This is a genomic window from Serratia sp. CY29653 (genome assembly GCF_052169255.1).
GTDB lineage: Bacteria > Pseudomonadota > Gammaproteobacteria > Enterobacterales > Enterobacteriaceae > Serratia > Serratia sarumanii.
On record NZ_JBJNLC010000005.1, the window covers coordinates 226752 to 283079 of the forward strand.

Annotated in this window: 55 protein-coding genes (2 of these 55 running past the window's edge); 20 read left to right on the forward strand and 35 right to left on the reverse strand. The window is 58.9% G+C overall.

The genetic code is table 11. The annotated features are described in order from the left end of the window. Positions 1 to 243, reverse strand: the 5' portion of a protein-coding gene (gene ibpB, locus ACJ8HN_RS20800; RefSeq protein ID WP_004933922.1) for a small heat shock chaperone IbpB. 186 nt of this gene lie to the left of the window's left edge; 243 of the gene's 429 nt are visible here — the first part of the coding sequence; the start codon lies at positions 241 to 243; its stop codon lies off the left edge, out of view. Positions 244 to 343: 100 nt separating this feature from the next. Then, on the reverse strand, positions 344 to 757 hold the full coding sequence (gene ibpA, locus ACJ8HN_RS20805; protein ID WP_047569943.1) for a small heat shock chaperone IbpA: 414 nt from the start codon (positions 755 to 757) through the stop codon (positions 344 to 346). A 310-nt stretch (positions 758 to 1067) separates the two neighbouring features. Between ibpA and ACJ8HN_RS20810 the strand changes: the two genes are divergently transcribed. After that, the gene (locus tag ACJ8HN_RS20810) at positions 1068 to 1415 is read left to right on the forward strand and encodes a YceK/YidQ family lipoprotein (protein ID WP_049197081.1); all 348 of its coding nucleotides are present in this window, start codon (positions 1068 to 1070) and stop codon (positions 1413 to 1415) included. Positions 1416 to 1445: 30 nt separating this feature from the next. On the opposite strand, the gene ACJ8HN_RS20815 is transcribed toward ACJ8HN_RS20810, so the two are convergent. Together ACJ8HN_RS20815 and ACJ8HN_RS20820 are read right to left on the reverse strand one after the other, a co-directional pair. Then, on the reverse strand, positions 1446 to 2726 hold the full coding sequence (locus ACJ8HN_RS20815) for a DUF3748 domain-containing protein (protein ID WP_442523894.1): 1281 nt from the start codon (positions 2724 to 2726) through the stop codon (positions 1446 to 1448). Between the two features lie 90 nt (positions 2727 to 2816). Next, complete coding sequence (locus ACJ8HN_RS20820) at positions 2817 to 3551, reverse strand: acid phosphatase (RefSeq protein WP_033636536.1); 735 nt, start codon at positions 3549 to 3551, stop codon at positions 2817 to 2819. A 218-nt stretch (positions 3552 to 3769) separates the two neighbouring features. On the opposite strand from ACJ8HN_RS20820, the gene ACJ8HN_RS20825 reads away from it, so the two are divergent. Together ACJ8HN_RS20825 and ACJ8HN_RS20830 are read left to right on the forward strand one after the other, a co-directional pair. Next, the gene (locus ACJ8HN_RS20825; protein WP_442523895.1) at positions 3770 to 4738 is read left to right on the forward strand and encodes a threonine/serine dehydratase; all 969 of its coding nucleotides are present in this window, start codon (positions 3770 to 3772) and stop codon (positions 4736 to 4738) included. Continuing rightward, positions 4725 to 5666 carry an ornithine cyclodeaminase family protein gene (locus ACJ8HN_RS20830; protein ID WP_442523896.1) on the forward strand — a complete coding sequence of 314 codons (942 nt, stop codon included), beginning with the start codon at positions 4725 to 4727 and terminating at the stop codon, positions 5664 to 5666. The genes ACJ8HN_RS20825 and ACJ8HN_RS20830 overlap by 14 nt, the downstream gene beginning before the upstream one ends. 25 nt (positions 5667 to 5691) lie before the next feature. Here the strand turns inward: ACJ8HN_RS20830 and yidA are convergent, their stop codons facing one another. From yidA to dnaA, 5 genes are all read right to left on the reverse strand, one after another. Continuing rightward, a complete protein-coding gene (gene yidA, locus ACJ8HN_RS20835) occupies positions 5692 to 6507 on the reverse strand; it encodes a sugar-phosphatase (RefSeq protein WP_033649554.1) in 816 nt (271 codons plus the stop codon). A 124-nt stretch (positions 6508 to 6631) separates the two neighbouring features. Next, positions 6632 to 9046, reverse strand: a complete 2415-nt coding sequence (gene gyrB / locus ACJ8HN_RS20840) for a DNA topoisomerase (ATP-hydrolyzing) subunit B (RefSeq protein ID WP_033636532.1) — start codon at positions 9044 to 9046, stop codon at positions 6632 to 6634. A gap of 18 nt (positions 9047 to 9064) precedes the next feature. Continuing rightward, on the reverse strand, positions 9065 to 10150 hold the full coding sequence (recF, locus tag ACJ8HN_RS20845) for a DNA replication/repair protein RecF (protein WP_033653950.1): 1086 nt from the start codon (positions 10148 to 10150) through the stop codon (positions 9065 to 9067). Positions 10151 to 10195: 45 nt separating this feature from the next. After that, complete coding sequence (gene dnaN, locus ACJ8HN_RS20850; protein ID WP_004933892.1) at positions 10196 to 11296, reverse strand: DNA polymerase III subunit beta; 1101 nt, start codon at positions 11294 to 11296, stop codon at positions 10196 to 10198. Positions 11297 to 11300: 4 nt separating this feature from the next. Then, complete coding sequence (gene dnaA / locus ACJ8HN_RS20855; protein WP_049235245.1) at positions 11301 to 12695, reverse strand: chromosomal replication initiator protein DnaA; 1395 nt, start codon at positions 12693 to 12695, stop codon at positions 11301 to 11303. Between the two features lie 682 nt (positions 12696 to 13377). On the opposite strand from dnaA, the gene rpmH reads away from it, so the two are divergent. From rpmH to ACJ8HN_RS20900, 9 genes are all read left to right on the forward strand, one after another. Next, a complete protein-coding gene (gene rpmH, locus ACJ8HN_RS20860) occupies positions 13378 to 13518 on the forward strand; it encodes a 50S ribosomal protein L34 (RefSeq protein WP_000831330.1) in 141 nt (46 codons plus the stop codon). 17 nt (positions 13519 to 13535) lie between these two features. Then, the gene (gene rnpA, locus ACJ8HN_RS20865; protein ID WP_004933883.1) at positions 13536 to 13895 is read left to right on the forward strand and encodes a ribonuclease P protein component; all 360 of its coding nucleotides are present in this window, start codon (positions 13536 to 13538) and stop codon (positions 13893 to 13895) included. Further along, positions 13859 to 14116, forward strand: a complete 258-nt coding sequence (gene yidD / locus ACJ8HN_RS20870; RefSeq protein ID WP_004933881.1) for a membrane protein insertion efficiency factor YidD — start codon at positions 13859 to 13861, stop codon at positions 14114 to 14116. Before rnpA ends, yidD begins: the two co-directional genes overlap by 37 nt. Positions 14117 to 14118: 2 nt before the next feature. Then, the gene (yidC, locus tag ACJ8HN_RS20875; RefSeq protein WP_016929601.1) at positions 14119 to 15756 is read left to right on the forward strand and encodes a membrane protein insertase YidC; all 1638 of its coding nucleotides are present in this window, start codon (positions 14119 to 14121) and stop codon (positions 15754 to 15756) included. Between the two features lie 96 nt (positions 15757 to 15852). Further along, positions 15853 to 17217 carry a tRNA uridine-5-carboxymethylaminomethyl(34) synthesis GTPase MnmE gene (gene mnmE / locus ACJ8HN_RS20880; RefSeq protein ID WP_033649555.1) on the forward strand — a complete coding sequence of 455 codons (1365 nt, stop codon included), beginning with the start codon at positions 15853 to 15855 and terminating at the stop codon, positions 17215 to 17217. Positions 17218 to 17324: 107 nt separating this feature from the next. Then, positions 17325 to 18638, forward strand: coding sequence for a lysine N(6)-hydroxylase/L-ornithine N(5)-oxygenase family protein (locus ACJ8HN_RS20885; RefSeq protein WP_164097641.1), 1314 nt, complete (start codon positions 17325 to 17327; stop codon positions 18636 to 18638). A gap of 95 nt (positions 18639 to 18733) precedes the next feature. Then, the gene (locus ACJ8HN_RS20890; RefSeq protein WP_039568288.1) at positions 18734 to 19459 is read left to right on the forward strand and encodes a 4'-phosphopantetheinyl transferase family protein; all 726 of its coding nucleotides are present in this window, start codon (positions 18734 to 18736) and stop codon (positions 19457 to 19459) included. Positions 19460 to 19620: 161 nt separating this feature from the next. Then, positions 19621 to 20187: an NADPH-dependent FMN reductase gene (locus tag ACJ8HN_RS20895; protein ID WP_025304752.1), complete on the forward strand. Its 567-nt coding sequence runs from the start codon at positions 19621 to 19623 to the stop codon at positions 20185 to 20187. A 77-nt stretch (positions 20188 to 20264) separates the two neighbouring features. After that, positions 20265 to 21317 carry a hypothetical protein gene (locus tag ACJ8HN_RS20900; protein ID WP_033649559.1) on the forward strand — a complete coding sequence of 351 codons (1053 nt, stop codon included), beginning with the start codon at positions 20265 to 20267 and terminating at the stop codon, positions 21315 to 21317. A gap of 35 nt (positions 21318 to 21352) precedes the next feature. On the opposite strand, the gene ACJ8HN_RS20905 is transcribed toward ACJ8HN_RS20900, so the two are convergent. Beyond that, the gene (locus ACJ8HN_RS20905; RefSeq protein ID WP_063989176.1) at positions 21353 to 22690 is read right to left on the reverse strand and encodes an NCS2 family permease; all 1338 of its coding nucleotides are present in this window, start codon (positions 22688 to 22690) and stop codon (positions 21353 to 21355) included. Between the two features lie 234 nt (positions 22691 to 22924). On the opposite strand from ACJ8HN_RS20905, the gene ACJ8HN_RS20910 reads away from it, so the two are divergent. Together ACJ8HN_RS20910 and yieH are read left to right on the forward strand one after the other, a co-directional pair. Further along, the gene (locus ACJ8HN_RS20910; RefSeq protein ID WP_033636523.1) at positions 22925 to 23329 is read left to right on the forward strand and encodes an NUDIX hydrolase; all 405 of its coding nucleotides are present in this window, start codon (positions 22925 to 22927) and stop codon (positions 23327 to 23329) included. A 46-nt stretch (positions 23330 to 23375) separates the two neighbouring features. Continuing rightward, positions 23376 to 24044 carry a 6-phosphogluconate phosphatase gene (gene yieH / locus ACJ8HN_RS20915; RefSeq protein ID WP_060431119.1) on the forward strand — a complete coding sequence of 223 codons (669 nt, stop codon included), beginning with the start codon at positions 23376 to 23378 and terminating at the stop codon, positions 24042 to 24044. Here the strand turns inward: yieH and ACJ8HN_RS20920 are convergent. From ACJ8HN_RS20920 to asnC, 23 genes are all read right to left on the reverse strand, one after another. Further along, on the reverse strand, positions 24041 to 24781 hold the full coding sequence (locus ACJ8HN_RS20920) for an amino acid ABC transporter permease (protein WP_004933841.1): 741 nt from the start codon (positions 24779 to 24781) through the stop codon (positions 24041 to 24043). The two genes, yieH and ACJ8HN_RS20920, sit on opposite strands and share 4 nt — an antisense overlap. Before the next feature lies 1 nt (position 24782). Next, the gene (locus ACJ8HN_RS20925; protein WP_025304748.1) at positions 24783 to 25496 is read right to left on the reverse strand and encodes an amino acid ABC transporter permease; all 714 of its coding nucleotides are present in this window, start codon (positions 25494 to 25496) and stop codon (positions 24783 to 24785) included. An 81-nt stretch (positions 25497 to 25577) separates the two neighbouring features. Continuing rightward, entirely contained in the window at positions 25578 to 26417 is an 840-nt protein-coding gene (locus ACJ8HN_RS20930; RefSeq protein WP_033653945.1) for an ABC transporter substrate-binding protein, read from the reverse strand. A 168-nt stretch (positions 26418 to 26585) separates the two neighbouring features. Continuing rightward, positions 26586 to 27320, reverse strand: a complete 735-nt coding sequence (gene phoU, locus ACJ8HN_RS20935) for a phosphate signaling complex protein PhoU (RefSeq protein ID WP_033636521.1) — start codon at positions 27318 to 27320, stop codon at positions 26586 to 26588. Between the two features lie 11 nt (positions 27321 to 27331). Further along, the gene (gene pstB, locus ACJ8HN_RS20940) at positions 27332 to 28102 is read right to left on the reverse strand and encodes a phosphate ABC transporter ATP-binding protein PstB (protein WP_016929614.1); all 771 of its coding nucleotides are present in this window, start codon (positions 28100 to 28102) and stop codon (positions 27332 to 27334) included. Between the two features lie 54 nt (positions 28103 to 28156). Then, positions 28157 to 29047 carry a phosphate ABC transporter permease PstA gene (gene pstA, locus ACJ8HN_RS20945; RefSeq protein ID WP_033636520.1) on the reverse strand — a complete coding sequence of 297 codons (891 nt, stop codon included), beginning with the start codon at positions 29045 to 29047 and terminating at the stop codon, positions 28157 to 28159. Between the two features lies 1 nt (position 29048). Next, a complete protein-coding gene (gene pstC / locus ACJ8HN_RS20950; protein WP_004933822.1) occupies positions 29049 to 30005 on the reverse strand; it encodes a phosphate ABC transporter permease PstC in 957 nt (318 codons plus the stop codon). Between the two features lie 91 nt (positions 30006 to 30096). Continuing rightward, a complete protein-coding gene (pstS, locus tag ACJ8HN_RS20955) occupies positions 30097 to 31137 on the reverse strand; it encodes a phosphate ABC transporter substrate-binding protein PstS (RefSeq protein ID WP_033636519.1) in 1041 nt (346 codons plus the stop codon). 335 nt (positions 31138 to 31472) lie between these two features. Beyond that, positions 31473 to 33302 (reverse strand): glutamine--fructose-6-phosphate transaminase (isomerizing), encoded by a 1830-nt coding sequence (gene glmS / locus ACJ8HN_RS20960; protein ID WP_033649563.1) that lies wholly within the window; start codon positions 33300 to 33302, stop codon positions 31473 to 31475. 149 nt (positions 33303 to 33451) lie between these two features. Next, positions 33452 to 34825, reverse strand: a complete 1374-nt coding sequence (glmU, locus tag ACJ8HN_RS20965; protein ID WP_033649564.1) for a bifunctional UDP-N-acetylglucosamine diphosphorylase/glucosamine-1-phosphate N-acetyltransferase GlmU — start codon at positions 34823 to 34825, stop codon at positions 33452 to 33454. Positions 34826 to 35115: 290 nt separating this feature from the next. Beyond that, positions 35116 to 35535, reverse strand: coding sequence for a F0F1 ATP synthase subunit epsilon (locus ACJ8HN_RS20970; protein ID WP_004933814.1), 420 nt, complete (start codon positions 35533 to 35535; stop codon positions 35116 to 35118). A 20-nt stretch (positions 35536 to 35555) separates the two neighbouring features. Further along, positions 35556 to 36938 carry a F0F1 ATP synthase subunit beta gene (gene atpD, locus ACJ8HN_RS20975; protein ID WP_004933813.1) on the reverse strand — a complete coding sequence of 461 codons (1383 nt, stop codon included), beginning with the start codon at positions 36936 to 36938 and terminating at the stop codon, positions 35556 to 35558. A gap of 32 nt (positions 36939 to 36970) precedes the next feature. Then, positions 36971 to 37834 (reverse strand): F0F1 ATP synthase subunit gamma, encoded by an 864-nt coding sequence (atpG, locus tag ACJ8HN_RS20980; protein ID WP_004933811.1) that lies wholly within the window; start codon positions 37832 to 37834, stop codon positions 36971 to 36973. 59 nt (positions 37835 to 37893) lie between these two features. Continuing rightward, positions 37894 to 39435, reverse strand: a complete 1542-nt coding sequence (gene atpA, locus ACJ8HN_RS20985) for a F0F1 ATP synthase subunit alpha (RefSeq protein ID WP_033636516.1) — start codon at positions 39433 to 39435, stop codon at positions 37894 to 37896. Positions 39436 to 39447: 12 nt separating this feature from the next. Next, a complete protein-coding gene (gene atpH / locus ACJ8HN_RS20990) occupies positions 39448 to 39981 on the reverse strand; it encodes a F0F1 ATP synthase subunit delta (protein ID WP_033649565.1) in 534 nt (177 codons plus the stop codon). Between the two features lie 14 nt (positions 39982 to 39995). Then, a complete protein-coding gene (atpF, locus tag ACJ8HN_RS20995) occupies positions 39996 to 40466 on the reverse strand; it encodes a F0F1 ATP synthase subunit B (protein ID WP_004933804.1) in 471 nt (156 codons plus the stop codon). Between the two features lie 57 nt (positions 40467 to 40523). Continuing rightward, complete coding sequence (gene atpE, locus ACJ8HN_RS21000; RefSeq protein ID WP_004093904.1) at positions 40524 to 40763, reverse strand: F0F1 ATP synthase subunit C; 240 nt, start codon at positions 40761 to 40763, stop codon at positions 40524 to 40526. A 49-nt stretch (positions 40764 to 40812) separates the two neighbouring features. Continuing rightward, positions 40813 to 41592 (reverse strand): F0F1 ATP synthase subunit A, encoded by a 780-nt coding sequence (gene atpB, locus ACJ8HN_RS21005; protein WP_025160299.1) that lies wholly within the window; start codon positions 41590 to 41592, stop codon positions 40813 to 40815. Between the two features lie 22 nt (positions 41593 to 41614). Next, positions 41615 to 41998, reverse strand: a complete 384-nt coding sequence (atpI, locus tag ACJ8HN_RS21010; protein ID WP_004933796.1) for a F0F1 ATP synthase subunit I — start codon at positions 41996 to 41998, stop codon at positions 41615 to 41617. Between the two features lie 638 nt (positions 41999 to 42636). Then, complete coding sequence (gene rsmG, locus ACJ8HN_RS21015; RefSeq protein WP_442523900.1) at positions 42637 to 43257, reverse strand: 16S rRNA (guanine(527)-N(7))-methyltransferase RsmG; 621 nt, start codon at positions 43255 to 43257, stop codon at positions 42637 to 42639. A 138-nt stretch (positions 43258 to 43395) separates the two neighbouring features. After that, complete coding sequence (gene mnmG, locus ACJ8HN_RS21020; protein WP_033649567.1) at positions 43396 to 45285, reverse strand: tRNA uridine-5-carboxymethylaminomethyl(34) synthesis enzyme MnmG; 1890 nt, start codon at positions 45283 to 45285, stop codon at positions 43396 to 43398. 380 nt (positions 45286 to 45665) lie between these two features. Further along, complete coding sequence (gene mioC / locus ACJ8HN_RS21025) at positions 45666 to 46106, reverse strand: FMN-binding protein MioC (RefSeq protein WP_033649568.1); 441 nt, start codon at positions 46104 to 46106, stop codon at positions 45666 to 45668. Between the two features lie 100 nt (positions 46107 to 46206). Further along, the gene (gene asnC, locus ACJ8HN_RS21030; protein WP_004933786.1) at positions 46207 to 46668 is read right to left on the reverse strand and encodes a transcriptional regulator AsnC; all 462 of its coding nucleotides are present in this window, start codon (positions 46666 to 46668) and stop codon (positions 46207 to 46209) included. Positions 46669 to 46823: 155 nt separating this feature from the next. Here asnC and asnA point away from each other — a divergent pair, with 155 nt between their 5' ends. Beyond that, entirely contained in the window at positions 46824 to 47816 is a 993-nt protein-coding gene (asnA, locus tag ACJ8HN_RS21035; RefSeq protein ID WP_033636511.1) for an aspartate--ammonia ligase, read from the forward strand. Between the two features lie 6 nt (positions 47817 to 47822). Here the strand turns inward: asnA and viaA are convergent, their stop codons facing one another. Continuing rightward, the gene (gene viaA / locus ACJ8HN_RS21040; RefSeq protein ID WP_033649569.1) at positions 47823 to 49286 is read right to left on the reverse strand and encodes an ATPase RavA stimulator ViaA; all 1464 of its coding nucleotides are present in this window, start codon (positions 49284 to 49286) and stop codon (positions 47823 to 47825) included. 2 nt (positions 49287 to 49288) lie between these two features. Further along, the gene (gene ravA, locus ACJ8HN_RS21045) at positions 49289 to 50797 is read right to left on the reverse strand and encodes an ATPase RavA (protein WP_086556989.1); all 1509 of its coding nucleotides are present in this window, start codon (positions 50795 to 50797) and stop codon (positions 49289 to 49291) included. A 283-nt stretch (positions 50798 to 51080) separates the two neighbouring features. On the opposite strand from ravA, the gene kup reads away from it, so the two are divergent. The 5 genes from kup to rbsB form a co-directional block, all read left to right on the forward strand. Then, complete coding sequence (gene kup, locus ACJ8HN_RS21050) at positions 51081 to 52949, forward strand: low affinity potassium transporter Kup (protein ID WP_033636508.1); 1869 nt, start codon at positions 51081 to 51083, stop codon at positions 52947 to 52949. Between the two features lie 170 nt (positions 52950 to 53119). Then, entirely contained in the window at positions 53120 to 53539 is a 420-nt protein-coding gene (gene rbsD, locus ACJ8HN_RS21055) for a D-ribose pyranase (RefSeq protein ID WP_033649571.1), read from the forward strand. Positions 53540 to 53546: 7 nt separating this feature from the next. After that, positions 53547 to 55052: a ribose ABC transporter ATP-binding protein RbsA gene (rbsA, locus tag ACJ8HN_RS21060; RefSeq protein WP_033636505.1), complete on the forward strand. Its 1506-nt coding sequence runs from the start codon at positions 53547 to 53549 to the stop codon at positions 55050 to 55052. Between the two features lie 6 nt (positions 55053 to 55058). Next, positions 55059 to 56027, forward strand: a complete 969-nt coding sequence (gene rbsC, locus ACJ8HN_RS21065) for a ribose ABC transporter permease (protein ID WP_019455467.1) — start codon at positions 55059 to 55061, stop codon at positions 56025 to 56027. 24 nt (positions 56028 to 56051) lie between these two features. Then, positions 56052 to 56328, forward strand: partial view of a ribose ABC transporter substrate-binding protein RbsB gene (gene rbsB, locus ACJ8HN_RS21070; protein ID WP_442523906.1) — the 5' end (the start) only. The gene runs 611 nt beyond the window's last position; 277 of the gene's 888 nt are visible here — the first part of the coding sequence; the start codon lies at positions 56052 to 56054; the stop codon falls past the right edge of the window.

Here is a 56328-nt window from a genome sequence, read left to right on the forward strand (position 1 = left end):
TTCGACCTGTTTTTCCGGCGGCGTGGGTTTACCGCTGACGGTCAGCCGCGGCCCTTCCACTTCGATATTCAGTTCGCTCTGCCGGAAACCGGCCAGCGCCAGAGAAATGCGGTAGTGATTGTCATCGCTTTTCTCGATGTTATACGGCGGGAACCCCTGGGGTTCCTGGCCGCCCATTGAGCTGGCCAATTTATCAAAACCAATCCACTGACGCAGAAGCGGGGATAAATCGTAATTACGCATAGGAACAACTCCTTTCATTAAGCGAGATGTGTTTATTCAGCCCCCTGACGGCAGGCTGGGTATTATTTTCCGGCAGCGTACCTGCCGGCGAAACGGAAATTTATTTAATTTCGATGCGGCGCGGTTTTAATGTTTCCGGCACGATGCGTTGCATGTCGATATACAACAGGCCATTCTCCAGTTTGGCGCCTTTAATTTGAATATGTTCGGCCAACTGGAATTTACGCTCGAAATTACGCTCGGCGATGCCCTGATATAAATAGGTTTTTTCTGCCGGTTCGCTATTGTGCGCCCCGCGCACGATCAGCAGATTATCTTGCGTGGTGATCTCCAGCTCCTGCTCGGCAAACCCGGCTACCGCGATGGCGATGCGATAATGATTTTCGTCCACCAGCTCGACATTATAAGGCGGATAACCGCCGTTGCCCTGACTCTGGCCGGCTTCCAGCGCGTTGAACAGGCGATCGAAACCAATGGCGGAACGGTATAGCGGGGAAAGATCAAAATTACGCATAAAACAGCCTCCTAAGGCACTTCAGCGAGGTTGAAATAAATACGCCTTCCACTCTGGACAGGCTAATTAAGCCAGAATTCCCTTACGGCGAATTCTCAATTCGGCTCTGATGATAAAATGGGGGTTGATTTCATCAATTCAACAGGCGAGGATCAAAAAAACTTCGTACCGATTAGGCGAAAGTTTTTTTACCACTTACACTAAAGTGAGAGAGCCGCCACAGAGCGGGATTTTGCTTCTTTTAAAGCAGCGACAGGATGTTATAACTCAGCTTAATTTTAGGGGCACAGCAACCCTGCAGGATGGATTAATGACGACGATGAAAGCGATAGCGACGGGCTGCATGTTGTTGGCGACCAGCGGTTGCTCCAGCGTGATGAGCCATACCGGCCCGAATCAGGGTTACTATCCCGGCACCCGCGCCAGCGTGGACATGCTGAAGGACGACAACACCAGCTGGGCGATGATGCCGCTGGTGGCGCTGGATCTGCCGTTCTCTGCGGTGATGGACACCGTACTGCTGCCTTACGACTATCTGCGTTCCGGCAACGACGCCACCACAGACTCGCCAAAAGCGCGCATCCTGCGCAGCGAGCAGCAGAATCTGGCGGCAACCGGCAATCCCGGCGAAGGCAACGACAGCGCCGCCACACACTAATCACACACGCAGCGGGCCGCCAGGCCCGCCTTACACCTCAACCACAAAGATCTGGTTGAATCCCGCTATCTCGCGCATAAACGCCACTTTCTTGCCGTCCGGTGAAAACACCACGGCGTCCCCCGACGGCGGCTGCGCGCTGCGCTGCGTCAAACGCTGCAGACGGCCGCCGGCGACCTCGCACAGCATCACGCTGTTGTCACACACCAAGGCAATCGCCCCGCCCTGCGGGTGCCAGCTGAAGGCAGACTGGATATCATGCTCGCTGTGGCTCACCTGGCGCGGCTCCCCGCCGTTCGGCGACACCGTCCACAGCTGCACCACGCCGCCGTCGTCCTTCATCAAAAACGCGATCTGGCTGCCGTCCGGCGAGCTGCGCAGCCAGTGGCGCGGTGCGCCGGCCACGCCCGGAAAACGACGATCGCCGGTAAAGGTCACCCGCCGCTGCCTGACGCCCTGCGGCGGCGCCGGCAGCTCGCTTTCCGTTCCCTGCAGCGGCAGAGCGCCCGCCCTGGCGTAATCGGCATCGTTCTCCGGCAGATCGACGATAAACACCTCCGGCAGCTTTTCACCGGCGGCGGACAGCGTATCGCCGATGAACGCCAGCGCCCAGCGCTGCCGGCTGCCGTCGGCCTTACGGTAACCTTCGCGGCCAATCCAGCCTTCTTCGTAAGCACGATTGATCTGATCGCTGCCCGGCTGCGGCTGCGGCACGGTCTCGCTGACCAGCACGCAATAGTGGCTGCCGTCATACTCGCGCGGATGCTGTTTCGGCGGATTGACCCCGTGCAGCGGCACGGCCACCCCGACGTTGCGCAGATCGCGTGCCGGATGGCACTCGTGCATGACGTGATCGTTATAGGTAAAGCTGAGGCGGCTGCCGTCCGGGCTGAATACGTGCACATGGCTGCCGCCGCGCAGCGCGCCGGGGGTGTAGGGGGCGGTGATATCCAGCGCGTCGAGGGTGATGGCCAACTCGCGATCCGGTTCGCTGACGATCACCCCGCGGCGGTGGTGAAAATCATATTGCCAGGCGCTGTCCGGGTGCTCCGGGCCATGGATAAAGGCATAGCGCGCCGGCGCATCGGGGCTGACCGTGACCACGCCGACGTGGGCGCCGTGCTGAGCACGATAAACCACCTCCACCGCGCCGCTGGCGACGTTGACCCGCTCGATGCTCAGACCGGTGAAAGAGGCGCCGCGCGGGCGCACGTCATAAGCCAGCCATTGGCTGTCCGGCGTCCAGACGTTGATATTGGTTAACTGATGCCCGCGAGGGTCGAAAGTCAGCTGTTTTTCCCGATGGCTCATGGCGGTTCTCCTGCGCATGCCGGCACTGAGTTGCCATCTTACCGGATCGGCGGCAGCGTTTCATATGGCGCGCTGCCGCGTGAAGCAAGGTTATTTTTTCAGGGCGTTGAATTCCGTTTTGGCCCTTTGCAACTGCGCGGCGAAGGTGGGCTCCGCGTGCAGTCGGGCAACGATGGCCGAGGCGACCAAGCGCGCGGCGGTCACGTCGCTTTGCCAGTGATAACCGCAAATCACCCGGCTCTGGCCCATCTCATAGCCGCGCTGCAGTATCGTCCCTTGCCTGGGAGGGTTAATCTCCGCCAGCACCAGCGCGGTCGCCCAACCGATGGCGGTGTGCCCGGAAGGATAAGAGCCGTTCGTCGATAGCGTGCTCTCTTCATCCGGTCGGCAAGTGGGCTCATGGTAAAAAGCGAACGGCCGAATGCGCATATAGTGATTTTTGGCGCTGCGGGTAGCCAGATCGCCGGCGTCTTCACGCATTTTCATCACCAGTTTGAACAGCTCCGGCGTATTATCCTGGGTGATTTCCGTACCGAAAGCGCCGGATAATGCGGCGGCGACGCCATCCCCCGTTACGTGTGCGTCGTGATAAGCCTGTTTGCCCCGTTCGGTATTACGCAATAATTTCCCGGCATCATATTGCGCCTTGTCATTCATAAAATCGATGCTGTCAACGGCGGGCGGCGGCGGCAATAACGCCAGGCTGTCTATCGATTGCGACTCTTGCAGAAAATAAACCTCCGGTTGGGTGGTCACATCTTTGGCGGCGAAACCAAACGGTGTCAGCGCGGCGTAGGTTAATGAGGCGAGTAATATTTTTTTCATTGTCGTTCCCTTATTAAAATAATTGAGCGGTTGCGACTTCCTTAACGCAAATAAATAAAAAATCGTGCCGCTAAACTATACGTTAATGATTATTTTTCGCCGCCAGTGCGATCACATTACGCCGTGCCCGCTTTTGCCCGGCGGCCGGGCGACGGGGTTTACAATTAATACAAAAAAGTACAAACTGGATTTTTAAGTCCAAACATTCTGGAGCCGGTATGAACCCCCTCTTCGATGCCATTGTTTCTGCCCATCAACAGCTGCGCCCTCAGGTACGGTTCACGCCATTGGAGCGCAGCGTGCTGCTTTCACAGCAGCTGGGCTGCGAGCTGTATCTGAAATGCGACCATCTGCAGCACACCGGCTCCTTTAAATTTCGCGGCGCCAGCAACAAGTTGCGGTTACTGGATAGCGAGCAACGCCGGCGCGGCGTGATCGCCGCCTCTACCGGCAACCACGGCCAGGCGGTCGCTTTGGCGGGGCAGCTGATGGGCGTTGGCGTCACGGTTTATGCGCCAGAGACGGCGGCGAGCATCAAGCTAGACACCATCCGCGCGCTGGGCGGCACCGTGGAACGGGTGCCGGGCGATGCGCTGAACGCCGAACTGGCCGGGGAACAGGCCGCCCGCGAACAGGGAAAAACCTATATCTCGCCGTATAACGACGAGCAGGTGATCGCCGGCCAGGGCACCTGCGGCATGGAGCTGGTTGAACAGCTCACCGGTCTGGACGCCGTGTTCGTGGCAGTCGGCGGCGGTGGCTATATCGCCGGTATCGGCACCGTTCTGCGGCAATTGTCGCCGAACACGCAGCTTATCGCCTGCTGGCCGGAAAACGCCACCAGCATGTACAGCGCGCTGGAAGCGGGCCATATCTTCCCGGTGGAAGAGCAAGACACCCTGTCCGACGGCACCGCCGGCGGCGTCGAGCCGGGCGCCGTGACCTTCCCGCTGTGCCAACAGCTGATCGACCGCAAAGTGCTGGTCAGCGAGACGGAGATCAAGCACGCGATGCGCCGGATCGCCGCCAGCGATCGGTGGATTATCGAAGGCGCGGCCGGCGTGGCGCTGGCGGCGGCGATTAAACTGGCGCCGGAATACCAGGGGAAAAAAGTGGCGGTGGTGCTGTGCGGTAAAAATATCGTGCTGGAGAAGTACCTCAAGGCCATCGCCGATGCACATCCTTAATCGGCAGCAAATCCTCGCCGCGTTCGACGCCGAGGCCATAACCGCGCTGCTGAAGCAGGGTTTTATCGCCTATTCGCAGCGGCGGGTGCAACAGCCGCCGGTGCAGCACTTCCTGTTCGAACAGGCCGCCGGCGATTGCTGCATCAAATCCGCCTGGCTGGAAGGCGAAGAGATGTTCGTGGTCAAGGTCTCCGCCGGTTTCTATCGCAACGCCGAACGCGGTTTGGCCAGCAATCAGGGGCTGGTGATGGCGTTCTCCGCCCAGACCGGCGAACCTCGGGCGCTGCTGCTGGATGAGGGCTGGCTGACCGCGCTGCGCACCGCACTGGCCGGCCGCATCGCCGCCGAACTGTGCGCGCCGCCGCATATTCAGGCGATCGGCATGGTCGGCACCGGCCTGCAGGCCCGGCTGCAGCTGCAATGTCTGAAACCGGTGACCGATTGCCGCGAAGTGTGGGTGTGGGGCCGCAACGATCAGGCGCTGGCGGCGTATCGGCGCGAAGCCGAGGCCGAAGGTTTTCGGGTGCGGGTTACGCAGGATGCGGCGGAACTGGCGGCGCACTGTCAGCTGATCGTCACTACCACGCCCAGCCGCGAACCGATTTTACAGGCGGCGGATATTCGGCCCGGCACGCACATCACCGCCGTGGGTGCCGACGCGCCCGGCAAGCAGGAGCTGGCGACCGATCTGGTGGCTCGCGCGGACGCACTGCTGGTCGATGCGCTGGCGCAGTGCGCTGACTATGGCGAGATCGCGACGGCTTATCGGCAAAATAGGCTGATTTCAACGCCAATCGTCGAAATGGGCGCCGTCTTGGCGCTGGGAGGGCGGTTGCGAAGCGAGCCGCAACACATCACCATCGCCGATCTTACCGGGCTGGCGATTCAGGATCTGCAGATCGCCAAAGGGGTGTTGGCGGCAATATAAAGGGGCGCCGCAGCGCCCCACTTGATCAGGCGTTGAGCACGAACTTCTCAATGGCGCGCGCCACGCCGTCTTCGGTATTGGCGCCGGTGACAAACTGCGCCACCGCTTTCAGCTCGGGAATGGCGTTGCCCATCGCCACGCCGACGCCGGCATACTCGATCATCGCCGTATCGTTGGCCTGATCCCCCAGCGTCATGATGTTTTCCCGCGCCACGCCGAGGTGCTCGGCCAGCATTCTCACCCCGGCGCCCTTATCGACGTTCTTATGCAGGATTTCGAGGTAGTAAGGCGCGCTTTTCAGAATGGTGTAACGCTCGCGCGTTTCCGCCGGGATGCGCGCAATCGCGTTGTCCAGCAGCGCCGGCTCGTCGATCATCATCACTTTCGGGAAACGCATCTGGCGATCCATCTCCTCCACGCTGCGGTATTTCAACGGAATACCGGTCATTTCCGCCTCGTGTATGGTGTATTTGCCGATGTCTTTGTTCGGGGTATACAGGGTGTCAAAGTCAAACGCCTGGTAGTGAACGCCGAGCTCGCGCGCCATCTGCTCGAAGTGCAGATAGTCCTCGAAGCCCAGGGTTTCCTGCAGAATACAGGCGCCGTCGGCCGCGCGCAGCACCAGCGCGCCGTTGTAGGTTATGCAAAAATCGCCGGGGCCCTGAATGTCCAACTGGCGCAGATAGTCCTGCACGCCGACATAAGGCCGCCCGGTGGCCAGCACCACGTGCACCCCTTTGCGCCGCGCCGCCGCGATAGCCTGCTTTACCGCCGGCGTGATTTGGTGCTGCGGATCCAGCAACGTGCCGTCCATGTCGATCGCAATCAGTTCAATAGCCATTCAACGCTTCTCCCAGTGGTTTTTTCCCATGCTAACGCGTTTCAGCCTTGGCTGTCAGCGCCAAAAAAGGCGTAAAAAAATCCGCGCGGGTCGCCCGGCGCGGATTTTCACAGCCATTAACGCATCAGATATCGATGTTCGCCGCTTTCAGGGCGTTTTCTTCGATAAAGGCGCGGCGCGGCTCAACCGCATCGCCCATCAGCGTGGTGAACAGCTGATCGGCAGCGATGGCGTCCTTGACGGTCACGCGCAGCATGCGGCGGCTTTCCGGATCCATGGTGGTTTCCCACAGCTGCTCCGGGTTCATTTCGCCCAGGCCTTTATAGCGCTGCACCGACAGGCCGCGGCGCGACTCTTTCACCAGCCACTCCAGCGCCTGCTCGAAGCTGTCCACCGGCTGACGACGTTCGCCGCGCTCGATGAACGCGCCGTCTTCGATCAGCCCGCGCAGCTGTTCGCCCAGCTGGCAGATCTTGCGGTACTCGCCGCCGTGGATGAAGTCGAAGTCCAGCTTATAGTCGGTATCCACGCCGTGGGTGCGGATGCGCAGCGCCGGTTCGAACATCTGGCGTTCGCGGTTCTCGAAGATCACGAAGTCATAGCTGCTGCCGTGCTGCTCTTTGTCGTTCAGCGCCTGCACCAGCGAAGCGATCCAGGTTTTCACCTTGGCTTCATCGCTGAGATCGCCTTCGTTCAGCGTCGGCTGATAGATCAGGTTGTTCAGCAGCGCGCGCGGATAGCGGCGCTCCATGCGGCCGATCAGCTTCTGCACGGCATAGTGTTCTGCCACCAGTTTTTCCAGCTGCTCGCCGCCCAGCGCCGGTGCGCTGGCATTGGTATGCAGCGTAGCGCCGTCCATCGCGATGGCGATCTGATACTGATCCATCGCCTCGTCATCTTTGATGTACTGCTCCTGCTTGCCTTTCTTCACCTTGTACAGCGGCGGCTGCGCGATGAACACGTGGCCACGCTCGATGATTTCCGGCATCTGGCGGTAGAAGAAGGTCAACAGCAGCGTACGGATGTGCGAACCGTCGACGTCAGCATCGGTCATGATGATGATGCTGTGGTAACGCAGCTTGTCCGGGCTGTACTCGTCGCGGCCGATGCCGCAACCCAGCGCGGTGATCAGCGTCGCCACTTCCTGCGAGGAGAGCATTTTGTCGAAACGCGCTTTCTCGACGTTGAGGATTTTCCCCTTCAGCGGCAAGATAGCCTGGTTCTTGCGGTTTCGCCCCTGCTTGGCAGAGCCGCCCGCGGAGTCCCCTTCCACCAGGTACAGTTCGGACAGCGCCGGATCGCGTTCCTGGCAGTCCGCCAGCTTGCCCGGCAGGCCGGCCAGATCCAGCGCGCCTTTGCGGCGGGTCATCTCACGCGCTTTACGCGCCGCTTCGCGCGCACGCGCCGCGTCGATGATTTTGCCGACCACGATTTTCGCGTCGCCCGGATTCTCCATCAGGTAATCCACCAGCTTCTCGTTCATCAGCGTTTCAACCGCGGTTTTCACCTCGGAAGAGACCAGCTTGTCCTTGGTCTGAGAAGAGAACTTGGGATCCGGCACCTTCACCGACACCACGGCGATCAGACCTTCACGCGCGTCATCGCCGGTGGCGCTGACCTTGGCCTTCTTGCTGTAGCCTTCCTTCTCCATGTAGCTGTTCAGCGTACGGGTCATCGCGGTACGGAAACCGACCAGGTGCGTGCCGCCGTCGCGCTGCGGAATGTTGTTGGTGAAGCAGTAGATGTTTTCCTGGAAACCGTCGTTCCACTGCAGCGCCACTTCCACGCCGATGTCGTCTTTCACGGTCGAGAAGTAGAACACGTTCGGGTGGATCGGGGTTTTGTTCTTGTTCAGGTACTCGACAAACGCCTTGATGCCGCCTTCGTAATGGAAGTGGTCTTCACGGTCGGTGCGCTTGTCCTTCAGGCGGATAGACACGCCGGAGTTGAGGAAGGACAGCTCGCGCAGACGCTTGGCCAGAATGTCGTACTCGAAATCGGTCACATTGGTGAAGGTCTGGTGGCTCGGCCAGAAGCGCACCATGGTGCCCGTCTGTTCGGTTTCGCCCACCACGGTCAGCGGCGCCTGCGGCTCGCCGTGGCTGTAAGTCTGTTCGTGCACTTTGCCTTCGCGGCGGATCACCAGCTCCAGTTTCTCCGACAGGGCGTTAACCACCGAGACGCCCACGCCGTGCAGGCCGCCGGAAACCTTATAGGAGTTGTCGTCGAATTTACCGCCGGCGTGCAGCACGGTCATGATGACCTCTGCGGCTGAAACCCCTTCTTCCGGGTGAATGCCGGTCGGAATGCCGCGGCCGTCATCCTGTACCGATACCGAGTTGTCGGCATGGATGGTGACCTGAATGTCACTACAGTGGCCCGCGAGCGCTTCGTCGATAGCGTTGTCCACAACCTCGAATACCATGTGGTGCAGACCGGTGCCGTCATCGGTATCGCCGATATACATGCCCGGGCGCTTGCGCACCGCATCCAGCCCTTTTAATACCTTGATACTTGAGGAGTCATAAGAATTCGACATCAACGTTTCTCGCTCATTTTAGTCCTGTGGTTGAACCTCTATTTTACCCTGTTCCACGCGGAACATCTTGCCCTTTTCACCGGCCATGTCGGTCACTTGTTCAGCGCTCACCGCGCTGACAAAAACCTGGGCCTGGGTGGCTTTCAGGCGATCGGCCAGCAACCGGCGACGGCCGGTGTCCAGCTCGGAGGCAAAATCATCAATCAGATACAGGCAACGCCGCCCGCTCTGCCGGGTGAGAAACTCACCCTGCGCCAAGCGCAACGCGCACATCAGCAGCTTAAGCTGACCGCGCGATAACAAATCCTCTACCGGCGTGCCGTCGGCACGAATGCGGAAGTCCGCTTTATGCGGCCCCACCGCGGTATAGGTCAACGCCCTGTCGCGCTCGAACTGGCGCTCCAGCAGCTCGCCGTAGTCGCTCTCTTTGTCCCAGCCGCGCTGGAAGGAGAAGGTCAGGGCGAATTCAGGCAGAAACTGCGCGCAGGTCGCGGTGATATCCGCGGCGATCGCGTCGCTGTATTCCGCCCGCCATTCGCTGATGCGCTCCGCGAGCGGGATCAGTTCCTGATCCCAGGCGCGGATCTGCGCATAGCGACTCACCTGGCGCAGCGCGGCATTGCGCTGCTTCAGTAACCGTTTCAGGTTGCTCCAGGCGGTGAAAAAACCGGGTTCGTTATGAAAACAGCCCCAGTCCAGGAAGGCGCGCCGGAATTTCGGCCCGCCGTTCAGCAGGGTAAAACCTTCGGGGGTGATCAGCTGCATGGGCAGCAGCTGCGCCAGCTCGGCCACCTTGTGGCCATCGCTGCCATCGATGCGTACTTTGCTGTCACCCTGACGGCTCTTGCTCAATCCTACCGACAGCTCGCGCTCCGCGCCTTCGATGCGGCCGTGCAGCACGAACTCCGGCTGGTCGTGGCGAATGACCCGACCGGCCTGCAGGCTGCGAAAGGCGCGGCCGTGGCCGAGCGTATACACCGCTTCCAGCACGCTGGTCTTGCCGCTGCCGTTGGCGCCGACCAGGAAGTTGAATCCCGGCGCCAGCGCCAAATCCGCCGCCTCGATATTGCGGAAGTCTTTAATCAATAAACGCGTCAGAGCCATGCAATCTCTTTACCGATGACGGTGCTGTAATTCAAGGTAACGAGACTACAACCGCATTGGCATGACAACGTAGGCCGCCGCCTGGCTGGCGCCGTCTTCGATCTGCACGCTGGAGACCGAATCGGTCAACAGCAGGCGCACGTCTTCACACTTGAGCGCGTTCAACACGTCCAGCACGTAGCTGACGTTGAAGCCGATCTCCATCTCCGCGCCGTCGTAGCTGACGTCGAGGATCTCTTCCGCCTCTTCCTGCTCCGGGTTGTTGGCGGTGATCTTCAGCTGGTTCTGGCTGACGTACAGTCGCACGCCGCGGAATTTCTCGTTCGAGAGAATCGCCGCGCGGGCAAACGCCTGCTTGAGCAGATCGCAGCCGGCTTCCAGCGTTTTATCCGGGTTCTTCGGCAAGACGCGGCGATAGTCCGGGAAACGGCCGTCAACCAGCTTGGAGGTGAAGATGAAATCGCCGACGTGGGCGCGAATGTTGTTGCTGCCGATCTGCAGCTGCAGCAGCGAATCGCCGCCGTCCAGCAGGCGCACCAGCTCCATCACCCCTTTACGCGGCACGATCACCGAATGCGACGGCAACTGTTGGCCGATCGGCATCGAGCACACCGCCAGGCGGTGGCCGTCGGTCGCGACGGTGCGCAGCTCTTCGCCTTCGGTTTCAAACAGCATGCCGTTCAGGTAATAACGCACGTCCTGATGGGCCATCGAGAACTGGGTGGCTTCGATCAGGCGCTTCAGCGTCGCCTGCGGCAAGGTGAACTCCACCTCGCTCTGCCAGTCGTCCAGGTTCGGGAAGTCCGCCGCCGGCAGCGTGGACAGCGAGAAGCGGCTGCGGCCGGACCGCACCAGCATGCGCTCGCTTTCCAGCGTGACGGCGATCTCCGCCCCTTCCGGCAGGCCGCGGCAGATATCAAAGAATTTGCGCGCGGGCACGGTGGTCGCGCCCGGCTCGTGCGGCTGGGACAGGGCGACGCGCGCCACCATCTCCATCTCCAGATCGGTGCCGGTCAGCAGCAGGGAGCCTTCCGTCACCTGCAGCAGCAGGTTGCCCAGGATCGGCAAGGTCGGGCGGCCGCCCAGCGGGCTGCTCACCTGTTGCAGCGGTTTTAGCAGATGCTCACGTTCAACGATAAATTTCATAGCGCTATGAAGATAATGTTCTGATTAAATTGGAGAAATCTTCTTTGATGTCGTGACTTTCCTCACGCAGCTGCTCGATCTTCCGGCAGGCGTGCAACACCGTGGTATGGTCGCGGCCACCAAACGCATCGCCGATTTCCGGCAGGCTGTGGTTGGTGAGTTCCTTCGCCAACGCCATCGCCATCTGGCGCGGGCGGGCAACGGATCGCGAACGCCGCTTGGACAGCAAATCCGCGACTTTAATCTTGTAATACTCCGCCACCGTCTTTTGGATATTGTCGATGGTGACCAGCTTTTCCTGCAGCGCCAGCAGATCGCGCAGCGCTTCGCGCACGAAATCGATGGTGATGGCCCGGCCGGTAAAGTTGGCGTTGGCGATCACGCGGTTCAGCGCCCCTTCGAGCTCACGCACGTTGGAACGCAGGCGCTTGGCGATGAAGAACGCCACTTCGCCCGGCAGGCGGATGTCGTTTTCGTCGGCCTTTTTCATCAGGATCGCCACGCGGGTTTCCAGCTCCGGCGGCTCGATCGCCACCGTCAGCCCCCAGCCGAAGCGCGACTTCAGACGATCTTCCACCCCGTTGATCTCTTTAGGGTAGCGATCCGAGGTCAGGATGATCTGCTGATTGCCTTCCAACAGAGCGTTAAAGGTATGGAAGAACTCTTCCTGCGAACGCTCCTTGTTGGCGAAGAATTGGATGTCATCGATCAGCAAGGCGTCGACCGAACGGTAGTAACGCTTAAACTCTTCGATGGCGTTGTTCTGCAACGCTTTGACCATGTCCTGCACGAAGCGTTCCGAGTGCATGTAGACCACTTTGGCGTTGGCCTTGCGCGCCATGATGCCGTTGCCGACCGCGTGCAGCAGGTGGGTTTTACCCAGGCCGGTGCCGCCATACAGGAACAGCGGGTTATAGGCGCCGCCCGGGTTGTCCGCCACCTGGCGAGCCGCCGCGCGCGCCAATTGGTTGGACTTACCCTCGACGAAGTTGTCAAAGGTGTGTTTGGGGTTGACGTTGGAGCGGTAAGAGAGCTCGGGTTGCGCCGCCGCGTTGTCCCAGCTCGGGCGCAAAGGCGCGGCCGTGCGCGCCGCGGGAGCCGCAGGGGCGCTGCTGACGCTGGCGGTCACGGTCTGGCTGATCACCTGCGCGATCGGCTTGCTGCCGACTTCAAAACGCAGCAAAGGCGCGTCCGTGCCGCAGAAATCATTCAGCAGACCATTGATGTTGTTTAAGTACTTATCGCGAACCCAATCCAGCACAAAGCGGTTAGGCGCATACAGCGCCAGGGTGTTGTCACTCAGTTCCGCCTGCAATGGGCGTATCCACATACTAAATTCTGTGGCAGGTAACTCATCCTGCAATCGGGCAAGACACTGCTGCCAAAGCGAAAGTGACACGGCGGACTCCACTCGAACAAGATCAATAAAGAAAAGAAACGGGCAACTTTTTTATAACTCATGATTTTTGACACATACCCGGCATCGGCGATTTGCCTGTGGGGGATGCGAACCGCCTTTCACGGTTTGTGTCCCTCACGATCCCGGCATGAGGGATCGCGATCGGAATGACGGATCATAGCGCAATCCGCGCAAGAGATCCTCCCCTTCCTCACAGATTAGATCCATTTTATCCACAGGCCGCGGCCGGCGGCGATCTTTTCACCGTCAGCGCCGGATGACCGCGCAGATCCCGGCCGCTGCGCCGCATTTTTTACATTGTCAACCGGTTATACCCTGTTATCCACGCCGGATCCTGCGATCGCGCGCAAAGGATCTCTCGGGGATCCTTGCGATTTCACCCCGAGTCCGTATAATCTTCGCCCTACGTGTGATACCTGGTTCCTTATGGTGCGTCATTAGCCAGACAGGATTCTGCGGTGACCACGGGCCAAGACCGGATTTTGTTCCGTTATTGGCAGACAACCAGGTAGGCTGGCGCGATGCGAATTGACTCAGGACTGTACAATTATTACAATCCCGCTTCTTTATGTATTGCGATTGAGGCGTCGGTCATCTTCACGCCGAGTAGCCAAACGCGTTTACTGATCAGTAATTATTTTAAGTTTAGGTAGAAATCGCTATGAAACGCACTTTCCAACCGTCCGTATTGAAGCGCAACCGTAGCCACGGTTTCCGTGCTCGTATGGCCACCAAAAATGGTCGTCAAGTTCTGGCCCGCCGTCGTGCGAAAGGCCGTGCTCGTCTGACTGTTTCTAAGTAATAAAGCTAACCCGCTGAGTGGTTAAGCTCGCTTTTCCCAGGGAGTTACGTTTGTTAACTCCCACTCATTTCACTTTCGTCTTCCAGCAGCCACAACGGGCTGGCACGCCGCAAATTACCATCCTCGGCCGCCTGAACCAGCTGGGGCATCCCCGCATCGGTCTTACCGTCGCCAAAAAACACGTCAAACGCGCGCACGAGCGTAATCGGATCAAACGCCTAACCCGCGAAAGCTTCCGCCTGCGCCAGCACGAATTACCGGCGATGGATTTTGTCGTGGTGGCCAAAAAGGGGATAGCGGATTTGGATAACCGCGCGCTGACGGAAGCTTTGGATAAATTATGGCGTCGCCACTGTCGCCAGGCTCCCGCATCCTGATCGGGCTGGTGCGGGCCTATCAGCTCGTCATCAGTCCGCTGCTAGGGCCTCGTTGTCGCTTCCAGCCGACATGCTCTCATTACGCAATTGAGGCATTAAGCAGGTTTGGCATGATAAAAGGCAGTTGGTTAGCATTGAAACGCGTATTAAAATGCCACCCTTTGAACCCAGGTGGCGATGATCCGGTGCCGCCAAAAACCGACGATAACAGAGAACACTAACGATGGATTCGCAACGCAATCTTCTCCTCATCGCTCTGCTGTTCGTGTCTTTCATGATCTGGCAGGCATGGCAAACGGACAACGCTCCGCAGCCGGCCGCACAGACCACGCAACAGACTTCGAACGCAGTAGCCGGTGATGCCGCCAGCCAGGCCGTGCCAGCCAGTGGTCAGGGTAAGCTGATTACCGTGAACACCGACGTGCTGTCACTGACCATCAACACCCGTGGTGGCGATATCGAGCAGGCTAAACTGTTGGCCTACCCGGATACTCTGGGTTCATCGACTCCGTTCCAACTGCTGGAAACCACTCCGTCGTTCGTCTATCAGGCGCAAAGCGGCCTGACCGGTAAAAACGGCCCGGACAACCCGGCCAACGGCGAACGCCCGCTGTATCAGGCGGCGCAAGACAGCTACACCCTGCCGGAAGGCCAGGACGAGCTGCGCATCCCGCTGACCTACACCGATAAAGACGGCGCAGTCTACACCAAGACCTTCGTGCTCAAACGCAACCACTATGCGGTCGGCGTGGATTACAGCATCGACAACAAAGGCGCGACGCCGCTGGAGCTGACCCTGTTCGGCCAGCTGAAGCAAACCACCGAATTGCCTAAACACCGCGACACCGGCAGCAGCAACTTCGCGCTGCACACCTTCCGCGGCGCGGCGTACTCATCCAGCGAGGACAAGTACCAAAAATACGCGTTCGACAAAGATGAAAACCTGAGCGTCACCACCAAAGACGGTTGGGTCGCCATGCTGCAACAGTACTTCGCCACCGCGTGGGTACCGGCGACCAAAGGTGACAACACCTTCTACACCGCCAAACCGGGCGACAACCTGTCCACCATCGGCTTCAAATCTACGCCGGTCGTGGTGCAGCCGGGCGCTCAGCAGCAGCTGAACGCGACCCTGTGGGTCGGCCCGGAGCTGCAGGACCAGATGGCCCAGCTGGCGCCGCACCTGGATCTGACCGTGGATTACGGCTGGCTGTGGTTCATCTCCCAGCCGCTGTTCAAACTGCTGAAGTTTATCCACGGCTTTATCGGTAACTGGGGCTTCTCCATCATCATCATCACCTTCATCGTGCGCGGCATCATGTACCCGCTGACCAAGGCGCAGTACACCTCGATGGCGAAAATGCGCATGCTGCAGCCGAAGCTGCAGGCGATGCGTGAGCGCATCGGCGATGACAAACAGCGCATGAGCCAAGAGATGATGGCGCTGTACAAGGCGGAGAAAGTGAACCCGCTCGGCGGCTGCCTGCCGCTGATCATTCAGATGCCGATCTTCCTGGCGCTGTACTACATGCTGATGGGTTCGGTCGAGCTGCGCCACGCGCCGTTCGCCCTGTGGATCCATGACCTGTCGGCGCAAGACCCGTACTACATCCTGCCAATCCTGATGGGCGTGACGATGTTCTTCATTCAGAAGATGTCGCCGACCACCGTGACTGACCCGATGCAGCAGAAAATCATGACCTTCATGCCGGTGATCTTCACAGTGTTCTTCCTGTGGTTCCCGTCCGGTCTGGTGCTGTACTACATCGTCAGTAACCTGGTGACCATCCTGCAGCAGCAGCTGATTTACCGTGGTCTGGAAAAACGCGGCCTGCACAGCCGCGACAAGAAAAAAAGCTAAGCGTATTGTAGGGGTTCGGCGCGCCGACCCTTGCAGTCACCCCAAAGGCGGTCATTAGACCGCCTTTTTGCATCTTAATCGTCAGAGAGAACCGTTATGAGCACCACCGATACCATCGTAGCCCAAGCCACCCCGCCGGGACGCGGCGGCGTCGGCATTCTGCGCATTTCCGGAAGCAAGGCCAAAGACGTCGCCCAGGCGTTGCTCGGCAAGCTGCCGAAGCCGCGCTACGCTGACTATCTGCCGTTCCGCGACGCTGCCGGCGCCACCCTCGATCAGGGCATCGCGCTGTGGTTCCCGGGGCCGAACTCCTTTACCGGCGAAGACGTGCTGGAACTGCAGGGCCACGGCGGGCCGGTGATCCTCGATCTGTTGCTCAAGCGCGTGCTGGCGCTGCCCGACGTGCGCATCGCCCGGCCCGGCGAATTCTCCGAACGCGCGTTTCTCAACGACAAGCTCGATTTGGCGCAGGCCGAAGCGATCGCCGATCTGATCGACGCCAGCTCCGAGCAGGCGGCGCGCTCGGCGATGAACTCGCTGCAGGGGGCATTTTCCACCCGCATCCACCAGCTCGTGGAAGCGCTCACTCACCTGCGAATCTACGTGGAAGCGGCGATCGACTTTCCGGACGAGGAAATCGACTTCCTGTCCGACGGTAAAATCGAAGCACAACTCAACGACGTGATGGCGGATCTGGATAGCGTGCGCGGCGAAGCGCGCCAGGGCAGCCTGCTGCGCGAAGGGATGAAGGTAGTGATCGCCGGGCGCCCCAACGCCGGTAAATCCAGCCTGCTCAATGCGTTGGCCGGGCGCGAGGCGGCGATCGTCACCGATATCGCCGGCACCACCCGCGACGTCCTGCGCGAACATATCCATATCGACGGCATGCCGCTACACATCATCGACACCGCCGGCCTGCGCGACGCCAGCGACGAAGTGGAGCGCATCGGCATCGAACGTGCATGGAACGAGATCGAACAGGCCGACAGAGTGCTGTTTATGGTCGACGGCACCACCACCGCCGCCACCGAGCCGGCGGAGATCTGGCCGGAGTTTATGGCGCGCCTGCCGGGCACGCTGCCGATCACCGTGGTGCGCAACAAGGCCGACATCACCGGTGAAACGCTGGGTCTGACAGAAGTGAACAACCACTCACTTATTCGCCTGTCGGCCCGCACCGGCGAAGGCGTCGATGTGCTGCGCGATCATCTGAAACAGAGCATGGGCTTCACCAGCAACATGGAAGGCGGCTTCCTGGCGCGCCGTCGTCACCTGCAGGCGCTGGAGCTGGCGGCACAGCACCTGGTGCAAGGCAAAGAACAGTTAGTGAGCGCTTACGCGGGCGAGCTGCTGGCCGAGGAACTGCGCCAGGCGCAGCTGGCCTTGAGCGAAATCACCGGCGAATTCACCTCCGACGATCTGCTGGGCCGCATCTTCTCCAGCTTCTGCATCGGCAAATAATCGCCTGCGGGCGCCATATCCTCTTCGGCGCCCGCATTTTACGTCTCCGGCGCCAAAACTCACCTAAGCTTATCTCATCAATTTTTCCGCGTGAGAGATAAGCTTAAATGAACGAACCTTTCGACTTGATTGGCGTGGGATTGGGGCCTTTCAATCTCAGTCTGGCCGCTCTGGCCGCCGAAAGCGGCGCCGTCAACTATACCTTTCTCGATCGTAACGCGAGCTTCCGCTGGCACCCCGGCATGCTGCTACCTTCCGCTTATATGCAGACATATGTGCTGCAGGATTTGGTTACCGCCGTCAGCCCACGCAGCCAATTTTCATTTATTAATTACTTGGTAGAACAGAAAAAAATTTATCGGTTTTTAATCACCGAGCAGCAAATTATCAGCCGAGAAGAATTTTCCGACTATCTACGCTGGGCCTGCGAAAGATTAGACGGGCTACAGTTTTCACAGTCCGTAGAGCGCATTGATTTTGACGATGAAAAGAGTTTGTTCAAGGTAACCACCCATAATCAGACGCTGTGGGCGAAAAATATCTGTCTGGGCACCGGCCATAACCCTTGGTTACCGAAAGCGTTTTATCCGGCGCTGGGCGAAAACTGCATGCATGCCGCCGAAATAGCCCTGCGCAATCCGGACTTCAGCGGCAAGCGAGTTATGGTGGTAGGCGGCGGCCAAAGCGGCGCCGATGTGTTTTTGAACGCATTGCAGGGGCACTGGGGCGAACCGGCGCAGCTGGACTGGCTCTCGCGCCGTCCCAATTTTCAGCCGCTGGACGAGTCCCCCTTCACCAACGAATATTTCACTCCCGAATACGTCGACTATTTCTATACGCTGCCGTCAGAAATCCGCGAGCGTGAAATCAAAACACAGAAATTGCCGGCAGACGGCATCAGCAATCATACGCTGCGAACCCTGTACCGTGAGCTATATATGCGTTTTGACGTGATGCGCCAGACGCGCAATGTGCGTTTGCTGCCTCATCGCACCCTACTGGCCATCGAATCAATGGGTGAAGCTTTTCATCTGCGCACGCTTCACGGCCTGGAAAATCGCCAGGAAAGTTTCAAGGCCGATATCGTCATTCTGGCCACCGGCTATCGCGCTTCGCTGCCCGCTTACCTGAAACCCTTGCTGCCGCGCATTCCTCTCGATGCGGAACAGCATCTGCCGCTACTGCCGAATTTTAATCTGGACTGGCTCGGGCCGGAGCAAAATCGAATTTATGCGGTTAATGCCGGAATACACAGCCACGGCAGCGCAGAAGGCGGACTGAGCCTGATGGCCTGGCGTTCAGCCCGCATCCTCAATCACTTGCTGGGTAAGCCGTGCTTTGATTTGGCACCGAACGCATCAATGATCCAATGGTGGAGCGATGCCGCGCCGGGCGATATCTCTACCACCGCTGATAAATAGGATAATCCGCATAGCGTTTTTTGATGATAAATCCTCAACTTAGTCTTAATCTAACACCCCTGCGTTCTTAGCGACCCTCTGTCATGGAGCGAACAATGGCGTGTCATTTTGCCCGATGGACCCCGGCCTCCGCCGTCCTGGATACCCAGAGACTCGCCGACGAAGTGATAGCCGCCACCCGCACCTTTTCCGTTAAACGCCGCACGCGCTTCCTGCAAGGGCGCATTCTGCTCGCCGAAATGATGTTCTACCTGTACGGCCTGCCGACGTTGCCCCCCATCGCCACCACGCCGACCGGCCGCCCCTGTTTCGCCGATCATCAACTGCCCGATTTCAGCCTCGCTTACGCCAGCAACACCGTGGGCGTGCTGCTCAGCGACGAGGGCAAAGTCGGGTTGGATATCGAAGTGATGCGGGCACGCGGCACCCGGCAAAGCGCGCTGCAACACGCGCATCAGACGCCGGCGGAAAGTGCCTGGATCGGCGCGCAGGACGATCGGCTGGAGGCGGAGACTCAGCTGTGGAGCATTCGGCAAAGCGTGCTGAAAATTTCCGGCCTCGGCAACAGCGGCCAGTCTACGCTGCGTCTGCATCCCTTCTCCGGCCACCTGCGCTCCAGCGCCACGCCGGACGTTCAGGTGATGAGCGACGCCGACGAATACCTGAGCTGGGCCTGCGCCGGCAGCCCCGGCCTGGATCGCCTGCTGTGCTGGCGCTACGAAGAGCGCGGCGGCCTGCAGAAAGACGGGGAAATCTCGCCGCGCAGCCCGGCGGCGTCCTCACGCTTCGTTAAACTGACGGGCCTGAAGACGCCCGGTTAACGCAGCGCAAAACGGATAACGCTGTCTTTACCGCACGAGTTGCTGGATTAAATTGTAAAGACAGCTAAATGTTGAGCAATCGCCTATTCTCGACCAGCGCTTTAGCCTACTATTCGCCCATGTTGTACGCTGAATCTGCTCATTCGAAAGGGAGAATCACCATGTCAGACCAAGCCTTAAAAATCGTCACTCTGCTCGGCAGCCTGCGCAAAGGCTCCTACAACGCCATGGTGGCCCGCGCCCTACCAGGCCTGGCTCCACAGGGCGTCACCATTGAAGCGCTGCCCTCCATCCGCGATATCCCGCTGTACGACGCCGACATGCAACAGGGTGAAGGCTTCCCTGCCGCGGTCGAGGCGATCGCCGAACAGATCCGCCAGGCCGACGGCGTGATCATCGTCACCCCTGAATATAACTATTCCGTGCCCGGCGGGTTGAAGAACGCCATCGACTGGCTGTCTCGCTTGCCGAATCAGCCGCTGGCCGGCAAGCCGGTCGCCATTCAGACCAGCTCGATGGGGCCGATCGGCGGCGCGCGCTGCCAATACCATCTGCGCCAGATCCTGGTGTTCCTCGATGCGATGGTAATGAACAAGCCTGAGTTTATGGGCGGCGTGATCCAGAGCAAGGTCGACGAACAGGCCGGTGAACTGAGCGATCAGGGAACGCTGGATTTTCTGACCGGCCAGCTGTCTGCGTTCAGCGATTTTATTCGCCGCGTGGAGTGAAGGTCTCGCGGCGCCCCTTAGGCGCCGCAACAGGACATGAAGTCCATCAATTCATTGAAAATTAAAGCCATAGCATCATGTATTTTTTCATTTTAGCGTTATTTTTTGTTTCCATCACCAGTCCCGCTTTCGCGGCAGAGATGCGTTATCCCGCCGGTGAAGAGCCGCTGGAGCTGCCGGCACACAGCGCGCTCAACGCCCAGCTGTCGCGATCCGCGCAAAACCAGGAAGATAAAAAGCTGGGCGCCATGTCGCTGTACCTGACGCTGATGCGCGAAGACGGCCGCAACGTCTGGGCGCCCTACCAGCTGGCGGTGTCATCGGCGGAGAAAGGGCAAACCGAGCTGGCGGAGCGCTACCTGCAGCTGAGCGCCGACCGCGGCCTGTGGTACTACTACAACCTGCTGGAGGACGACGCCTTCAACAGCATCCAGCACTCCGCCACCTACCAATCGATCCTGGCCGCCACCAAAGCGCGCTATCTGCAGCACGCCCGCCACTATGAAGGCAAGGCCAGCTACGCGATGCCGGACGGCGAAGCGCCGCCCGAAGGCTGGCCAACGGTGATCTTCCTGCATACCTACGGCAAAGCCGCCGCCATCAGCCCCGAAGAACGGCTGCTGTTCGGCGAAATGGGCGTGGCCTACATCGAGCTCAACGGCACGCAGATGCTGTCAGAAAACAGTTTCCGCTGGTCGAATTACAGCGACGAGAGCACCCAAACCGCCATTCAGCGTACGCTGCAACAGCTGGCTCCGCAGCTAAAGCTGAATCCCCGGCGGATTTACCTCAGCGCCCGCGGCCAGGGCGCGCTGCACGCCGCCAACCTGATCGCGAAGTACCCGCAGTTTTACGCCGGCGCGCTCCTGATCGCCCCCAACGGCGAGATCAAGCCGGCCCAGCAGTCGCTGGCGGCGCAAAAGAAAATCGTGATGGCGTATTACGATCGGCAGAATTTCAGCGAGCAGGCGCTGGCGTTGCACTTCGCCAATCTGTTCGGAGAGGATAACCAGGTAGAGACGCTGCACTTCGCCCAGGGAGAGGATGCCGCCGGCAGTTGGCAGGCGCGCTTCAAGCGGCCGTTGCAGTGGGTGTTGGGTAAGGCGCCGGATGCGACGCCGGGCGCCTAGGGGTTCAGGGCCGACAGGCGTCGGCCCTTTGGCGGTCAATGGCCGTCTACGAAGACGATCTTCAGCACGAACAGCAGCGCCACCACCACCACGCACGGGCTGATTTCACGCCAGCGGCCGGTGCCGAGCTTCATCACGCAGTAGGAGATAAAGCCGAGCGCGATGCCTTCGGTGATCGAGAAGCTGAACGGCATCATCACCGCGGTGACAAACGCCGGTACCGCTTCGGTCAGATCGTCCCACTTCACCCGCGCCAGGCTGGAGGTCATCAGCACGCCGACGTAGATCAGCGCGCCGGCGGCGGCGTAAGCCGGCACCATGCCCGCCAGCGGCGACAGGAAGATCACCAGCAGGAACAGCAGGCCGGTGACCACCGCCGTCAAACCGGTGCGGCCGCCGACGGCGACGCCGGACGAACTTTCGATGTAAGCGGTCACGGAAGAGGTGCCCGCCAGCGAACCGGCCACCGAGCTGATGCTGTCGACGTACAGCGCCTGCTTCATGCGCGGGAACTTGCCCTGGCTATCGGTCAGGCCGGCTTTATCGGTAACGCCGATCAGGGTGCCCGAAGAGTCAAACAGGTTCACCAGCATAAACGAGAAGATGATCCCGGCCAGCCCGATGTTCAGCGCGCCGGCCACGTCGACCTGGCCCACCACAGAGGTGATGCTCGGCGGCAGGGAGAACAGGCCGCCGTATTTCACGTCGCCCAGCATCCAGCCGATCAGGGTGGTGACCACGATCGACACCAGCACCGCCGCGTGGAAGTTACGTGAAGAGAGCACGGCGATGATGAAGAAGCCGAGCGCGCCCAGCAGCACGTTGTGCGAGGTCAGGCTGCCGATGGTCACCAGCGTGTCCGGGTTGGCCACCACGATGCCGGCGTTTTTCAGCCCCATCATGCCGATGAACAGGCCGATGCCGCTGGTGATGCCGACCCGCAGGCTGACCGGAATGTTGGCGATCATCCAGTAGCGGATGCGGAAAATGGTCAGCAGCAGCAGGCCGACCGCTCCCCAGAAGATGGCGCCCATGCCCACCTGCCAGGAGATGCCCATCGCCCCGACCACCACGAAGGCGAAGAAGGCGTTCAGGCCCATCGCCGGCGCCAACGCCACCGGCAGGTTCGCCAGCAGGCCCATAAAGATGCTGCCGAAAGCGGCGATCAAACAGGTGGTGACAAATACCGCCTGGGTATCCATGCCCGCCGCGCCCAAAATTTGCGGGTTAACGAACACGATATACACCATGGTAAGGAAGGTGGTGATACCGGCAATCGTTTCCGTACGCGCCGTCGTGCCATGTTGCTTGAGTTTAAACACGCGCCCAAGCAAGCCTTGCTCAGCGTCAAGGCCAGATACTGGTTTGGTCATTATCAGAATTCCGAAAATGGGAATGGACAGTCGCCGGCTATCCTATAACAAAAAGTGGGGCTTTTGATGCCGGTCACAGGTTTTTTTCGCCGTCTTTACGGCTAAACGTGTCAACGGCTTGTATTTACAGGCTTTCATTCTCCGTTCCCGCCCGCTGCGTTGCCGTTTGCCGACACGGCCGATAAAATGACCTATCGCATCTCTTACCCTACCCGCGAAAAAACAGGAATCCGCATGTCTTCAACCTTTATCGATAAGCTCGCGTTGATCGCGCTGAAAGATGACAAAGTGGCGCTGGTGCGTTCACACAATAAGACGCTGTTTTATATGCCGGGCGGAAAGCGCGAAGCGGGCGAAACCGACGAACAGGCGCTGTGCCGCGAAATCGACGAAGAGCTGACCGTCGCGCTGCAGCCCAACTCCATCGCGTTTTACGGCGAGTTCGCCGGCCCGGCGGACGGCAAGCAGGACGGCACCCAGGTGCGCATTCGCTGCTATCAGGCCGACGTTACCGGGCAGCTGCAGCCGGCCGCCGAAATCGCCGAGCTGAGGTGGTGCGACAGCCGCGATTTACCGCACTGCTCGCACGTCGCCGCGCTGATTTTGCACGATCTCAAGGCGCGTAACCTGATCAAGTGATCGCTGAGCGGCCTCCGCGCCATTAACCCGAAGGAACCTGTCCCGCATGAATCAGATTGACTGCATTTTGTTCGACTGCGACGGCACGCTGGTGGACAGCGAAGTGCTGTGCAGCAAAGCCTATGTGCACATGTTCGCCCGCTACGGCATTCATCTGTCGCTGGAAGAGGTGTTCAAGAAATACAAAGGGGTGAAGCTGTACGAGATCATCGATCGGGTCAACGCCGAGCAGGGCACTGACCTGGCAAAAGAGGCGCTGGAGCCGCTGTATCGCCAGGAAGTGGCGCGGCTGTTCGACAGCGAACTGCAACAGATTGCCGGTGCCCGCGAGCTGCTGGCGCAGGTGACGGTGCCTGTCTGCACCGTCTCCAACGGACCGGTCAGCAAGATGCAGCACTCGCTCGGCCTGACCGGCATGCTGCCTTATTTTGATGACCGGTTGTTCAGCGGCTATGACATTCAGCGCTGGAAGCCGGATCCGGCGATCGTGTTTCACGCCGCCGAACAGATGCAGGTGCCGGTAACGCGCTGCATCCTGGTGGATGACTCGCCTGCCGGCGCGCAGGCTGGTATAGCCGCCGGCATCCCAGTCTTTTACTTCTGCGCCGATCCGCATAACCCGCCGATCGACCACCCGCTGGTGACGACGTTTAACGACCTGGCCCAGCTGCCCGCGCTGTGGCGCGAACGCGGCTGGCGGCTGACGGCCGATTAACTGGCCGGCAACGGCGGCTTGTTGCGCCACCAGCGCCACGACCGCTTCAGCGCGCGGGTTTGCGCGCCGAAGCGGCGGTTGACCGCGTTGGCCAGCAGATCGAGCGCCAGGCAGAACACGAAATAGACCAGCGCCACGAACAGGAACACTTCCATCGGATAGACCATGCTGCGGTTGTTGACCTGGGTCGCCAGGAAGGTCAGTTCGCCAACGCCGACGATATAAGCCAGCGAGGTGTCTTTGATCAGGGATATCCACTGGTTGATGAACGACGGCACCATCATGCGCAGCGCCTGCGGCAGCACGATCATGCGCAGCGTCTGCCAGCGGGTCAGCCCCAGGGAAAGTCCGGCCTGCCACTGGCCGGGGCCGATCGCGGCGATGCCGGCCTTCACCGCATGGGCCAGATAGGCCGAAGCGATCAGCGCCAGCGCGCACACCACGGTGGTGATTTCCGGGATCTCTACGCCAAACACCATCGGCAGCAGGAAATAGGTCCAGAAGATCAGCATGATGACCGGTATGGCGCGGAAAAAGCCCAGCACCGCCGCCAGCAGTCCGGCAGCGACGCCGCGCGACATCGCCAGCGCCACGCCGAGCAAGGTGCCGAGCACCGCCGAGGCGACGCCGGCCATCAGGCTGATCGCCAACGTCAGCGCCGCGCCGCCTAATGGACCATCCGGCCAGGTGCCCCACAGCAGGTAGCCCAGGTTATCGTGAATTACGCTGAAATCCATCTCAATGCCCTCCCAGCGGTTTACGCTGTTGGCGCCACATGCCCCAGCCTTCCAGCAGCGCGATGATGGCGATATACAGCACCGTCGCCACGCCGAACGCCTGGAAGGTGCGCAGGGTTTCGGTTTCGACCTGACGCGAGGCGTAAGAGAGTTCGGCCACGCCGATCGCCATGGTCAGCGACGAGTTTTTGATCACGTTCATGTATTGCCCCAGCAGCGGCGGCAGCGCGATTTTCAACGCCTGCGGCAGCACCACGTAGCGCATCGCCTGCCAGCCGGTCAGCCCCAGCGCCTGAGCGGCATATTTCTGCCCGCCGGCGACGCCGCGAATGCCGGAACGGATCTCTTCGGCGATAAAGGCGGTGGAGTAGAGCGTCAGGCCGAAGAAACCGGCGAGAAACTCGAACGACGGCCATTCCAGCGGGCCGACCTGATGTGAGCTGTTCAGCCACTGCATCGCGGCGGACGGCAGGATCTGCCCGGCGGCGAAGTACCAGAAGAACAGCTGCACCAGCAGCGGCGTATTGCGAAACAGCGAGCTGTAGCCCATCGCCAGCCAACGCAACGGCCGCAGGCTGCTGTCGCGCATCGCCGCCAGCACGAAGCCCAGCAGCGTGGCCGCCAGGCCCGCGCAGGCGGAAAGCCACAGCGTCAGCAGAAAACCGTGCCACAGCCAGCTCAGGTATTGCGGCGCCAGCAGCCAGTCCAGGTTCATGTTCAATCCTTGTCTTGCAGAATGCATCAGGGGCGCAGCAAGCTGCGCCCCTCCGTGCCGATCTCACCGCGAGCGGTTAAATCAGGCTTTCGGTTGCTGATCCAAAGGCGCGATTTTGAAATCGCCGCGCGGTTGAGCGGATTGGGTTTGCGGCCCGAACCAGCGATCGTAAATCTTAACCGCTTCGCCGTCTTTTTCCAGCTTGATCAGCGTCTCGTTCACCGCGGCGGTCAGGCGATCTTCGCCCTTGGGAATGCCGACGCCCTGGTATTCTTTGGTCAGGCTGAACGGCGAAATTTCAAACTCCGCCTTCTGCGCCGCCGGCAGGTTGCCGAGCAGGCCGACCAGCTTGGCGTCGTCCTGGGTGATCGCCTGCACGTTGCCGTTGCGCAGCGCCACAAACGCCAGCGGGGTGTCATCGTAAGAGATCACTTTCGCCGTCGGGAAACGCTCGCGCAGGGTGATTTCCTGCACCGTGCCCTTATCCGCGCCGATGCGCAGCTTTTTGATGTCTTCCGGGGTTTTCAGCACGCCTTTGCGGGCGATGAATTTCTGGCCGGTGGCGAAGTACGGCACGCTGAAGTTCACTTCCTTGGCGCGCTCGTCGGTAATGGTGAAGTTGGCGGCAATCAGGTCAACCTTCTTCGACACCAGCAGCGGAATGCGGTTGGCCGGGTTGGTGGCGCGCAGCTCCACTTTTACCCCCAGCGCTTTGCCGATCGCATCGGCGACGTCCACATCGTAGCCCACCAGCTTCTTGCTCTGCGGATCGATGTAGCCGAACGGCGGGTTGCTGTCGAACACCGCGATACGCACCACGCCGGCTTGCTTGATATCGTCAAGTTTGTCCGCGTGCGCGGCGCCGGCGGCGAGGCCGGTCAGACTGGCTAACAACGTTAAGGCCAAAGCGCGATGTTTCATAGAGAGCTCCTAAGTGGTTGATGTCCTGCTGGCGGATAAGCTAGCAAGCGCCACATAGGTCAGGAAATAATATAAAAAGCTATATTTATAACCTTTTTATCTTTAAGAACTTAAGATGGAATAAAGGCGCGGGAAACCGCGCCTTTGAAGGATATTACCCGGAAAGGGTCAGTCGGCTTTGTCGTCTTTACCGCCCGGAGAGAGCAGCTTTTCCAGGGCGTCGCCGCCCAAATGACGGAAATCCTGTCCTTTGACGAAATAGAAGATAAATTCGCAGATGTTCTGGCAGCGGTCGCCGATACGCTCGATAGAACGGGCGCAGAACAGCGCGGTCAGTACGCTCGGAATGGTGCGTGAGTCTTCCATCATATAGGTCATCAGCTGACGCACGATGCCTTCGTATTCCTGGTCGACCTTTTTATCTTCGCGGTAAATACGGATCGCCTCGTCCAGATCCATGCGCGCGAAGGCGTCCAGCACGTCATGCAGCATTTGCACGGTGTGGCGCCCCAGCGATTCCAGGCTGACCAGCAGCGGCTGGTGCTGGTGCGAGAACTTCTCCAGCGCGGTGCGGCAGATTTTGTCCGCCACGTCGCCGATGCGTTCCAGCTCGGAAATGGTTTTGATGATCGCCATCACCAGGCGCAGATCGCTGGCGGTCGGCTGGCGCTTGGCGATGATGCGCACGCAGGCTTCGTCGATCGCCACTTCCATCATGTTGACCTTGGCGTCGCCTTCGATAACTCGCTTGGCCAGCTCGCCATCCTGATTGTGCATCGCGGTGATGGCGTCGGTCAGCTGCTGCTCCACCAGCCCGCCCATGGTCAGCACCTGGGTGCGGATATGCTCAAGCTCTGCGTTGAACTGGCCGGAAATGTGTTTGTTTAAATTCAGGTTATCCATGATGCTTCCTATCAACCATAACGGCCAGTGATGTAGTCTTCAGTCTGCTTTTTCTGCGGCGCAGTGAACAGGTTATCAGTATCACTGAACTCGATCAGCTCGCCCAGATACATAAATGCGGTGGAGTCGGAGCAGCGCGCCGCCTGCTGCATATTGTGGGTTACGATCACCACGGTGTAATCGGCCTTCAGCTCGCTGATCAGCTCTTCAATCTTGCCGGTGGAGATCGGATCCAGCGCCGAGCAAGGCTCATCCAGCAACAGCACTTCCGGGCGAATGGCGATGCCGCGGGCGATGCACAGGCGTTGCTGCTGGCCGCCGGAAAGGCTGTAGCCGCTCTGGTGCAGCTTGTCCTTGGTTTCGTTCCACAGCGCCGCCTTGGTCAGCGCCCACTGCACGCGCTCGTCCATATCGGCGCGCGACAGCTTTTCAAACAGGCGAACGCCGAAGGCGATGTTGTCGTAAATCGACATCGGGAACGGCGTCGGCTTCTGGAACACCATGCCGACCTTGGCGCGCAGCAGCGCGATATCCGAGTTGTCGGTCAGGATGTTCTGGCCGTCCAGCAGGATGCCGCCTTCCGCGCGCTGTTCCGGGTACAGCTGGTACATCTTGTTGAAGGTGCGCAGCAGGGTGGATTTGCCGCAGCCGGACGGGCCGATAAACGCGGTGACCTTGTTCTTGGCGATATCCAGCGTGATGTTCTTCAGCGCATGGAATTTGCCGTAGTAGAAGTTCAGATCGCGTACCTGAATTTTGCTGCTGGAAGCGTCAGTAACCATACTCATCAAGACTTCTCTCTTTTCATCAGCGCCGCCAAAGCGGCGCTCAAAATTTTATGAATGCTTTTTCTTGGCGAAAATCACGCGCGCCAGGATATTCAGTAACAGTACACACAGGGTGATCAACAGCACCCCGGCCCAGGCCAGCTGTTGCCATTCGGCGAACGGGCTCATGGCGAATTTGAAGATGGTCACCGGCAGGTTGGCGATCGGCTGCATCAGGTCGGTGCTCCAGAACTGGTTCGACAGCGAGGTGAACAGCAGCGGCGCCGTTTCCCCCGCGATGCGCGCAATCGCCAGCAGCACGCCGGTGATGATACCGGACACCGACGCCTTCAGCGTGATGGCGGAAATCATGCGCCATTTCGGCGTGCCCAGCGCATAAGCGGCCTCGCGCAGCGTATCCGGCACCAGCTTCAGCATGTTCTCGGTGGTGCGAATGACGATCGGCACCTGCAGCAGCGCCAGCGCGACGATGCCGGCCCAGCCGGAAAAGTGTTCCATCTTCGCCACCACGATGGTGTAAACGAACAGGCCCACCACGATCGACGGTGCGGACAGCAGGATGTCGTTGATAAAGCGAATCACTTCCGCCAGCCAGGATTTACGGCCGTATTCTGCCAGGTAGATGCCGGCCATGATGCCCAGCGGCGTGCCGAAGATGGTCGCCCACAGGATCAACAGGCCGCTGCCGGCGATGGCGTTGGCCAGACCGCCGCCCGCGGTGTTCGGCGGCGGGGTCATTTCAGTGAACAGCGCCAGCGACATGCCGTCGAAGCCTTTGGTCACGGTGGCGATCAGGATCCAGATCAGCCAGAACAGCCCGAACACCATGGTTGCCATCGACAGGAACAGCGCGAGACGGTTTTTCTGCCGGCGCCAGGCCTGCATTTTGCGGCGGCTTTCCGCCAGAACGACTGCGTTTTGCATATCCATCGTCGCCATGTTAACGCCCCTCATTCTTGGCCAGACGCATGATCATCAGTTTCGACAGCGCCAGCACGATAAAGGTGATAACAAACAGAATCAGGCCCAGCTCCATCAACGCGGCGGTGTGCACGCCGGACTCGGCTTCGGCGAATTCGTTGGCCAGCGCCGAGGTGATGCTGTTGCCCGGCATGTACAGCGAAGCGCTGTCGAGCTGGTAGGTGTTGCCGATGATAAAGGTCACCGCCATGGTTTCCCCCAGCGCACGGCCCAGGCCCAACATCACGCCGCCGATGACGCCGTTTTTGGTGAACGGCAGCACGATGCGCCAGATGACTTCCCAGGTGGTGCAGCCGATGCCGTAGGCCGACTCTTTCATCATCACCGGGGTCTGTTCGAACACGTCGCGCATGACTGCCGCGATGTAAGGAATGATCATGATCGCCAGGATCACCCCGGCGGCCAGAATGCCGATGCCGAAGGCCGGGCCGGAGAACAGCTCGCCGACGATCGGAATGCCCGACAGCACTTCGCCGACCGGCGTCTGGAAGTATTCGGCGAACAGCGGCGCGAACACGAACAGGCCCCACATGCCGTAAACGATGCTGGGGATGGCCGCCAACAGCTCAATGGCGATGCCCAGCGGCCGCTTCAGCCAGTTCGGCGCCAGCTCGGTCAGGAACAGCGCGATGCCGAAGCTCACCGGCACGGCGATGATCAGCGCGATAAGCGAGGTGACCACGGTGCCGTAGATCGGCACCAGCGCGCCGAACTGCTCCGCCGGCGCGTCCCACTCTTTGGTCCACAGGAAGGCGAAGCCGAATTTCTGCATGCTTGGCCAGGAGGCGAAGATCAGCGAAACAATGATGCCGCCCAGCAACAATAGGGTAATCAGCGCAGCCAGTCTCACCAGCGCGCTGAAAATGATGTCACCGTTTTTGCCCGGTGCTTTGATGGTCGGCTTGTACTCAGCCATAGATTACTCTCTGTTTGAACCCTGGCAGCCCCAACCGGGATCGGAGCCTGAAGAACTGTGTGGGGCGCGGCGAACCCGCGCCCCTGCGTTGTTAGTACAGCGCTTTGCCTGAACTGTCTTTTACGTTGGTTTTCCAGGCCGCGCGCACCTGCTCAACCACTTCTGCCGGCAGGGTGGCGTAATCCAGCTCGTTCGCCTGCTTGGCACCGGTTTTGTAAGCCCAGTCGAAGAACTTCAGCACTTCGGCGCCCTGAGCAGGGTTTTTCTGCTCTTTGTGCACCAGGATGAAGGTGGTGGATGTAATTGGCCACACGTTGTCGCCTTTCTGGTCAGTCAGATCCTGAGCGAAGGTCTTGCTCCAATCCACGCCTTTGGCCGCGTTGCTGAAGCTCTCTTCGGTCGGGCTGACCGGTTTACCGTCGGCGGATACCAGCTTGGTGTAAGCCAGGTTGTTCTGCTTGGCGTAAGCGTATTCTACGTAGCCGATAGAGCCAGGCAGACGCTGAACGAAGGCGGCGATGCCGTCGTTGCCTTTACCGCCCAGACCGGTCGGCCAGTTAACGGTAGAACCGGCGCCGATCTTCTCTTTCCACTGCGCATTGGCCTTGGACAGGTAGCTGGTGAACACGAACGAGGTGCCGGAACCGTCGGCGCGGCGCACCACGGCGATGTTCTGGTCAGGCAGTTTCACGCCAGGGTTCAGCTTGGTGATTGCCGGGTCGTTCCACTTTTTGACGTTGCCCAGGTAGATATCGCCCAGGGTTTTGCCGTCCAGCGTCAGTTCGCCGGATTTGATGCCCGGGATATTCACGGCCAGCACCACGCCGCCGATCACGGTCGGGAACTGGAACAGGCCGTCGGCCGCCAGTTTGTCGTCAGACAGCGGGGCGTCGGAGGCGCCAAAGTCAACGGTGTTGGCCACGATTTGCTTCACGCCGCCAGAGGAGCCGATGCCCTGATAGTTAACTTTGTTGCCGGTTTCTTTCTGATAAGAATCTGCCCACTTGGCGTAAACCGGAGCGGGGAATGTCGCACCTGCACCGGTCAGGCTGGCAGCAGCGAACGCGGACACGGTGGTCAGGGAGAAGGTCGCTGCCACAATACTGGCGACGGTGGTACGCATCAGTTTCATAATCCCTCCTAATGGGATATTTAAAATCGACTTCGAGTCGTTTTAATCAGAGTAAGTATTGCTGCAGGAGGGAAAATAGGACAGTTTGGTGACAGAAAAATGTACGCAATATGACAGTTATATTACAGTGTGCCAGACAGACGTTTGTTTCTTTAAAAATCAATTAATTAGTCAAAAAACAGCGCAATTGACGTGCAATAAAAAAACGGTTTGGCGCGGCCTATCCGCTTGAATATGACAATGTTTATCGCCGAATCGGTCGCGCTGTCACCTTTAAGGTCGCTCATGAAAAAAGCCGGCGCAAAGGCCGGCTTTTGCAGTTTACCTGCGGCAGATTACTCTACGGTGACAGACTTCGCCAGGTTGCGCGGCTGGTCAACGTCGGTGCCTTTGATCAGCGCCACGTGGTAAGACAGCAGCTGCAACGGCACGGTGTAGAAGATCGGCGCCACGATTTCCTCGACGTGCGGCAGAGGAATGATGGTCATGCCTTCGCTGCTGACGAAGCCGGCGTCCTGATCGGCGAACACGTACAGCTGGCCGCCGCGCGCGCGCACTTCTTCAATGTTGGACTTCAGCTTTTCCAGCAGTTCATTGTTCGGTGCCACCACGATCACCGGCATATCGGCGTCGATCAGCGCCAGCGGGCCGTGTTTCAGCTCACCCGCCGCATAGGCTTCGGCGTGAATATAGGAGATCTCTTTCAGCTTCAGCGCCCCTTCCATGGCGATTGGATACTGATCGCCGCGGCCGAGGAACAGCGCATGGTGCTTGTCGGAGAACCCTTCCGCCAGCGCTTCGATCTCTTTATCCATCGACAGCATCTGCTCTATACGCGCCGGCAGCGCCTGCAGGCCATGCACGATTTCCTGCTCCACGCTTTCCGCCATGCCTTTCAGGCGGCCCAGACGCGCCACCAGCATCAACAGCACGGTGAGCTGCGTGGTGAAAGCCTTGGTCGAGGCCACGCCGATTTCCGTGCCCGCTTTGGTCATCAACGCCAGATCCGATTCGCGCACCAGCGAAGAGCCGGCCACGTTACAAACGGCCAGCGAACCGAGATACCCCAGCTCTTTGGACAGACGCAGCGCCGCTAACGTATCGGCGGTTTCGCCGGACTGCGACAGGGTGATGATCAGGCTGCCCGGACGCACCGCCGATTTGCGGTAACGGAATTCGGACGCGATCTCGACGTCGCACGGCACGCCGGCCAACGCTTCAAACCAGTAGCGCGCCACCATACCGGAGTGGTAAGAAGTCCCGCAGGCGATGATCTGCACGTGCTGCACCTTGGCCAGCAGCTCGTCGGCGCGCGGGCCCAGCTCGCTCAGGTTGATTTGGCCATGGCTGAAACGCCCTTCCAGGGTGTTTTTCAGCGCCAGCGGCTGTTCGTAGATCTCTTTTTGCATGTAGTGACGGTAAGCGCCCTTGTCGCCGGCGTCATACTGCACCTGGGATTCGATCTCAGGGCGCTCGATGGCGTTGCCCTGCTTGTCGAAGATGTTGACGGTGCGGCGAGTCACTTCCACCACGTCGCCTTCTTCCAGGAAGATGAAGCGGCGGGTGACCGGCAGCAGCGCCAGCTGATCGGAAGCGATGAAGTTTTCCCCGACGCCGCGGCCGATAACCAGCGGGCTGCCGGAGCGCGCCGCGACCAATACGCTCGGATCGCGGCTGTCCATCACCACGGTGCCGTAAGCGCCGCGCAGCTGTGGGATCACGCGCTGAACCACTTCCAGCAACGTGCCGCCCTGTTGTTGTTCCCAGTGCACCAGGTGCGCGATCACTTCGGTGTCGGTTTCGGAGCTGAAGCGGTAACCGCGTTCGATCAGCAGTTCGCGCAGCGGTTCGTGGTTTTCGATGATGCCGTTATGCACCACGGTAATGTAGTCGGAAACATGCGGGTGCGCGTTCGCTTCGGTCGGTTCACCGTGCGTTGCCCAGCGGGTGTGAGCGATGCCGGTACCGCCGTGCAGATCGGTCTGCTCCGCCGCTTCGGCCAGTTTTTGCACCTTGCCTACGCGACGCAGGCGACTGACGTTGCCTTTTTCGTCGACCACCGCCAGACCGGCGGAGTCGTAACCGCGGTACTCGAGACGGCGTAAACCTTCCAACAGGATTTCTGCGATATCACGTTGCGCTACTGCGCCTACAATTCCACACATCAGTTGTATTCCTAATGAACGCCCTTCATGGGCGCTTTCGATGTCTTGACCTGATTTTTGCCGGTTTTACCGTGCGTCCCCGAGCCTGTAGATGGTGGGGGTTATTATGTTTTGTATTGGGCTCTGAACGGAGCCCAACGCAAAACACACTATGATTTCTTCTTCACCGGGCGTTGCCAGCCCTGAATGTGCACCTGCTTGACGCGGCTCAGCACCAGTTCGTTCTCGGCGATATCGCGCGTCACCGTGGTGCCGGCGGCGATGGTGGAACCCTTGCCGACCGACACCGGCGCCACCAGCTGAGTATCGGAACCGACGAACACGCCGTCGCCGATCAGCGTCTTGTGCTTGTTGGCGCCATCGTAGTTGCAGGTGATGGTGCCGGCGCCGATATTCACGTCATCGCCGATTTCGGCATCGCCCAGGTAGCTGAGGTGACCGGCCTTGGAGCCTTTGCCCAAACGCGCCTTTTTCATTTCCACGAAGTTGCCGACGTGGGCTCCTGCCGCCAGTTCCGCGCCAGGGCGCAGGCGGGCGAACGGCCCCACGGTGCAGTCGGCTTCCAGCACGCTGTCTTCCAGCACGCTGTAAGGGCTGATCTCGCAGTCATCGCCGATCACGCAGTTTTTCAGCACGCAGCCGGCGCCGATTTTCACCCGGTCGCCCAGCTTGACGTGACCTTCGATAATCACATTTGCATCAATAGTGATGTCGCGGCCGTGAACAAGTTCCCCGCGCAGGTCAAAACGCGCCGGATCCAGCAGCATCACGCCGGCCAACAGCAGCTTTTCAGACTGTTCCGACTGGAAGACGCGCTCCAGGGTCGCCAGCTGCAGGCGGTTATTCACGCCTTCCACTTCACTCAGGCGCGACGGGTGCACGGTTTCGATTTTCTTGCCGTCGGCATGGGCCAACGCAATGATATCGGTGATGTAAAACTCGCCCTGTGCGTTGTCGTTATTCAGCATCCCCAGCCAGCGCTTCAGATCGCGCCCGTTCGCCACCAGGATGCCGGTATTGATCTCGTTGATCTGGCGCTGCGCCTCGCTGGCATCCTTGTGTTCGACGATGCCCACCACGTTGCCCTGCTCGCGCACGATGCGGCCGTAGCCGCTCGGATCGTCCAGCTTGACCGTCAGCAGACCGATACCGCCCTGCGGTTTGGCCGCCAGCAGGCGTTGCAGCGTATCCACGGAGATCAACGGCACGTCGCCGTACAGCATCAGCACGTCTTCATCGTCGGCAAAGTGCGGCGCGGCCTGCTGCATTGCATGGCCGGTACCCAATTGCTCGGCCTGCAGCACCCAGTTCAGCGCGCCGTCAGTCAACGTGCTTTTCAGCAGATCGCCGCCGTGGCCGTATACCAGGTGAACATGTTGCGCGCCCAGTTTCATCGCGGCATCAATGACGTGTTGCACCATCGGCTTACCGGCCAACGGATGTAAAACCTTGGGAAGATCGGAATACATGCGTGTTCCCTTGCCCGCGGCGAGGATAACCACGCTCATTGCGCTGTTCGACATAAGCAACCTGATAACTCCATTTTGATAGACGAAAGTAAAACCGTTTAGCGACAATATTACTACATATTTCTCATCACGAACCCGGCGCAGGCCGCGTGGGCCTTGGCCTGCCGCTATCGTGGCCAATTCGGCGCCGGGACGAAAAAACTGTCGGCGATCGGCGACGTTTATTTCCCGATATCAGGGGTTATACACCACACCGCCCGCCGGGCTGAAATGCTTATTTTAAAGTAAAAAAAAAGCGACCCTATAGGCCGCTTTCTTAAAGTTGGGTGCTTTGCACCCAAACATTACATCGCTTTTCTGGTGAGCTCGATAACGCGCAGTTTCGCGATCGCTTTCGCCAGTTCAGCGGATGCCTGAGCATAGTCGACATCGCCATGAGAGCTGCGAATGTGTTCTTCAGCTTTACGCTTAGCTTCCAACGCTCTCGCTTCGTCGAGGTCAGTACCACGGATAGCAGTGTCCGCCAGCACGGTAACCACGCTCGGCTGCACCTCGAGGATGCCGCCGGACAGGTAGATGAACTCTTCTTCACCGTGCTGCTTAACAATACGCACCATGCCAGGCTTGATGGCAGTCAGCAGCGGCGCATGGCCAGGGAAGATCCCCAGTTCACCTTCGCTGCCTGTCACCTGGATCTTCTGCACCAGGCCGGAAAACATCTGTTTTTCCGCGCTGACTACATCCAGATGGTAAGTCATAGCCATATCACCCTCCTCTCAAGGCGTTACAGTTTCTTGGCTTTTTCCACTGCTTCTTCAATGGTGCCAACCATGTAGAACGCCTGCTCCGGCAGGTGGTCATAGTCGCCGTCCATAATGCCTTTGAAACCACGGATGGTGTCTTTCAGCGATACGAACTTGCCCGGAGAACCGGTGAAGACTTCTGCCACGAAGAACGGCTGAGACAGGAAGCGTTGGATCTTACGCGCACGGGATACGACCAGTTTGTCTTCTTCAGACAGCTCGTCCATACCCAAGATCGCGATGATATCTTTCAGTTCCTGGTAGCGTTGCAGAATGGACTGCACGCCACGCGCTACGTCGTAGTGCTCCTGGCCAACAACCAGCGGATCCAGCTGACGGCTGGTGGAATCCAGCGGGTCAACGGCCGGGTAGATACCCAGAGAAGCGATGTTACGGCTCAGTACCACGGTTGCGTCCAAGTGCGCAAAGGTGGTGGCTGGTGACGGGTCAGTCAAGTCATCCGCAGGAACGTAAACGGCCTGTACGGAAGTGATGGAACCGGTCTTGGTCGAGGTGATACGTTCTTGCAGAACGCCCATCTCTTCCGCCAGCGTTGGCTGATAACCTACCGCGGATGGCATACGGCCCAGAAGTGCGGACACTTCGGTACCGGCCAGGGTGTAACGGTAGATGTTGTCAACGAACAGCAGAACGTCACGGCCTTCGTCACGGAATTTCTCCGCCATGGTCAGGCCGGTCAGCGCAACGCGCAGACGGTTACCTGGTGGCTCGTTCATCTGGCCGTAAACCAGGGATACTTTGTCCAGAACGTTGGAGTCGGTCATTTCGTGGTAGAAGTCGTTACCCTCACGAGTACGCTCGCCCACGCCCGCAAACACGGAATAACCGGAGTGCTCGATCGCGATGTTACGGATCAGCTCCATCATGTTTACGGTTTTACCCACGCCCGCACCGCCGAACAGACCCACTTTACCGCCCTTGGCGAACGGACAAATCAGGTCCATTACCTTGATACCGGTTTCCAGCAGTTCCTGGGAGCTGGACAGCTCTTCGTAGCTTGGCGCCGCGCGGTGAATCGCCCAACGCTCTTCTTCACCGATGTCACCTTTCATGTCGATCGGTTGACCCAATACGTTCATGATACGGCCCAGGGTAGCTTTACCCACCGGCACTTCAATCGGGTGGTCCAGGTTGTTCACTTTCAGACCGCGACGCAGACCGTCGGAGGTCCCCATTGCGATACAGCGAACCACGCCACCGCCCAGCTGTTGCTGAACTTCCAACACCAGTTTTTCGGTGCCGTTTTCTACCTCAAGGGCGTCGTACACTTTCGGTACGGCATCCTGAGGGAACTCGACGTCCACCACGGCGCCGATTACCTGGATAATCTTTCCAGTAGCCATCTTGAATCCTCTACGTAATTCGTAAACCTAGCTTAAACCGCGGAGGCTCCCGAAACGATCTCGGTGAGTTCCTGAGTGATGCTGGCCTGACGCGCCTTGTTGTATACCAACTGCAGCTCTTTGATCAGGCTACCGCCGTTATCGGTTGCGGCTTTCATCGCGACCATTCGTGCGGCCTGCTCGCTGGCCAGGTTTTCCACGACGCCCTGATAAACCTGCGACTCCACATAGCGGCGCAGCAAGGTATCAAGCAGCACTTTTGGATCGGGTTCATACAGGTAATCCCAAGGCGTTTTCTTCAGCTCTTCGTCATCGGCTGGCGGTAACGGCAGCAGCTGAAGCACCTGCGGCTCTTGGGACATCGTATTAACAAATTTGTTGCTGACAATGTACAGCTTGTCCAAACGACCTTCGTCGTAGGCCTGCAGCATCACTTTCACCGGCCCGATCAGATCCGACAGGGAAGGTTTGTCCCCCATGCCGGTCACCTGGGCAACCACGTTGCCGCCCACGGAACCAAAGAAAGAGGCCGCTTTAGAGCCAATCAGCGCCAAATCGGTTTCGACGCCTTTTTCGGACCAGGCTTTCATCTCCGCCAGCAGCTTTTTGAACAGGTTGATGTTCAAGCCGCCGCAGAGACCACGGTCAGTAGACACCACCAGATACCCGACGCGCTTAACGTCACGCTCATCCAGGTACGGGTGCTTGTACTCCAGATTCCCTAACGCAAGGTGACCAATCACTTTGCGCATGGTCTCTGCATAAGGACGGCTGGCCGCCATGCGATCCTGCGATTTACGCATTTTGGAGGCGGCGACCATTTCCATCGCTTTAGTGATCTTTTGCGTGTTTTGCACGCTAGCGATCTTACTACGTATCTCTTTTGCGCCGGCCATCTCTGCTTCTCCTCAGTGCCAGACGGCCTGCTGTCTTTCAACAGCAGGACCGTTCGGCGTTACCAGGACTGGGTTTTCTTGAAGGTCTCGAGGATGTCTTTCAACTTGCCCTCGATCTCATCATTGAAGTTGCCAGTTTGGTTGATGTGGTTCAGCAGCTCGGCGTGCTCGCGGTCCGCATAGGCGACCAGCGCGGCTTCGAAGCTCACCACTTTGGCGACTTCGACGTCGTTCAGGTAACCGCGTTCTGCGGCAAACAGCACCAGAGACTGTTGTGCGACCGACATCGGCGCATACTGTTTCTGTTTCAGCAGCTCGGTCACTTTCTGACCGTGGCTCAGCTGTTTGCGGGTCGCGTCGTCCAGATCGGATGCGAACTGGGAGAACGCAGCCAGTTCACGATACTGCGCCAGCGCGGTACGGATACCGCCGGACAGTTTCTTCATGATCTTGGTCTGCGCGGCGCCACCAACACGGGATACGGAGATACCCGGGTTAACTGCCGGACGAATACCGGAGTTGAACAGGTTGGATTCCAGGAAGATCTGACCATCGGTAATCGAGATTACGTTGGTCGGAACGAACGCGGAAACGTCACCCGCCTGGGTTTCAATGATCGGCAGAGCGGTCAGTGAACCAGTTTGGCCTTTAACTTCACCTTTGGTGAAGGCTTCAACGTATTCGGCGTTAACGCGCGCTGCACGCTCCAGCAGACGGGAGTGCAGGTAGAATACGTCGCCTGGGTAAGCTTCACGACCTGGCGGACGACGAAGCAGCAGGGAAATCTGGCGGTAAGCAACGGCCTGTTTGGACAGGTCATCGTACACGATCAGCGCATCTTCACCGCGGTCACGGAAGTATTCGCCCATTGCGCAACCGGCGTATGGCGCCAGGTATTGCAGTGCAGCGGATTCGGAAGCGGTCGCCACCACCACGATGGTGTTGGCCAGTGCGCCGTGCTCTTCCAGTTTGCGCACCACGTTAGCGATGGTGGACGCTTTCTGGCCGATAGCCACGTAAACGCATTTGATGCCGGAGTCGCGTTGGTTGATGATCGCATCGATCGCCAGCGCGGTTTTACCGGTCTGACGGTCACCGATCACCAGCTCACGCTGGCCACGGCCGATTGGAATCATGGCATCAACGGATTTGTAGCCAGTCTGAACCGGCTGATCAACGGATTGACGCTCGATAACGCCTGGCGCGATAGCTTCTACCGGAGAGAAACCGTCGTTCTCAATCGGGCCTTTGCCGTCGATTGGCGCGCCCAGGGTGTTAACTACGCGGCCCAGCAGACCACGACCGACTGGAACTTCCAGGATACGGCCGGTGCATTTAACCTTCATGCCTTCGGCCAGATCCGCGTACGGACCCATAACCACGGCACCGACGGAGTCGCGCTCCAGGTTCAATGCGATTGCGTAACGGTTGCCAGGCAGCGCGATCATTTCGCCCTGCATAACGTCGGCCAAGCCGTGTACGCGGATGATCCCGTCGCTGACGGAAACGATAGTACCTTCATTGTGAGCTTCGCTCACTACATTGAACTGAGCAATGCGCTGCTTGATCAGTTCGCTGATTTCGGTGGAATTCAGTTGCATGCTCCAGTCCCCTTAAGACTGCAAGACGTCTGTCAGGCGTTCAAGACGACCGCGAACGCTGCCATCAATCACCATATCGCCGGCGCGAACAACGATGCCGGCCAGTACAGACTTGTCAATTTTGCAATTCAGCTTAACTTTGCGTGACAGACGTTTTTCCATCGCAGCGGCGATTTTCGCCTGCTGTTCGTCGCTCAGCGCGCTCGCAGAGAGCACTTCGACTTCGACGGTGGATTCCAGCGAGGCGCGCAGTTCGATGAACTGCTGCAGCACGGCAGGAAGAACCAGTAAACGTCCATTTTCGGCCATTACGCGGATAAAGTTCTGGCCATGTTCGTCGAGCCGATCGCCACAAACCGCGATGAACGTCTTGGACAGCGTTTCTGGCGCGACCGCGCCAGACAGCAGTTCAGAAATCTGTTCATTGCGAGTGACTTCAGCCGCAAACGCCAGCATTTCCTGCCAGCGCTCTACGCTTTGGTGCTCAACGGCAAAGTCAAAAGCTGCTTTGGCGTAGGGGCGAGCTACAGTGACAAATTCAGACATCAGCCCCTCCCTCCTTACAGTTCAGCGACCAGTTTATCAACGATGTCGCTGTTAGCAGCTTCATCCACGGAACGTTCGATGATCTTCTCGGCGCCGGCAATTGCCAGCATCGCGACTTGCTTACGCAACTCTTCACGAGCGCGCTTACGTTCGGCTTCGATCTCAGCCTGAGCCTGCGCCACGATTTTGTTACGTTCCTGCTCGGCTTCGGCTTTCGCTTCATCCATGATCTGAGCTTTGCGTTTGTTCGCTTGCTCGATGATCACCTGAGCTTCTGCTTTAGCAGTTTTCAGCTGGTCGGTCGCATTGGCTTGCGCTAAGTCCAGATCTTTTTTGGCACGCTCTGCAGAAGCGAGGCCGTCAGCGATTTCTTTCTGACGTTTCTCGATGGCAGCCATGATCGGCGGCCATACGTACTTCATGCAGAACCAGACAAACAGAACGAACGCGATGGCCTGGCCGAGGATTGTTGCGTTAAGATTCACAGCACAATGCCTCTTTAAAAGTTAATAGTTTGGTTACGTCGTAGAGGGTTGCTCTACTTACGCGACGGCGAACATCACGTACAGACCCAGACCTACAGCGATCATCGGGATGGCGTCGACCAGACCCATAACGATAAAGAACTGTGTACGCAGCAGAGGAATCAGGTCAGGCTGACGAGCAGCGCCTTCCAAGAATTTACCACCCAGGATGCCGATACCGATCGCAGCACCGATTGCCGCTAAACCCATCATCACAGCGGCAGCCATGTACAGCAGATCCATACTCAGGTTTTCCATGACAGTCTCCAGTTTGTTTCAGTTTAAAAGTGCAAGTGTTTTAAGAAAATCAGTGCTCTTCAGACGCCATCGACAGATAGACGATCGTCAGAACCATGAAAATAAAGGCTTGAAGCGTAATGATCAGGATGTGGAAGATAGCCCAAGGCAAGCTCAGGACCCACTGTGACCACCACGGCAACAGGCCGGCAATCAGGATGAAGATCAACTCACCCGCATACATGTTGCCGAACAGTCGCAGACCCAGTGAAACAGGTTTGGACAGCAGGCTGACACCTTCAAGAATCAGGTTGATAGGAATGAATACAGGGTGGTTGAACGGCTGCATGGTCAACTCTTTAACGAACCCGCCAACGCCTTTCATTTTGATGCTATAGAACAGAATCAGGATAAACACGCCCAGCGCCATAGACAGCGTGACGTTCACGTCGGCGGTAGGCACGACGCGCAGCGCAGGCAGACCGAGAACGTGGGTGCCGAGATAAGGCAGGAAGTCAACCGGGATGAGGTCCATCAGGTTCATCAGGAACACCCAGACGAACACGGTCAGCGCCAACGGCGCAATGACCTTGCTCTTGCCGTGGTACATGTCGCGCACGCTGCTGTCGACGAAACCGACCACCAGCTCCACGGCGGTTTGCAGTTTACCCGGCACGCCGCTGGTGGCGTTTTTGGCCACTTTGCGGAAGATCACCAGGAAGAGCGCCCCGAGGACGACGGAGAAAAACATCGAGTCGAGGTTAATCGACCAAAACCCAGTCCCGACCTGAAGCTGCGTCAGGTGGTGACCGATATACTCCTGTGGAGTCAAGACTTCTCCTGCAGACATGATGCCTCTTACCCTTATTTAGTTAAGTTCGGTAACTGTTAATCACGGCCGGTGCCACTATCTGCACCACTAACACCGCTAAATAGGTCAGGCCAAGCGGTATAAACTCCGCCTTGAACACCCCCAGCGCCACGATCAGCAAAACGATGGTGATCACGACCTTTAGCCCCTCGCCGATGGCGAACGACCAGGCAACCCTACCGGGCGCCGGCGTTTGCGCCTGATGGCGCAAGGCAAACAGCATAAACATTGCACTCGGCAACCAGGCGGCGAGACCGCCTGCCAGCGCCGAAGCGCTCCATTCCGGGCTTTTCAGCCAGAAAGCAACGCTGATCAGAACAAAAGTCATTAACTGCAAAAACAGCAGTTTGCGTGCGACTTTCCCGCTGTAAAGGGACACAGACATGACGTTTGTTCTCTCCGTACCCCAGAGGGGGTATGCTGAGTGACGTATACAACTGTTTTTGCTGTCCAGAGTCAAGCAGCAAAAAACGAGCAAATTATACGGGGCATACCAACGAATTCAATCGATAAGTAGCGAAAAGGTGAACAATTATTTAAATTTCCCTATTCCAGCCTATTTTCACAAGAAAACGGTCGGAATAATAGGGCGCATTTAATTGTCTGATTATTCCAGCGTTGCGTTTAGAAACGCGAAGCCGATCACAGTAATGTCCCTTCCTGATTTATAGCCGATGGTCAACCAAACCGTCTTTAGCAATTTGAGCGATCAAAAGATTATATAAATCAAAACATTATCAGTTAACTGTTCAAAAACAATCCGTATACCCGACGAAAACCTTTATTGACAAGCCGCGGGGCAATATTCCAACAGCCAATTAACATTAGCAGCAAACGCCAATCTTTCGCACATGATTGCTAACGTGACTATTTCCAAATGCAATTACTCTATTGTCGCTAATTAGCCGCGTTTTTTGTGTTAATAGAAAGTAAATTAACTAAAAAAAGCGACCAACTAATTAGCCTGCTTATCTTTCTGCCTGGTACTGACTTTAATTCACGCTTGTTTGATCAAAAGCAAACTCAGTTTGCCTTAAGAATCACCAGGTGGCGTTCGCCTTCCAGTTCAGGCACCTGCAGCCGCACGATGGACTCCAGGCTAACGCCCGCCGGCAGCTGCGTCAGCTCTTCATCCGGGCGCACGCCTTTCAACGCGTAAAAACGCCCCTGCCCTTTCGCCGGCAGGTGATGGCACCAGGACAGCATATCCTGCAGCGAAGCGAACGCGCGGCTGATCACGCCGTCGAACGGTGGCTCGGCCGGAAACTCCTCAACGCGGCTCTGCACCGGCTCGATATTGTTCAGGCCCAGCTCATGCTGCACCTGACGCAGGAAACGTACGCGCTTGCCCAGGCTGTCGAGCAGCGTGAAATGCGCGTCCGGGCGCACGATCGCCAGCGGAATGCCCGGCAAGCCGGGGCCGGTGCCGACATCGATAAAATGCGAGCCCTGCAGATGCGGGTTGACCACGATGCTGTCGAGGATGTGGCGCACCAGCATTTGCTGCGGATCGCGCACCGACGTGAGGTTATAAGCCTTGTTCCACTTATCCAGCATGCCGACATAGCCCAGCAGCTGCTGTTTCTGCTGATCGGGCAGCTCAATGCCTGCTGCCGCGAGCAGCGAGTCTAATTTTTTTTGCACAACGGATCCTTTGGCAGGCGCTGAACGACCAGCGGATGGTTAGCTGGCGCAATGAGGCGCCTATGATAATTCAGGGCGCAAGTGATGTCAGCGGCCGTTTGGCTACGGGATGAGCAAACGGCCGCCTGGCTGCGGGATTTATGCGCTGCGGCGCAGCAGTCCCTGCTTTTTCAGCCAGATCAGCAAAATCGAGATCGCCGCCGGCGTAATGCCGGAGATGCGCGAAGCCTGGCCGATGGAGTTCGGTTTGTGATCGTTCAGTTTGGCGATCACCTCGTTCGACAGCCCAGAAACCTGACGGTAGTCGAGATCCAACGGCAGCACGGTGTTCTCGTTGCGCTGTTGTTTTTCGATCTCTTCCTGCTGACGAGCGATGTAGCCTTCGTATTTGACCTGGATCTCGACCTGTTCGGCGGCTTGTACGTCGTCCAGCGGCGGCGCGAAGGCCTCGGTGCCGGTCAACTGTGCGTAATCCATCTCCGGGCGGCGCAGCAGCTCTTCGCCGTTCGCTTCGCGCGACAGCGGCGCTTTCAGCAGCGCATTGACCTGTTCGACGTTCTCGGCGTGCGGGTGCATCCAGATGTCGCGCAGGCGCTGACGTTCGCGTTCGATTCGCTCCAGCTTCTCGCTGTAACGCGCCCAACGCACGTCGTCCACCAGGCCGAGTTCACGGCCTTTTTCCGTCAGGCGGAGATCGGCGTTGTCTTCGCGCAGCATCAGACGATACTCGGCGCGCGAGGTAAACATGCGGTACGGTTCTTTGGTGCCGAGGGTGCTGAGATCGTCCACCAGCACGCCCAGGTAGGCCTGATCGCGACGTGGCGCCCAGCCTTCCTGTTCGTCGGCGAAGCGCCCGGCGTTCAGGCCGGCCAACAGGCCCTGCGCAGCGGCTTCTTCATACCCGGTGGTGCCGTTGATCTGGCCGGCGAAGAACAGCCCCTGAATGAATTTGCTTTCCAGCGTCGGCTTCAGATCGCGCGGATCGAAGAAATCGTACTCGATGGCATAACCAGGGCGAATAATACGCGCGTTCTGCATCCCTTCCATCGAACGGACGATCTGCATCTGCACGTCGAACGGCAGGCTGGTGGAAATCCCGTTAGGGTAAATCTCGTTGCTGGTCAGGCCTTCCGGTTCGAGGAAGATCTGGTGCGCGTTGCGATCGGCAAAGCGCATGACCTTGTCTTCGATCGACGGGCAGTAACGTGGGCCGATCCCTTCGATGATCCCGGCATACATCGGGCTGCGATCGAGGTTATTGCGGATCACGTCATGGGTTTTTTCATTGGTGTGGGTGATGTAGCACGCCATTTGTTCCGGGTGCTGGCTGGCATCGCCCAGGAACGAGAATACCGGCACCGGCGTATCGCCGTGTTGTGGCGCCAGTACGCTGAAATCGATAGTGCGGGCGTCGATGCGCGGCGGCGTACCAGTTTTCAAGCGGTTGACGCGCAGCGGCAGTTCACGCAAACGCTGCGACAGCGAGATCGAAGGAGGATCCCCCGCGCGGCCGCCGCTGTAATTCTCCAGGCCGATATGGATCTTGCCGTCCAGGAAGGTGCCGACGGTCAATACCACCGCCTTGGCGCGGAATTTCAGGCCCATTTGGGTGACGGCGCCCACTACGCGATCGTTTTCGACGATCAGATCCTCAACCGGCTGTTGGAAGATCATCAGGTTGGGCTGGTTCTCCAACGCGGTGCGGATCGCCTGGCGATACAGCACGCGATCCGCCTGCGCGCGAGTAGCGCGAACGGCAGGGCCTTTGCTGGCGTTTAGTATCCTAAACTGGATGCCGGCATGATCGATCGCCGTGGCCATCAGGCCGCCGAGTGCATCAATTTCCTTAACCAGATGCCCTTTACCAATACCGCCAATCGCCGGGTTACAGGACATCTGTCCCAGCGTATCGATATTGTGTGTCAATAATAAAGTCTGACGTCCCATGCGCGCCGCGGCCATGGCGGCCTCGGTACCTGCATGGCCACCACCGATGATGATGACGTCAAATTGATCTGGATAAAACATGGAACTGCACCTCGCCGTATTGCGAACGATCGTATTTGCCCTGGGGTGGGGGATTCTACTCAAGTTTAGACGATCGACCAAGCGGTCAGGATCGCCGGTAATTAAAAGAAGATCTTTTTTATTTAAAGATCTCTTTATTAGATCTCTTATTAGGATCGCGATCCTCTGTGGATAAGTAACTATTCACGAAGAAGATCAGCAGATTAAGGAGGATCGTTTGCTGTGAATGATCGGTGATCCCGACGCAGATAAGCTGGGATCTAAAAGGCTTGTTATGCACAGGACAAAAAACGACCTACGGTTGTTATTTGGATAACTACGGCTTTTACCCTGCTTTTAAGCTTAGTTATCCACAATCGTTCGCGCGATCTTTAGACAAACTAGAGTAAATTAATCCAGTTTTTTACCCATTCCTCGGCCGGATCCTCGGGAATTTCATGCTCGGTCACGTCGATCTCGAGACGATCGCCGATCCTTTTCGCGCCTCTGGCGATCAGCAGATCGTCGATCTGTTTGATCGCGCCGCAGAAGATGTCGTATTCCGAACTGCCCAAACCGACGGCGCCGAACTGCACCTCGGAAAGATCCGGCTGTTGTTCGGCGATCTGCTCCAGCAGCGGCTGAAGGTTATCCGGCAGTTCGCCGGCGCCGTGCGTGGAAGAGACCACCAGCCAGCGGCCGGTCAACGGCAGTTCATCCAGTTCAGGGCCGTGCAGCATCTCGGTAGAGAAACCCGCGTCTTCCAGCTTTTCAGCCAAATGTTCAGCCACGTATTCGGCGCTGCCAAGCGTACTGCCACTGATCAGAGTAATGTCTGCCATGAACCAACGATCCCAACCTTCTCACTCAAAGTGGCTGCATTGTACGCTGTGAATCGGCTGGGATCTACCTGTGGATAATGTGGGTATGCAATTTGGCGGGTTACGGCACGATGGTGCGCATAATGGGGTTCTGCAGCGAGATCAGCGTTTCGGTAGACTGGATCTCGTCGATGGTCTGGATCTTGTTGATAAGTACCTGCTGCAGTGCGTCGATCGATCGGCACATCACCTTGATAAAGACGCTGTAGTGGCCGGTGGTGTAATAGGCTTCCACCACTTCCTCCAGGCTTTCCAGCTTTTTCAGCGCCGAAGGGTAGTCCTTGGCGCTCTTTAATATGATGCCGATAAAGCAGCACACATCGTAGCCCAGCTGTTTGGGGCTGACGTCGATGCGCGCGCCGGTGATGATCCCGGCCTGTTTCATCTTCTCTACCCGCACATGAATGGTGCCGGGGCTGACGGCGAAGTTTTTCGCCAGTTCGGCGTACGGCGTGCGCGCGTTGTCCATCAGAGCGTTGAGGATGCCGCGATCGAGATTATCGATCTGATAAATTTCCGCCATTTAATCCCCTATTAATTAACGATTGTTGAATTCTGTCCGGGTAAAAATGAACGATTAAAAGTGAAAAGGCAATATTGATTAATGGATATTGAATTGACATGTCATTTTGTTGCTTAATCGATGGCAACAGAGACAGGTTTACAAGAGATACGGCAATGAAAAAACAGTTTATCCAAAAACAACAACAAATCAGCCAGGTCAAATCCTTCTTCTCCCGCCAGCTGGAGCAACAGCTTGGCCTGATCGAAGTGCAGGCGCCGATCCTCAGCCGTCTGGGCGACGGTACGCAGGATAACCTCTCCGGCAGCGAGAAAGCGGTGCAGGTTAAGGTGAAAACCCTGCCGGACGCCACCTTCGAAGTGGTGCATTCATTGGCGAAATGGAAACGTAAAACGCTGGGCAGCTACGATTTCGGCGCCGGCGAAGGCCTGTACACCCATATGAAGGCGCTGCGCCCGGATGAAGATCGCCTGACGCCTATCCACTCGGTGTACGTCGATCAGTGGGACTGGGAACGGGTGATGGGCGACGGAGAGCGCAGCCTGGACTACCTGAAAAGCACCGTGCGCAGCATTTACGCCGCCATCAAGGCGACGGAGGCGGAAGTCAGCCGCGAGCATGGTCTGACCCCGTTCCTGCCGGAACAGATCCACTTTGTGCACAGCGAAACCCTGCTGCAGCGTTACCCGGATCTGGACGCCAAAGGGCGCGAGCGGGCGATCGCCAAAGAGCTGGGCGCAGTGTTCCTGATCGGCATCGGCGGCAAGCTGTCGCACGGCAAATCGCACGATGTGCGGGCACCGGATTATGATGATTGGACCACCCCGGCGGCGGATGGCCTGGCGGGCCTGAACGGCGATATCGTGGTGTGGAACCCGGTGCTGCAGGACGCTTTCGAGCTGTCCTCTATGGGCATCCGCGTCGACGCCGCCGCGCTGAAACGTCAGCTGGCGCTGACCGGCGATGAAGAGCGCATGAAGCTGGAGTGGCACCAGTCGCTGCTGCGCGGCGATATGCCGCAGACTATCGGCGGCGGCATCGGTCAGTCGCGCTTGGTGATGCTGCTGCTGCAACTGTCGCATATCGGCCAGGTGCAGTGCGGCGTGTGGTCGCCGGAAGTGCGCGGGGCGGTCGAAGGCCTGCTCTGATCCCGCCTAGCGCCGCCAGCGGCGCATCAAACGGCTTTTCAGCCCGGTATCGAAGCGCCAGATATGATCGAAGATGCGCATGATGCCGGGTTTGCCGTAGGCGGACATCGCCACCGCATGGAAACGCTGCTGGTGGCTTTGCTGCTGCTGTTTCACCTTCTTTATTACCTCCTCCGGCAACCGCTGGGCGATAAAATCGGAAATGATCACCGCATCGGCGTCAAACCAGCCGCTCTCCGCCATTTTGGTGACGGTGGCGTTCAGGCAGGCCGCCAGATCGGTGCCGCCGCGAAACTGCTGGCCGAGAAAGCGCACCGCCTGTTCGATGCCGCTGGCGGCGGTGAGCTCGTAATGCACGATCTGGTTGGCGAACAGCATGATGTAGCAACGGCGGTTGTCCGCCAGCGCAATGCGCAGCAGCGCCAGGCAGAACGCCTTGGCGCACTGTTCGTTGAAGCCGCCCATCGATCCTGAGGTGTCCACACAGACGATAAACGGCCCGCGCGGCTGTTGATCCTGCTGCTGATGGGTGACCTGGCGGATCAGGATCTGCTCCTGCCAGACGTCGCCCTGCAGGCGGTAGCTCAGCAGCCGCTTTTCCAACAGGCGGCGATAAAATTCGAACTCCAGCTCTTCAATGCCTAGCGTCGCCAGCTCCGGCGGCAGCAGGCGCAGGATGTCGTCGCTCTGATGAATGCCGCTCACTTCTTCCGGTAGCGTGGCCGGCACCTGCACCATCACCCTGAACGGCTCCGGCTGCGCGTCCTGTTGCTGCACCGCCTTGGCCTGATAGCTGCGGCCCAACTGCTGCGCCAGCTTTTTCAGCTCCGGCTGCTGCTGCAAAAAGTTGCCGTACTCCACCAGCCGCTGGTAATCGCCGCGCTGTAGCTGGCCTTTGCTCATGTCCCACAGCCTGCCGGCGGCGGTGTCGTTTTCCGACAGCAGCGGCTCCAGCGCGCCGCTCAGCGCCAATCGCTCCTGCAGTTCCGCCATCAGTTGCTCGCGCTCCTGTTCCAGAAGCTGGTGGTGCAGCATGGTGGCCTGCAGCGTCAGGCTGATGCGCCAGCGCTGCAGGAACAGGGTTTGGAAGCTGTCGTCCAGCGGATGATTGGGCAGATCGGCGGCGTCCACCAGCGCGCGCGCCTGTTCATAAAACGGCGAGACCAGCTGGCGCAGCAGCTCCATCGTGTCGTTGAGGTTGTGATAGAACTGGGTGTTGTTCTCCAGCTGGCACTGTTGGTAGCGGTAAAATTCCTGCGCCAGCGCCGGCGGCACCATAGCTTCTTGCAGACGCTCCTTGAGCTGCAGTTTCCAGCGTGGCAGATCGCGATCCAGCGCCCGGCGAAGGGCCGGAAACTTTTTAAAGAACACCGACAGCTGCGGCGCCGCCAGCATGCCGACGATCATCTCCTCGATCATTTCGCCTTCGGCGATCGCCAGCAGCAGATCGAGCGTCTCCAGACTGAGCATGGTTACTGGCCGCGCATTTGCTGCAGTTGCTGTTTAACCTGCTCCGCCACCTGCAGCAGACTGGCTTCGATCTTGGCCAGGCCGGCGGCGGGTGTGAACAGACAGGGCTGATGTTGGCTGAAGGCGCGGCGCTGCTCCGCCAGGCGTTGGGCCAACGCGTCCATTTCGTCCAGCAGCGCCTGCGGCGTGGCGGTGGCCTGTTTGCCTGGCAGCGCCAGCAGCGACGGCTGGCGGCTGACGTCCAGCACCGTCAGGTGCAGTTGGTCGTCGACCTCCAAATCGATCGGCTGCGCGAAGCCGATGCCGTTCAGCTTGGCGCGCACGTCGCCGCCTTTTTGCAGCCAGTTGTCCAGCACGCTGCTTTCGATGCTCAGATGGTTGACCTGAATGTCATGCAGCTGCAGCGGCTTTTGCAGCAACAGGGTGAGGGTGCCGCCGGCGAACGGCGTGGCCGGTGCGTATTGCGGTTTACGGCTGAACATGCCGCCCTTTTTCACCAGGCTGATGGCCTGCCGGTCGCTTTGTTGCTGCTGATCCTGCAGCCAGCGGGTGTGGATTTGTTGCAGTTGGATCAGCATCGACTGTTGCTGGTAGGCCGATTCGGTCAGCAGCTGATCGATCTGCTGTTGCAGCAGCTTCAGCGAGGTGAGATCGTGCCACAGGCAGTCTTTCAGCAGCATCAGGTCGAGCGGGGCGATGGCGTCGCGCCCGCTGAAGAAGGCGCAGGCCTGCAGCAGGCGCAGGGCTTTTTTCCAGCGTCGGTCAGAGACGTACGGCGCCTGTTCCAGCGCGTCCAGCCGCTGGCGCAGCTGGAAAATCAGCTCAAAGCAGGCTTCCGGCAGCGCCACCTTATCGATCTGCGGCTGCCACTGCAGAAACTCTTCGTCGCTGACGCTCAGCGCCGCCGGCACCGGGTTTTGGCTTTCGCTCTGGCGGTTGACCAGCAGCGAGCGGAAATTCTGCTTATCCTGCACCTTATCCAGCCACAGGCGGATCAGCATGCGGTCATATAAGGCTTCGAGGCTGTTGTCCGCTTCGGGCAGTTCGTTGGAGGCGGTCACCAGCAGGCGCAGCGGGATCGGTTCTTCGCTGTTGCCGTTGCGAAAGCGCCGTTCGTTGATCGCCGTCAGCAGGGTGTTGAGGATCGCCGGGCCGGCCTTCCAGATCTCGTCCAGAAACACGATCTCCGCTTCCGGCAGGTAGCCGGCGGTCAGACGCTGATAGCGCCCCTCATCTTTCAACGCCTGAATGGAGAGCGGGCCGAAGACCTCTTCCGGCGTGGAAAAGCGCGTCATCAGGTATTCAAAGGAGCGGGCGTTGCGGAAGGCAAACTTCAGCCGGCGCGCGATCAGGCTCTTGGCGATGCCGGGCGGGCCGAGCAGGAATACGCTTTCGCCGCTCAGCGCCGCCAGCAGGCACAGGCGAATCGCTTCTTGCCGCTCATAAAGACCGCTCTCCAGCGCGCTGCTGAGGCGGGAAATTCGTTCTGCCAGAAGGGATGATGGCGTCATATAATTGTCGCATTGTCCGAGAGTTAGCCAATCTTGGTCGATAATCCGATGATAAACCACCATTATTTTTAGTGGTATAGCTTGTTGATTAGTAATATTTTTCTAAGTTGAGCCGGATATCCGGTTCACATTTTGTTTATTTTTCGGCTCTGATATAAGGGTAGGCAAGCCGTATAAATGGTGCATACTGTGCGGCTTTCTGGTGGGCGTGACGGATCTTTGAGCCCGTATTTTGCCTGATGCGGATGCATCGCTAACGGATGTTCTGATAAAGAAACGAATTATGAGCGCAGAGCATAAGCAGTCCTTATCGGCGGTAACCCTGGCGGCCATCGGCGTGGTCTACGGTGATATCGGCACCAGCCCTCTCTATACGTTGAGAGAGTGTTTCTCCGGCCATTACGGCTTCGATGTTCGTCCAGACGTGGTTTTCGGCTTCCTGTCGCTGATTTTCTGGATGCTGATCGTGATCGTTTCCCTCAAATATCTCACCTACGTGATGCGCGCGGACAACGCCGGCGAAGGCGGCATTCTGACGCTGATGTCGCTGGCCGGGCGCAATACCTCGGCGCGCACCACCGCGGTGCTGGTGATACTGGGCCTGATCGGCGGCAGCTTCTTCTATGGCGAGGTGGTGATCACCCCGGCGATCTCGGTGATGTCGGCGATAGAGGGGTTGGAAATCGCCGCGCCTGCGCTCGATGCCTATATCGTGCCGCTCTCTATTCTGGTGCTGACCCTGCTGTTCGTTATCCAAAAACACGGCACCGGCAGCGTCGGCAAGCTGTTCGCCCCGGTAATGCTGTTGTGGTTCATCGTGTTGGCGGTACTGGGCGCGCGCAGCATCATTTCGAACCCGGAAGTGCTGCAGGCGCTGAACCCCAAATGGGCGCTCAACTTCTTCATGGAATATAAGAAGGTGTCGTTCTTTGCGCTGGGGGCGGTGGTGCTGTCGATCACCGGCGTCGAGGCGCTGTATGCCGATATGGGGCACTTCGGTAAGTTCCCGATCCGCCTGGCCTGGTTCACCGTGGTGCTGCCTTCGCTGGTGCTCAACTACTTCGGCCAGGGCGCGCTGCTGCTGAAAAACCCTGAGGCGATCAAAAACCCGTTCTTCCTGCTGGCACCCGACTGGGCGCTGATCCCGCTGCTGATTCTGGCGACCCTGGCGACGGTTATCGCTTCGCAGGCGGTGATTTCCGGCGTCTTCTCGCTGACCCGCCAGGCGGTGCGCCTGGGCTATCTGTCGCCGATGCGCATTATTCACACCTCGGAAATGGAATCCGGCCAGATCTACATTCCAGTGATCAACTGGACGCTGTACATCTCGGTGGTGCTGGTGATTGTCGGTTTCGAACACTCCAGCAACCTGGCGGCGGCGTACGGCATCGCCGTCACCGGCACCATGGTGCTGACCAGCATTCTGGTCACCTCGGTGGCGATCAACAACTGGCACTGGAATCGCTTCCTGGCGCTCGGCATCGCTGCCATCTTGCTGATCATCGACGTGCCGATGTTCTCCGCCAATGCCCTGAAGCTGTTCTCCGGCGGCTGGTTGCCGCTGACCTTGGCGCTGGTGATGTTTATCATTATGACCACCTGGAAGAGCGAGCGCTTCCGCCTGCTGCGCCGCCTGCATGAACACGGCAACTCGCTGGAGGCGATGATCGCCTCGCTGGAGAAATCGCCGCCGGTGCGGGTGCCGGGTACCGCGGTGTTCCTATCGCGCGCCACCAACGTCATTCCTTTTGCGCTGCTGCACAACCTGAAGCACAACAAGGTGCTGCATGAGCGCGTGGTGCTGCTGACGCTGCGCACCGAGGATGCGCCTTACGTGCACAACGTGCGTCGGGTGACCATCGAGCAGCTGTCGCCGACCTTCTGGCGGGTAGTGGCCAGCTACGGCTGGCGGGAAACGCCGAACGTCGAGGAGGTATTCCACCGCTGCGGGCTGGAAGGGTTGCCGTGCCGCATGTCGGAGACCTCGTTCTTCATGTCCCATGAATCGCTGATCCTCACCAAGCGGCCGTGGTACCTCTACCTGCGCGGCAAGCTGTTCGTCGCCCTGAGCCGCAACGCGCTGCGCGCGCCGGATCAGTTTGAGATCCCGCCGAACCGGGTCATCGAGCTCGGCACACAGGTCGAGATCTAACCCGCCAGACAGGGGCTCAGCATGGCTGAGCCCCTTTTGTTTGCGCATTGTTCGTGCGTGAACGAAACGTTTCGATAGCGATCACACTTCTGCATTGTGCCGGTTGCCTTCCCCTGCCGTTTTTTTAAACTCCCCCAGGGAGCGAAACGTTTCGCTAGCGGAGTGAGAAGATGAAAAAAGGCGTATTACTGAATTCCGACGTGTCTGCCGTGATTGCCCGGCTGGGGCATACCGACCAGCTCACCCTGTGCGACGCGGGCCTGCCGATACCGGCGGCGACGCAGCGCATCGATCTGGCGCTGACGCAGGGCGTGCCGACCTTCATGCAGGTGTTCGCGGCGGTCACGCAAGAGATGCAGGTAGAAAGCGCCATCCTGGCGGAAGAGATCGTGAAACAGAATCCGTCGCTCCACGAGGCACTGTTGGCTGAACTGACCGCACTGGGCCAACGCCAGGGCAATACCATCAGCGTGCGTTATATCAGCCATCAGGCGTTTAAAGCGCAAACCGAGCACAGCCGGGCGGTGATCCGCAGCGGGGAGTGTTCGCCTTACGCGAACCTGATCCTGTGCGCCGGCGTAACTTTCTGAGGCGTTTATGCAACCTTTACTGCAACTGAAAGGGATTGATAAAGCCTTTCCCGGCGTGAAGGCGCTTTCCGGCGCCGCCCTCAGCGTTTATCCCGGCAAGGTGATGGCGCTGGTGGGGGAAAACGGCGCCGGGAAGTCCACCATGATGAAAGTGCTGACCGGCATCTATCAGAAAGACGCCGGCAGCCAGTATTTTCTCGGTAACGAGGTGGCGTTCAACGGGCCTAAAGATTCGCAGGAAGCGGGCATCGGCATTATCCATCAGGAGCTGAACCTGATCCCGCAGCTGACGATTGCGGAAAACATCTTCCTCGGCCGCGAGTTCGTCAACCGTTTCGGCCGCATTGACTGGAAGCGTATGTACGCCGAGGCCGATCGCTTGCTGGCGCGCCTCAACCTGCGCTACAGCAGCCACCGGCTGGTGGGCGAGCTGTCGATCGGCGATCAGCAGATGGTGGAGATTGCCAAGGTGCTGAGCTTCGAATCGAAAGTGATCATCATGGACGAACCGACCGACGCGCTGACCGACACCGAAACCGCCTCGCTGTTCAAAGTGATCAACGAGCTGAAGGCCGAAGGGCGCGGCATCGTTTATATCTCGCACCGCCTGAAAGAGATTTTTGAAATCTGCGACGACGTGACCGTGTTCCGCGACGGGCAGTTTATCGCCGAGCGGCCGGTGAGCGAGCTGCAGGAAGATTCGCTGATTGAGATGATGGTCGGCCGCAAGCTGGAAGAACAATACCCGCGCCTTGATTTGCCGCGCGGGGAAAAACGGCTGGAAGTCAGCCACCTTTCCGGCCCCGGCGTTGAGGACGTCAGTTTTACGCTGTATCGCGGCGAGATCCTCGGCGTGGCCGGGCTGATGGGCGCCGGGCGCACCGAATTGATGAAGATCCTGTACGGCGCCGCGCCGCGCAAGGCCGGCACCGTCAGCCTGGATGGCCGCGAGGTGGTCACCCATTCGCCGCAGGACGGGTTGGCGAACGGCATCGTCTATATCTCGGAAGACCGCAAGCGCGACGGCCTGGTGCTGGGCATGTCGGTGAAGGAAAACATGTCGCTGACCGCGCTGCGCTACTTCAGCCGCGCCGACGGCAGCCTGAAACAGGCCGACGAGCGGCAGGCGGTGGGGGATTTCATCCGGCTGTTTAATATCAAAACGCCGTCGATGGAGCAGCCGATCGGTCTGCTTTCCGGCGGCAATCAGCAAAAAGTGGCGATCGCCCGCGGCCTGATGACTCGGCCGAAGGTGCTGATCCTCGATGAGCCGACGCGCGGCGTCGACGTCGGCGCCAAAAAAGAGATCTATCAGTTAATCAACCAGTTCAAGCAGGAAGGGCTGAGCATCATTCTGGTGTCTTCGGAAATGCCGGAGGTGATGGGCATGAGCGATCGCATTCTGGTGATGCACGAAGGGCATCTCAGCGGCGAGTTCCCGATTGAACAGGCCACCCAGGAAGCGTTGATGGCGGCAGCCGTCGGCAAGCAATACGGCGTAAAGCAGGAGTAATCAGATATGAGTTCCCAGACTATCGCAGCCAAGCGCTGGTTCAGTAAAGAGTGGCTGTTAGAGCAGAAGTCGTTGATTGCGCTGCTGGTGCTGATCGCCGTGGTCTCTTCCATGAGCCCGAACTTCTTCACCCTGAACAATCTGTTCAATATTCTGCAGCAAACCTCGGTGAACGCCATCATGGCGGTGGGGATGACGCTGGTGATCCTTACGTCCGGCATCGATCTGTCGGTGGGATCGCTGCTGGCGCTGACCGGCGCGGTGGCGGCGTCGATCGTCGGCTTTGAGGTCAACGCGCTGGTGGCGGTGGCGGCGGCATTGGCGCTGGGCGCCGCGGTTGGCGCCTGCACCGGGGTGATCGTCGCCAAAGGCAAAGTGCAGGCCTTTATCGCCACGCTGGTGATGATGCTGCTGCTGCGCGGCGTCACCATGGTGTACACCAACGGCAGCCCGGTCAACACCGGTTTCACCGACGTGGCCGACACCTTCGGCTGGTTCGGCATCGGCCGCCCGCTGGGCGTGCCTACGCCGATCTGGATCATGGCGATCGTGTTCATCGCCGCCTGGTATATGCTGCACCACACGCGCCTGGGCCGCTATATTTATGCCCTGGGCGGCAATGAAGCGGCAACCCGCCTGTCCGGCATCAGCGTCGATAAGGTGAAGATTATCGTCTACTCGCTGTGCGGCCTGCTGGCGGCGCTGGCCGGGGTGATCGAAGTGGCGCGCCTGTCGTCGGCGCAGCCGACCGCCGGCACCGGCTATGAGCTGGACGCCATCGCCGCCGTGGTGCTGGGCGGCACCAGCCTGGCCGGCGGCAAGGGCCGCATCGTCGGCACGCTGATCGGGGCGCTGATCCTCGGCTTCCTGAACAACGGCCTGAATTTACTGGGTGTTTCTTCCTACTACCAAATGATCGTGAAGGCAGTGGTGATACTGCTGGCGGTTCTGGTAGATAACAAAAGCAACAAGTAACCTCCCCCTACAGGAATCACGATGATGAAAATGAAAAAACTGGCAACCTTAGCCTCCGCCATCGCGCTGAGCACCACCCTGAGCGCCAATGCCATGGCCAAAGACACCATCGCGCTGGTGGTGTCCACCCTCAACAACCCGTTCTTCGTCTCAATGAAGGATGGCGCGCAGCAAGAGGCCAACAAGCTGGGCTACAACCTGGTGGTGCTGGATTCCCAGAACAACCCGGCGAAAGAGCTGGCCAACGTGCAGGATCTGATGGTGCGCGCGCCCAAGCTGCTGCTGATCAACCCGACCGACT

What these genes read in the sequence shown, in the direction of transcription:
- yidC (WP_016929601.1), top strand. Translation starts at nt 14,119, where the DNA reads ATGGATTCGCAACGCAATCTTCTCCTCATCGCTCTGCTGTTCGTGTCT.
- kup (WP_033636508.1), top strand. Translation starts at nt 51,081, where the DNA reads ATGAGCGCAGAGCATAAGCAGTCCTTATCGGCGGTAACCCTGGCGGCC.
- atpD (WP_004933813.1), bottom strand. Translation starts at nt 36,938, where the DNA reads ATGGCTACTGGAAAGATTATCCAGGTAATCGGCGCCGTGGTGGACGTC.
- ACJ8HN_RS20970 (WP_004933814.1), bottom strand. Translation starts at nt 35,535, where the DNA reads ATGGCTATGACTTACCATCTGGATGTAGTCAGCGCGGAAAAACAGATG.
- mioC (WP_033649568.1), bottom strand. Translation starts at nt 46,106, where the DNA reads ATGGCAGACATTACTCTGATCAGTGGCAGTACGCTTGGCAGCGCCGAA.
- yieH (WP_060431119.1), top strand. Translation starts at nt 23,376, where the DNA reads ATGAATCAGATTGACTGCATTTTGTTCGACTGCGACGGCACGCTGGTG.
- mnmE (WP_033649555.1), top strand. Translation starts at nt 15,853, where the DNA reads ATGAGCACCACCGATACCATCGTAGCCCAAGCCACCCCGCCGGGACGC.
- atpA (WP_033636516.1), bottom strand. Translation starts at nt 39,435, where the DNA reads ATGCAACTGAATTCCACCGAAATCAGCGAACTGATCAAGCAGCGCATT.
- ACJ8HN_RS20825 (WP_442523895.1), top strand. Translation starts at nt 3,770, where the DNA reads ATGAACCCCCTCTTCGATGCCATTGTTTCTGCCCATCAACAGCTGCGC.
- atpG (WP_004933811.1), bottom strand. Translation starts at nt 37,834, where the DNA reads ATGGCCGGCGCAAAAGAGATACGTAGTAAGATCGCTAGCGTGCAAAAC.
- mnmG (WP_033649567.1), bottom strand. Translation starts at nt 45,285, where the DNA reads ATGTTTTATCCAGATCAATTTGACGTCATCATCATCGGTGGTGGCCAT.
- pstS (WP_033636519.1), bottom strand. Translation starts at nt 31,137, where the DNA reads ATGAAACTGATGCGTACCACCGTCGCCAGTATTGTGGCAGCGACCTTC.
- glmS (WP_033649563.1), bottom strand. Translation starts at nt 33,302, where the DNA reads ATGTGTGGAATTGTAGGCGCAGTAGCGCAACGTGATATCGCAGAAATC.
- ACJ8HN_RS20810 (WP_049197081.1), top strand. Translation starts at nt 1,068, where the DNA reads ATGACGACGATGAAAGCGATAGCGACGGGCTGCATGTTGTTGGCGACC.
- ACJ8HN_RS20925 (WP_025304748.1), bottom strand. Translation starts at nt 25,496, where the DNA reads ATGAACCTGGACTGGCTGCTGGCGCCGCAATACCTGAGCTGGCTGTGG.
- rbsA (WP_033636505.1), top strand. Translation starts at nt 53,547, where the DNA reads ATGCAACCTTTACTGCAACTGAAAGGGATTGATAAAGCCTTTCCCGGC.
- gyrB (WP_033636532.1), bottom strand. Translation starts at nt 9,046, where the DNA reads ATGTCGAATTCTTATGACTCCTCAAGTATCAAGGTATTAAAAGGGCTG.
- ACJ8HN_RS20910 (WP_033636523.1), top strand. Translation starts at nt 22,925, where the DNA reads ATGTCTTCAACCTTTATCGATAAGCTCGCGTTGATCGCGCTGAAAGAT.
- asnA (WP_033636511.1), top strand. Translation starts at nt 46,824, where the DNA reads ATGAAAAAACAGTTTATCCAAAAACAACAACAAATCAGCCAGGTCAAA.
- ACJ8HN_RS20815 (WP_442523894.1), bottom strand. Translation starts at nt 2,726, where the DNA reads ATGAGCCATCGGGAAAAACAGCTGACTTTCGACCCTCGCGGGCATCAG.
- ACJ8HN_RS20895 (WP_025304752.1), top strand. Translation starts at nt 19,621, where the DNA reads ATGTCAGACCAAGCCTTAAAAATCGTCACTCTGCTCGGCAGCCTGCGC.
- rbsC (WP_019455467.1), top strand. Translation starts at nt 55,059, where the DNA reads ATGAGTTCCCAGACTATCGCAGCCAAGCGCTGGTTCAGTAAAGAGTGG.
- recF (WP_033653950.1), bottom strand. Translation starts at nt 10,150, where the DNA reads ATGGCTCTGACGCGTTTATTGATTAAAGACTTCCGCAATATCGAGGCG.
- viaA (WP_033649569.1), bottom strand. Translation starts at nt 49,286, where the DNA reads ATGCTCAGTCTGGAGACGCTCGATCTGCTGCTGGCGATCGCCGAAGGC.
- atpB (WP_025160299.1), bottom strand. Translation starts at nt 41,592, where the DNA reads ATGTCTGCAGGAGAAGTCTTGACTCCACAGGAGTATATCGGTCACCAC.
- yidD (WP_004933881.1), top strand. Translation starts at nt 13,859, where the DNA reads ATGGCGTCGCCACTGTCGCCAGGCTCCCGCATCCTGATCGGGCTGGTG.
- ACJ8HN_RS20930 (WP_033653945.1), bottom strand. Translation starts at nt 26,417, where the DNA reads ATGAAACATCGCGCTTTGGCCTTAACGTTGTTAGCCAGTCTGACCGGC.
- ravA (WP_086556989.1), bottom strand. Translation starts at nt 50,797, where the DNA reads ATGACGCCATCATCCCTTCTGGCAGAACGAATTTCCCGCCTCAGCAGC.
- atpI (WP_004933796.1), bottom strand. Translation starts at nt 41,998, where the DNA reads ATGTCTGTGTCCCTTTACAGCGGGAAAGTCGCACGCAAACTGCTGTTT.
- ACJ8HN_RS20830 (WP_442523896.1), top strand. Translation starts at nt 4,725, where the DNA reads ATGCACATCCTTAATCGGCAGCAAATCCTCGCCGCGTTCGACGCCGAG.
- glmU (WP_033649564.1), bottom strand. Translation starts at nt 34,825, where the DNA reads ATGTCGAACAGCGCAATGAGCGTGGTTATCCTCGCCGCGGGCAAGGGA.
- ACJ8HN_RS20890 (WP_039568288.1), top strand. Translation starts at nt 18,734, where the DNA reads ATGGCGTGTCATTTTGCCCGATGGACCCCGGCCTCCGCCGTCCTGGAT.
- yidA (WP_033649554.1), bottom strand. Translation starts at nt 6,507, where the DNA reads ATGGCTATTGAACTGATTGCGATCGACATGGACGGCACGTTGCTGGAT.
- ACJ8HN_RS20905 (WP_063989176.1), bottom strand. Translation starts at nt 22,690, where the DNA reads ATGACCAAACCAGTATCTGGCCTTGACGCTGAGCAAGGCTTGCTTGGG.
- atpE (WP_004093904.1), bottom strand. Translation starts at nt 40,763, where the DNA reads ATGGAAAACCTGAGTATGGATCTGCTGTACATGGCTGCCGCTGTGATG.
- pstB (WP_016929614.1), bottom strand. Translation starts at nt 28,102, where the DNA reads ATGGTTACTGACGCTTCCAGCAGCAAAATTCAGGTACGCGATCTGAAC.
- rbsD (WP_033649571.1), top strand. Translation starts at nt 53,120, where the DNA reads ATGAAAAAAGGCGTATTACTGAATTCCGACGTGTCTGCCGTGATTGCC.
- ACJ8HN_RS20900 (WP_033649559.1), top strand. Translation starts at nt 20,265, where the DNA reads ATGTATTTTTTCATTTTAGCGTTATTTTTTGTTTCCATCACCAGTCCC.
- phoU (WP_033636521.1), bottom strand. Translation starts at nt 27,320, where the DNA reads ATGGATAACCTGAATTTAAACAAACACATTTCCGGCCAGTTCAACGCA.
- ACJ8HN_RS20920 (WP_004933841.1), bottom strand. Translation starts at nt 24,781, where the DNA reads ATGGATTTCAGCGTAATTCACGATAACCTGGGCTACCTGCTGTGGGGC.
- rpmH (WP_000831330.1), top strand. Translation starts at nt 13,378, where the DNA reads ATGAAACGCACTTTCCAACCGTCCGTATTGAAGCGCAACCGTAGCCAC.
- ACJ8HN_RS20820 (WP_033636536.1), bottom strand. Translation starts at nt 3,551, where the DNA reads ATGAAAAAAATATTACTCGCCTCATTAACCTACGCCGCGCTGACACCG.
- pstC (WP_004933822.1), bottom strand. Translation starts at nt 30,005, where the DNA reads ATGGCTGAGTACAAGCCGACCATCAAAGCACCGGGCAAAAACGGTGAC.
- dnaN (WP_004933892.1), bottom strand. Translation starts at nt 11,296, where the DNA reads ATGAAATTTATCGTTGAACGTGAGCATCTGCTAAAACCGCTGCAACAG.
- asnC (WP_004933786.1), bottom strand. Translation starts at nt 46,668, where the DNA reads ATGGCGGAAATTTATCAGATCGATAATCTCGATCGCGGCATCCTCAAC.
- ACJ8HN_RS20885 (WP_164097641.1), top strand. Translation starts at nt 17,325, where the DNA reads ATGAACGAACCTTTCGACTTGATTGGCGTGGGATTGGGGCCTTTCAAT.
- pstA (WP_033636520.1), bottom strand. Translation starts at nt 29,047, where the DNA reads ATGGCGACGATGGATATGCAAAACGCAGTCGTTCTGGCGGAAAGCCGC.
- atpH (WP_033649565.1), bottom strand. Translation starts at nt 39,981, where the DNA reads ATGTCTGAATTTGTCACTGTAGCTCGCCCCTACGCCAAAGCAGCTTTT.
- ibpA (WP_047569943.1), bottom strand. Translation starts at nt 757, where the DNA reads ATGCGTAATTTTGATCTTTCCCCGCTATACCGTTCCGCCATTGGTTTC.